The 57,671-nt window shown below is 57.1% G+C and carries 53 protein-coding genes (2 of these 53 cut by a window edge); 30 read left to right on the top strand and 23 right to left on the bottom strand.

Annotated elements, in window-relative coordinates; all coding sequences use genetic code 11:
- The 8 genes from IM271_RS00760 to IM271_RS00725 all read left to right on the top strand — a co-directional run.
- A protein-coding gene (locus IM271_RS00760) for a carboxylesterase (RefSeq protein ID WP_193051992.1) crosses the window boundary here: on the top strand, positions 1-325 show its final stretch. It extends 1,157 nt beyond the left edge of the window; only the last 325 of its 1,482 coding nucleotides appear in the window; its start codon lies off the left edge, out of view; the stop codon is at positions 323-325.
- A 95-nt stretch (positions 326-420) separates the two neighbouring features.
- Positions 421-1,632, top strand: a complete 1,212-nt coding sequence (locus tag IM271_RS00755; RefSeq protein ID WP_193051991.1) for a diguanylate phosphodiesterase — start codon at positions 421-423, stop codon at positions 1,630-1,632.
- An 86-nt stretch (positions 1,633-1,718) separates the two neighbouring features.
- Positions 1,719-2,609 (top strand): aminoimidazole riboside kinase, encoded by an 891-nt coding sequence (locus IM271_RS00750; RefSeq protein WP_193051990.1) that lies wholly within the window; start codon positions 1,719-1,721, stop codon positions 2,607-2,609.
- 172 nt (positions 2,610-2,781) lie between these two features.
- Entirely contained in the window at positions 2,782-4,299 is a 1,518-nt protein-coding gene (locus tag IM271_RS00745; protein ID WP_193051989.1) for a carbohydrate porin, read from the top strand.
- A gap of 66 nt (positions 4,300-4,365) precedes the next feature.
- Entirely contained in the window at positions 4,366-5,736 is a 1,371-nt protein-coding gene (locus IM271_RS00740; protein WP_028013216.1) for a sucrose-specific PTS transporter subunit IIBC, read from the top strand.
- On the top strand, positions 5,736-7,142 hold the full coding sequence (locus IM271_RS00735) for a sucrose-6-phosphate hydrolase (protein WP_193051988.1): 1,407 nt from the start codon (positions 5,736-5,738) through the stop codon (positions 7,140-7,142). Before IM271_RS00740 ends, IM271_RS00735 begins: the two co-directional genes overlap by 1 nt.
- A 28-nt stretch (positions 7,143-7,170) precedes the next feature.
- On the top strand, positions 7,171-8,187 hold the full coding sequence (locus IM271_RS00730; protein ID WP_048999607.1) for a LacI family DNA-binding transcriptional regulator: 1,017 nt from the start codon (positions 7,171-7,173) through the stop codon (positions 8,185-8,187).
- Between the two features lie 89 nt (positions 8,188-8,276).
- On the top strand, positions 8,277-9,827 hold the full coding sequence (locus tag IM271_RS00725; protein ID WP_193051987.1) for a methyl-accepting chemotaxis protein: 1,551 nt from the start codon (positions 8,277-8,279) through the stop codon (positions 9,825-9,827).
- 76 nt (positions 9,828-9,903) lie between these two features.
- On the opposite strand, the gene IM271_RS00720 is transcribed toward IM271_RS00725, so the two are convergent.
- From IM271_RS00720 to IM271_RS20150, 3 genes are read right to left on the bottom strand one after another with little or no spacing between them, the layout of a single operon-like run.
- The gene (locus IM271_RS00720) at positions 9,904-10,560 is read right to left on the bottom strand and encodes an HNH endonuclease (protein WP_193051986.1); all 657 of its coding nucleotides are present in this window, start codon (positions 10,558-10,560) and stop codon (positions 9,904-9,906) included.
- Entirely contained in the window at positions 10,560-11,495 is a 936-nt protein-coding gene (locus IM271_RS00715; protein WP_346729950.1) for an AAA family ATPase, read from the bottom strand. Before IM271_RS00715 ends, IM271_RS00720 begins: the two co-directional genes overlap by 1 nt.
- Positions 11,474-11,797 carry a hypothetical protein gene (locus IM271_RS20150; protein ID WP_226858919.1) on the bottom strand — a complete coding sequence of 108 codons (324 nt, stop codon included), beginning with the start codon at positions 11,795-11,797 and terminating at the stop codon, positions 11,474-11,476. Before IM271_RS20150 ends, IM271_RS00715 begins: the two co-directional genes overlap by 22 nt.
- Positions 11,798-12,185: 388 nt before the next feature.
- On the opposite strand from IM271_RS20150, the gene IM271_RS00710 reads away from it, so the two are divergent.
- From IM271_RS00710 to dsbG, 6 genes are all read left to right on the top strand, one after another.
- Entirely contained in the window at positions 12,186-12,605 is a 420-nt protein-coding gene (locus IM271_RS00710) for a hypothetical protein (RefSeq protein ID WP_193051985.1), read from the top strand.
- A 5-nt stretch (positions 12,606-12,610) separates the two neighbouring features.
- Positions 12,611-13,171: an RNA polymerase sigma factor gene (locus tag IM271_RS00705; RefSeq protein WP_193052037.1), complete on the top strand. Its 561-nt coding sequence runs from the start codon at positions 12,611-12,613 to the stop codon at positions 13,169-13,171.
- A gap of 87 nt (positions 13,172-13,258) precedes the next feature.
- Positions 13,259-13,627 carry a hypothetical protein gene (locus IM271_RS00700; RefSeq protein WP_193051984.1) on the top strand — a complete coding sequence of 123 codons (369 nt, stop codon included), beginning with the start codon at positions 13,259-13,261 and terminating at the stop codon, positions 13,625-13,627.
- A gap of 48 nt (positions 13,628-13,675) precedes the next feature.
- Entirely contained in the window at positions 13,676-15,700 is a 2,025-nt protein-coding gene (locus IM271_RS00695) for a protein-disulfide reductase DsbD (protein WP_193051983.1), read from the top strand.
- 6 nt (positions 15,701-15,706) lie between these two features.
- Entirely contained in the window at positions 15,707-16,318 is a 612-nt protein-coding gene (locus tag IM271_RS00690) for a DsbA family protein (protein WP_041909914.1), read from the top strand.
- 41 nt (positions 16,319-16,359) lie between these two features.
- Positions 16,360-17,118 (top strand): thiol:disulfide interchange protein DsbG, encoded by a 759-nt coding sequence (dsbG, locus tag IM271_RS00685; protein WP_192971090.1) that lies wholly within the window; start codon positions 16,360-16,362, stop codon positions 17,116-17,118.
- Between the two features lie 40 nt (positions 17,119-17,158).
- Here the strand turns inward: dsbG and IM271_RS00680 are convergent, their stop codons facing one another.
- The 9 genes from IM271_RS00680 to IM271_RS00640 form a co-directional block, all read right to left on the bottom strand.
- Positions 17,159-18,451: a glycoside hydrolase family 10 protein gene (locus IM271_RS00680; protein WP_193051982.1), complete on the bottom strand. Its 1,293-nt coding sequence runs from the start codon at positions 18,449-18,451 to the stop codon at positions 17,159-17,161.
- Between the two features lie 7 nt (positions 18,452-18,458).
- Positions 18,459-18,746 carry a VF530 family DNA-binding protein gene (locus tag IM271_RS00675; protein ID WP_193051981.1) on the bottom strand — a complete coding sequence of 96 codons (288 nt, stop codon included), beginning with the start codon at positions 18,744-18,746 and terminating at the stop codon, positions 18,459-18,461.
- Between the two features lie 94 nt (positions 18,747-18,840).
- Positions 18,841-21,015, bottom strand: a complete 2,175-nt coding sequence (locus tag IM271_RS00670; RefSeq protein WP_193051980.1) for a glycoside hydrolase family 2 TIM barrel-domain containing protein — start codon at positions 21,013-21,015, stop codon at positions 18,841-18,843.
- On the bottom strand, positions 21,012-23,678 hold the full coding sequence (locus IM271_RS00665; RefSeq protein WP_193051979.1) for a PAS domain-containing hybrid sensor histidine kinase/response regulator: 2,667 nt from the start codon (positions 23,676-23,678) through the stop codon (positions 21,012-21,014). The genes IM271_RS00670 and IM271_RS00665 overlap by 4 nt, the downstream gene beginning before the upstream one ends.
- An 11-nt stretch (positions 23,679-23,689) precedes the next feature.
- Complete coding sequence (locus IM271_RS00660) at positions 23,690-24,115, bottom strand: hypothetical protein (protein ID WP_028013202.1); 426 nt, start codon at positions 24,113-24,115, stop codon at positions 23,690-23,692.
- Positions 24,112-25,506 (bottom strand): DUF3131 domain-containing protein, encoded by a 1,395-nt coding sequence (locus IM271_RS00655; RefSeq protein WP_193051978.1) that lies wholly within the window; start codon positions 25,504-25,506, stop codon positions 24,112-24,114. The genes IM271_RS00660 and IM271_RS00655 overlap by 4 nt, the downstream gene beginning before the upstream one ends.
- Positions 25,491-27,038, bottom strand: a complete 1,548-nt coding sequence (locus tag IM271_RS00650) for a DUF3131 domain-containing protein (RefSeq protein WP_193051977.1) — start codon at positions 27,036-27,038, stop codon at positions 25,491-25,493. Before IM271_RS00650 ends, IM271_RS00655 begins: the two co-directional genes overlap by 16 nt.
- Entirely contained in the window at positions 27,035-28,354 is a 1,320-nt protein-coding gene (locus tag IM271_RS00645) for a DUF3131 domain-containing protein (protein ID WP_193051976.1), read from the bottom strand. The genes IM271_RS00650 and IM271_RS00645 overlap by 4 nt, the downstream gene beginning before the upstream one ends.
- Positions 28,351-30,168 (bottom strand): glycosyltransferase, encoded by a 1,818-nt coding sequence (locus IM271_RS00640; RefSeq protein WP_193051975.1) that lies wholly within the window; start codon positions 30,166-30,168, stop codon positions 28,351-28,353. Before IM271_RS00640 ends, IM271_RS00645 begins: the two co-directional genes overlap by 4 nt.
- A 280-nt stretch (positions 30,169-30,448) precedes the next feature.
- Between IM271_RS00640 and opgC the strand changes: the two genes are divergently transcribed.
- From opgC to IM271_RS00615, 5 genes are read left to right on the top strand one after another with little or no spacing between them, the layout of a single operon-like run.
- Positions 30,449-31,666 carry an OpgC domain-containing protein gene (gene opgC, locus IM271_RS00635; protein ID WP_193051974.1) on the top strand — a complete coding sequence of 406 codons (1,218 nt, stop codon included), beginning with the start codon at positions 30,449-30,451 and terminating at the stop codon, positions 31,664-31,666.
- 11 nt (positions 31,667-31,677) lie between these two features.
- A complete protein-coding gene (locus IM271_RS00630; protein ID WP_063942450.1) occupies positions 31,678-32,577 on the top strand; it encodes a hypothetical protein in 900 nt (299 codons plus the stop codon).
- Between the two features lie 9 nt (positions 32,578-32,586).
- On the top strand, positions 32,587-33,801 hold the full coding sequence (locus IM271_RS00625; protein WP_193051973.1) for a PP2C family protein-serine/threonine phosphatase: 1,215 nt from the start codon (positions 32,587-32,589) through the stop codon (positions 33,799-33,801).
- The gene (locus IM271_RS00620) at positions 33,791-34,129 is read left to right on the top strand and encodes an STAS domain-containing protein (protein WP_028013194.1); all 339 of its coding nucleotides are present in this window, start codon (positions 33,791-33,793) and stop codon (positions 34,127-34,129) included. Before IM271_RS00625 ends, IM271_RS00620 begins: the two co-directional genes overlap by 11 nt.
- Complete coding sequence (locus IM271_RS00615) at positions 34,130-34,555, top strand: ATP-binding protein (protein ID WP_048999588.1); 426 nt, start codon at positions 34,130-34,132, stop codon at positions 34,553-34,555.
- 24 nt (positions 34,556-34,579) lie between these two features.
- Here the strand turns inward: IM271_RS00615 and IM271_RS00610 are convergent, their stop codons facing one another.
- Complete coding sequence (locus IM271_RS00610) at positions 34,580-36,067, bottom strand: UbiD family decarboxylase (RefSeq protein WP_048999586.1); 1,488 nt, start codon at positions 36,065-36,067, stop codon at positions 34,580-34,582.
- 113 nt (positions 36,068-36,180) lie between these two features.
- On the opposite strand from IM271_RS00610, the gene IM271_RS00605 reads away from it, so the two are divergent.
- Positions 36,181-37,065 (top strand): LysR substrate-binding domain-containing protein, encoded by an 885-nt coding sequence (locus IM271_RS00605; RefSeq protein ID WP_041909939.1) that lies wholly within the window; start codon positions 36,181-36,183, stop codon positions 37,063-37,065.
- Here the strand turns inward: IM271_RS00605 and IM271_RS00600 are convergent.
- The 4 genes from IM271_RS00600 to IM271_RS00585 all read right to left on the bottom strand — a co-directional run bounded on the left by IM271_RS00600 (position 37,056) and on the right by IM271_RS00585 (position 40,457).
- Positions 37,056-37,967 (bottom strand): LysR family transcriptional regulator, encoded by a 912-nt coding sequence (locus tag IM271_RS00600; protein WP_193051972.1) that lies wholly within the window; start codon positions 37,965-37,967, stop codon positions 37,056-37,058. The two genes, IM271_RS00605 and IM271_RS00600, sit on opposite strands and share 10 nt — an antisense overlap.
- A 4-nt stretch (positions 37,968-37,971) precedes the next feature.
- Positions 37,972-38,958: an MBL fold metallo-hydrolase gene (locus IM271_RS00595; protein WP_193051971.1), complete on the bottom strand. Its 987-nt coding sequence runs from the start codon at positions 38,956-38,958 to the stop codon at positions 37,972-37,974.
- Positions 38,959-39,099: 141 nt separating this feature from the next.
- Positions 39,100-39,843, bottom strand: a complete 744-nt coding sequence (locus IM271_RS00590) for a 5'-nucleotidase, lipoprotein e(P4) family (RefSeq protein WP_226858918.1) — start codon at positions 39,841-39,843, stop codon at positions 39,100-39,102.
- 86 nt (positions 39,844-39,929) lie between these two features.
- Positions 39,930-40,457, bottom strand: coding sequence for an N-acetyltransferase (locus IM271_RS00585; RefSeq protein ID WP_041909946.1), 528 nt, complete (start codon positions 40,455-40,457; stop codon positions 39,930-39,932).
- Positions 40,458-40,589: 132 nt separating this feature from the next.
- Here IM271_RS00585 and treZ point away from each other — a divergent pair, with 132 nt between their 5' ends.
- From treZ to glgX, 3 genes are read left to right on the top strand one after another with little or no spacing between them, the layout of a single operon-like run.
- On the top strand, positions 40,590-42,377 hold the full coding sequence (treZ, locus tag IM271_RS00580; protein WP_193051969.1) for a malto-oligosyltrehalose trehalohydrolase: 1,788 nt from the start codon (positions 40,590-40,592) through the stop codon (positions 42,375-42,377).
- Positions 42,374-44,842, top strand: a complete 2,469-nt coding sequence (treY, locus tag IM271_RS00575; RefSeq protein WP_193051968.1) for a malto-oligosyltrehalose synthase — start codon at positions 42,374-42,376, stop codon at positions 44,840-44,842. Before treZ ends, treY begins: the two co-directional genes overlap by 4 nt.
- 15 nt (positions 44,843-44,857) lie before the next feature.
- Positions 44,858-46,933, top strand: coding sequence for a glycogen debranching protein GlgX (glgX, locus tag IM271_RS00570; RefSeq protein WP_028013184.1), 2,076 nt, complete (start codon positions 44,858-44,860; stop codon positions 46,931-46,933).
- A 1-nt stretch (position 46,934) separates the two neighbouring features.
- Here the strand turns inward: glgX and IM271_RS00565 are convergent, their stop codons facing one another.
- On the bottom strand, positions 46,935-47,480 hold the full coding sequence (locus IM271_RS00565) for a winged helix DNA-binding protein (RefSeq protein WP_041909953.1): 546 nt from the start codon (positions 47,478-47,480) through the stop codon (positions 46,935-46,937).
- A gap of 199 nt (positions 47,481-47,679) precedes the next feature.
- Here IM271_RS00565 and IM271_RS00560 point away from each other — a divergent pair, with 199 nt between their 5' ends.
- The 6 genes from IM271_RS00560 to IM271_RS00535 all read left to right on the top strand — a co-directional run bounded on the left by IM271_RS00560 (position 47,680) and on the right by IM271_RS00535 (position 51,939).
- Positions 47,680-48,402, top strand: a complete 723-nt coding sequence (locus IM271_RS00560; RefSeq protein WP_028013182.1) for a DUF969 domain-containing protein — start codon at positions 47,680-47,682, stop codon at positions 48,400-48,402.
- Complete coding sequence (locus IM271_RS00555) at positions 48,399-49,385, top strand: DUF979 domain-containing protein (RefSeq protein ID WP_192971077.1); 987 nt, start codon at positions 48,399-48,401, stop codon at positions 49,383-49,385. Before IM271_RS00560 ends, IM271_RS00555 begins: the two co-directional genes overlap by 4 nt.
- Before the next feature lie 9 nt (positions 49,386-49,394).
- A complete protein-coding gene (locus IM271_RS00550; protein WP_136343280.1) occupies positions 49,395-50,390 on the top strand; it encodes a DUF2891 domain-containing protein in 996 nt (331 codons plus the stop codon).
- A gap of 237 nt (positions 50,391-50,627) precedes the next feature.
- A complete protein-coding gene (locus tag IM271_RS00545) occupies positions 50,628-51,020 on the top strand; it encodes a polymorphic toxin type 44 domain-containing protein (protein WP_032623152.1) in 393 nt (130 codons plus the stop codon).
- Positions 50,998-51,432, top strand: a complete 435-nt coding sequence (locus IM271_RS00540; protein ID WP_048958788.1) for a hypothetical protein — start codon at positions 50,998-51,000, stop codon at positions 51,430-51,432. The genes IM271_RS00545 and IM271_RS00540 overlap by 23 nt, the downstream gene beginning before the upstream one ends.
- A 21-nt stretch (positions 51,433-51,453) precedes the next feature.
- Entirely contained in the window at positions 51,454-51,939 is a 486-nt protein-coding gene (locus IM271_RS00535) for a type VI secretion system tube protein TssD (protein ID WP_193051967.1), read from the top strand.
- 39 nt (positions 51,940-51,978) lie between these two features.
- Here the strand turns inward: IM271_RS00535 and IM271_RS00530 are convergent, their stop codons facing one another.
- Positions 51,979-53,379 (bottom strand): MFS transporter, encoded by a 1,401-nt coding sequence (locus IM271_RS00530; protein WP_193051966.1) that lies wholly within the window; start codon positions 53,377-53,379, stop codon positions 51,979-51,981.
- 117 nt (positions 53,380-53,496) lie between these two features.
- On the opposite strand from IM271_RS00530, the gene IM271_RS00525 reads away from it, so the two are divergent.
- Positions 53,497-54,402, top strand: coding sequence for a LysR family transcriptional regulator (locus IM271_RS00525; protein WP_193051965.1), 906 nt, complete (start codon positions 53,497-53,499; stop codon positions 54,400-54,402).
- A 119-nt stretch (positions 54,403-54,521) separates the two neighbouring features.
- Here IM271_RS00525 and IM271_RS00520 read toward each other — a convergent pair whose 3' ends face one another.
- The 4 genes in view from IM271_RS00520 to IM271_RS00505 are tightly spaced (at most 59 nt apart) and all read right to left on the bottom strand, a layout consistent with a single transcriptional unit that may run on beyond the window.
- On the bottom strand, positions 54,522-55,325 hold the full coding sequence (locus IM271_RS00520) for a carboxymuconolactone decarboxylase family protein (protein WP_063154097.1): 804 nt from the start codon (positions 55,323-55,325) through the stop codon (positions 54,522-54,524).
- 15 nt (positions 55,326-55,340) lie between these two features.
- Positions 55,341-56,036: a putative quinol monooxygenase gene (locus IM271_RS00515; RefSeq protein ID WP_185860349.1), complete on the bottom strand. Its 696-nt coding sequence runs from the start codon at positions 56,034-56,036 to the stop codon at positions 55,341-55,343.
- Between the two features lie 59 nt (positions 56,037-56,095).
- Positions 56,096-57,115 (bottom strand): aldo/keto reductase, encoded by a 1,020-nt coding sequence (locus IM271_RS00510; RefSeq protein WP_193051964.1) that lies wholly within the window; start codon positions 57,113-57,115, stop codon positions 56,096-56,098.
- A gap of 2 nt (positions 57,116-57,117) precedes the next feature.
- Positions 57,118-57,671: the 3' portion of an NAD(P)H-dependent oxidoreductase gene (locus IM271_RS00505; protein ID WP_182033858.1), read on the bottom strand. 19 nt of this gene lie beyond the right edge of the window; only the last 554 of its 573 coding nucleotides appear in the window; its start codon lies off the right edge, out of view; its stop codon occupies positions 57,118-57,120.

The raw sequence follows: 57,671 nt of genomic DNA, 5'->3' as shown, positions 1-57,671 counted from the left end.
GGACGCACACAGTTTCTCGACGGTGGCGAAAACAACGCCAGCAGGGAGCACGCGGGAGACGGTTGTGCCGCTTGTGCAGACCTGGCCGCAGGATGTCTATTCCTTGTCGCATATCGCCGTGCCGTTCCCGCCGGATGACGATCTCTATGGCCGTGAGCCTGGGGTGAAAAACCGCTACGGGATAAGCCTGGGGACAATTGCGCTGTGGGGAGAAACGTCCGTGTTGAGCGTCGGAAAAGAGGCGCTGATGCGGGTCACCTCGAACCCGTTTTACGACTATATGCAGGAGAGGATCGACAGCAGGATTGGCGATGGGGAAAAGTAATGTTCCCTTGTAGCGTGAATATGTTAGGTCGCATTGATTAAGTATGTTACATAGTAGCTTCAAGGCACCTCTCTTTATCATTGGAACCCCTTTTTGTGCTGACGACGCTGATCTACCAAAGCCAGTTGAATTTATCCCGCCCGTCCACCGAACTGCGGGAGCTGGTGGAGCGCGCCAGGGGCCGCAACACAAAACTGGATATTACCGGCGTCCTCCTGGCAAAAGGGAATGACGTTCTGCAGATCCTCGAAGGGTCGGAAGAGAGTGTGGTCAAACTGTTCCACACCATCCGTGAGGACAAGCGTCACAGTGGGGTGGTTGAACTGCTGCGGGACTATGGTCCGCGCAGACGCTTCGAAAACGTCGGTATGCTGCTGTTCGACCTGCAAACGCAGTCGCCGAAAGAGGTGCTGCAGTCGGTGCTGCGCTACAGCAAGCTGGACAGCTATCTGACCTCCGACGATCGGGTGTTCAAATTTATTCAGACCTTTATAACCGGTAAACGTCCGGCCCCGTCGGGGACGCGTTACACCTCGGACAAATGGGCGCTCTCGACCGAAGCGCTACCCTTTGGTGAACATCTGGGCCTGATTGCCGGGCAAACCTGCCAGTTTGCGCTTCAGCCAATTGTCGAGCCCTCGGAAGGGAAAATCAGCTCCCTTGAGGCGCTTATCCGTAGCAATGACGGCGGCAGTCCGGAACATTTCTTCAGCTCCCTGGACCCGGCGAAAATCTATGAAGTCGATCTCCAGACAAAAGCCTATGCCTTTGCGCTGGCGGAAAAGCTGGGCATTGGTAGCCATAAAATCGCGGTAAACCTGCTGCCCATGTCGCTGGTGAATGTCCCTGGCGCGGTGGAATTTCTGGTCGATGAGATTAAAAAACATGGCCTTCAGCCGGAGCAGGTGGTCATTGAAGTTACTGAAAACGAGATGATCTCCGGGTTCAACCAGTTTAACAGCGCCATCAAGCGGCTTCGCGGTGAGGGGGTTGGCCTGGCGATCGATGATTTCGGTTCCGGCTATGCCGGTCTTTCGCTGCTGACCCGCTTCCAGCCGGATAAAATCAAAATCGACCGCGAAATCATCAGCGATATCCATCTCAGCGGCCCGAAGCAGGCGATTGTGCGCTCCATCATCAGCTGCTGCTCCGATCTTGAAATTACCCTGGTGGCCGAAGGGATCGAGAAAATAGAGGAGTGGTGCTGGCTAGAATCTGCCGGGATCCGCCGCTTCCAGGGCTTCCTGTTTACCCGTCCGCAGCTTAACGGCGTTGGCGATATTCGCTGGCCGTATCTGAAGCGTTAGGCAATTTTCCTCCCGTTATTTCCCCTTTGTCCGGCCTGTGCTTAAATAGCTAAATCGGTTTAATATTGTTTAGCTTTGAGGATCACATGAAAAAAATCTGGGTACTTGGCGACGCGGTAGTGGATTTACTGCCCGATGGAGAAGGTCGATTACTGCAGTGTCCCGGCGGTGCGCCGGCGAACGTCGCGGTCGGCATTGCCCGACTGGGCGGCCAGAGCGCCTTTATCGGCAGGGTTGGCGACGATCCTTTCGGGCGCTTTATGGCGAAAACGCTCGCTGACGAGCGGGTCGACGTGAAGCATATGCGCCTTGACCCGGCCCACCGCACCTCTACGGTAGTGGTCGATCTCGACGACCTCGGCGAGCGCTCGTTTACCTTTATGGTGCGCCCGAGCGCCGATCTGTTTCTTGAACCCGCCGACCTCCCGACCTTCAGCGCGGGCGAGTGGCTGCACGTCTGTTCCATCGCGCTAAGCGCAGAGCCGAGCCGCTCGGCGACCTTTCAGGCGATGGACGCCATCCGGAAGGCGGGCGGCTACGTGAGCTTCGACCCCAATATTCGCCCGGATCTCTGGCCGGATGAGAACGCGCTGCGTCGCTGCCTGGAACAGGCCCTGCAAAGCGCCGACGTGGTCAAGCTCTCCGTTGAGGAACTGGCATTTTTAACCGGCGATGCGGATGTAAGAGAAGGTCTGAACACGCTGATGCAGCGCTGCCCGGCGCGCCTGGTGCTGGTCACCCAGGGAAAAGAGGGCGTTATCGCCTGGCATCAGGGCGCGGTGAAACACTATCCAGCTACCCCTGTGCAATGTGTCGATACCACTGGCGCGGGCGATGCCTTCGTCGCCGGGCTGCTCTACGGGCTGGCCGCCGGTCAGGAGCTGGTTCCGGCAATCGCCTTAGCCCAGCGCTGTGGCGCGTTAGCCACCACGGCAAAGGGGGCGATGACCGCGTTGCCCTGGCAGCACGACCTGTAATCCTTCCTTCACTGGCCGCCGTCCGGCGGCCTGAATTGTCGCCTCGATCACACTTACTAAATCGGTTTAGCAAAAAAGATTGCCGATCCAAAATTCCCGGGTTTAGTATCAGCAGCCTAAACCGGTTTAGCAATTTAGCACGTTCGATTAATACTTTTAGGGATGCGACAAAATGTATAAAAAACGCAGACTTGCCGTGATGATAGGCATGCTGGCCGGCAGTACCTCTGTTTTTGCCCAGACGGATATGACAAGTATCGAAGCGCGCCTTGCCGCGATGGAGCAGCGCCTTCAGGCTGCTGAAGCGCGTGCGCAGGTCGCCGAAAAACGCGCCACCGAAGCCGAACAAAAAACGCAGCAGCTGGTCGCCGCCCAGCAGCAGACGCAAACCACAACCCAGGCGGTGGCGCAGCGTACCGCCGCGCTGGAGAAAAAAGCGGATCAGAGCAGCGGATTTGAGTTCCACGGCTATGCCCGCTCCGGCCTGCTGATGAACGACGCGGCCTCCAGCAGCAAAAGCGGCCCGTACCTGACGCCAGCCGGGGAAACCGGCGGTGCGGTAGGGCGTCTGGGTAACGAAGCCGACACCTACGTCGAGCTGAACCTGGAGCACAAGCAAACCCTGGATAACGGGGCGACCACGCGCTTCAAGGCGATGCTGGCCGACGGTCAGCGAACCTATAACGACTGGTCAGCCGATACCAGCGATCTCAATATTCGCCAGGCCTTTGCGGAGCTGGGTAACCTGCCTGATATTACCGGCGCGCTGAAGGGCAGCACCTTTTGGGCGGGTAAACGCTTCGACCGCGACAACTTTGATATTCACTGGCTGGATTCCGACGTGGTGTTCCTGGCCGGTACCGGCGGCGGCGTCTACGACGTGAAGTGGAACGACTCGCTGCGCAGCAACTTCTCGATCTACGGCCGCAACTTCGGCAGCGTGGAGCAGACCGACAACAACGTTCAGAACTACATCCTCAGCATGAACCACTTTGCCGGGCCGCTGCAGGTAATGGTGAGCGGCCTGCGGGCGAAGGATAACGACGACCGTAAAGACGCTAACGGCGATCTCATCAAAACCGACGCGGCCAATAACGGCGTTCATGCCCTGGTGGGGCTGCACAACGAGAGCTTCTATGGCCTGCGGGAAGGGAGTGCCAAAACGGCGCTGCTGTACGGCCACGGCCTGGGTGCAGAAGTTAAGAGCATCGGTTCCGACGGGGCGCTGCTGTCTGATGCCGATACCTGGCGCTTCGCAAGTTACGGTGTCACGCCTGTCGGCGGTGGCTGGAGTATCGCGCCTGCCGTGCTGGCACAGAGCAGCAAAGATCGCTACGTCAAGGGCGACAGCTATGAGTGGGTGACGCTCAACACCCGCCTGATTAAAGAGGTGACCCAGAACTTCGCGCTGGCGTTTGAGGGAAGCTATCAGTACATGGATTTACATCCGGAAGGCTATAAGGACCGTAACGCCGTGAACGGCAGTTTCTACAAGCTGACCTTTGCGCCAACGTTAAAAGCGAGCAAAATCGGCGATTTCTTCAGCCGCCCGGAGCTGCGCCTGTTTGCCACCTGGATGGACTGGAGCAGCAAACTGGATAATTACGCCAGCGATGATGCCTTTGGCAGCAGCGGCTTCAACGCTGGCGGGGAATGGAACTTTGGGGTCCAGATGGAAACCTGGTTTTAACCCATCACGCTCCCGCCCGGCGGGAGCGTTTCGCACATCATAAAAAGAAGTCAGGCAGAGGTATCTATGGATGTTAATCAAATCGCCCGCGAGCTTATTCCGCTGCTGGGCGGCAAGGAAAATATCGCCAGCGCTGCGCACTGCGCTACGCGTCTTCGTCTGGTGCTGGTCGACGACGCGCTTGCCGATCGGCAGGCGATTGGCAAGGTCGAGGGCGTGAAGGGCTGTTTTCATAACGCCGGGCAGATGCAGGTCATTTTCGGCACGGGCGTGGTGAATAAGGTCTACGCCGCGTTTATTCAGGCGGCGGGGATTAGCGAGTCCAGCAAGTCTGAAGCGGCGGATATCGCGGCGCGCAAGCTGAACCCGTTCCAGCGCATTGCGCGTCTGCTCTCCAATATCTTTGTCCCGATCATTCCCGCCATTGTGGCGTCCGGCCTGCTGATGGGCCTGCTCGGCATGGTGAAAACCTATGGCTGGGTCAATGCGGATAACGCCCTCTACATCATGCTGGACATGTGCAGCTCGGCGGCGTTTATCATTCTGCCAATCCTGATCGGCTTTACCGCGGCGCGGGAATTTGGCGGGAACCCGTATCTGGGCGCGACGCTGGGCGGCATTCTGACCCACCCGGCGCTGACCAACGCCTGGGGCGTGGCCTCCGGCTTCCACACCATGAACTTCTTCGGCCTTGAGATCGCGATGATTGGCTACCAGGGCACGGTATTCCCGGTGCTGCTGGCCGTCTGGTTTATGAGCATCGTCGAGAAAAACCTGCGCCGCGCTATCCCGGACGCGCTGGATCTGATTTTGACGCCGTTCCTCACCGTCGTTATCTCTGGCTTCATCGCCTTGCTGATTATCGGCCCGGCAGGGCGCGCGCTGGGCGACGGCATCTCCTTTATTCTGAGCACGCTGATTGAACACGCGGGCTGGCTGGCCGGGCTGCTGTTCGGTGGGCTGTACTCGGTGATTGTGATCACCGGTATTCACCACAGCTTCCACGCGATTGAAGCCGGGCTGCTGGGTAACCCGTCGATTGGCGTAAACTTCCTGCTGCCGATCTGGGCCATGGCGAATGTGGCGCAGGGCGGCGCCTGTCTGGCGGTGTGGTTCAAAACCAAAGACGCGAAAATCAAAGCCATTACCTTACCGTCGGCGTTTTCTGCGATGCTGGGCATTACCGAAGCGGCCATTTTTGGTATCAACCTGCGCTTCGTGAAGCCCTTTATCGCGGCGCTGATCGGCGGCGCGGCGGGCGGAGCCTGGGTGGTGTCAGTGCATGTCTACATGACCGCCGTCGGGCTGACCGCTATTCCGGGCATGGCTATCGTTCAGGCCAGCTCGCTCCTTAACTATATTATCGGCATGGTGATTGCCTTCGGCGTGGCGTTTACCGTCTCGCTGCTGCTGAAATATAAAACGGACTCTGAATAATGACGCAACTTTCCCGCTGGCCTGCGATCCTGCAGGCCGTTATGAAAGGGCAGCCGCGCGCGCAGGCGGACAGCCATTATCCGCAGTGGCACCCCGCGCCGGTGACGGGGCTGATGAACGACCCGAACGGGTTTATCTGGTTTGCCGGACGCTACCACCTGTTTTATCAGTGGAATCCGCTGGCCTGCGAGCATCGCTTTAAATGCTGGGGGCACTGGAGCTCTGCGGACCTGGTGCACTGGCAGCATGAGCCGCTGGCGCTGATGCCCGACGAAGAGTATGACCGCAACGGCTGCTACTCCGGTAGCGCCGTGGACAACCACGGCGTTCTCACGCTGTGCTACACCGGCAACGTAAAGTTTGATGACGGCAGCCGCACCGCCTGGCAGTGCCTCGCCGTGGAGCAGCCGGACGGAACCTTTACGAAGCTGGGGCCGGTACTGGCGCTGCCGGAAGGCTACACCGGCCACGTGCGTGACCCGAAGGTATGGCAGCACGACGGGGAGTGGTACATGGTGCTGGGTGCGCAGGATGAGCAAAAGCGCGGCAAGGTGCTGCTGTTTAAATCAGCCGATTTGCATGCCTGGACGTCCTGCGGGGAGATCGCTGGTCACGGCGTCAACGGCCTGACGGAAGCGGGGTATATGTGGGAGTGCCCGGACCTGTTCGCCCTCGACGGAACGCACGTCCTGATCTGCTGCCCGCAGGGGCTGGCGCGCGAGCCGCATCGCTACCTCAATACCTATCCGGCCACCTGGATGAGCGGGGCATTTGATTATGCCAGCGCCGCATTCGATCACGGCGAGCTGCACGAGCTGGACGCGGGCTTTGAATTCTACGCCCCGCAAACCACGTTAGCAGAAGACGGACGCCGCATTCTGATCGGCTGGATGGGCGTACCGGACGGGGAGGAGATGCTTCAGCCAACCCGGGCGTACGGCTGGATGCACCAGATGACCTGCCCGCGTGAATTACGCTATCGTGACGGCAGGCTCTGGCAGACCCCGGCGCGCGAGCTGGCGGCGCTGCGTGAAGATGAGCAGCGCTGGCAGGGGCGCGCCAGCGAGGCGCCGGAACTGGACGCGACGCGCCTGGAGTTTGAGCTGGGCGCATCGCAGGTGAATGTCGATTTCGCAGGCGCGCTGCGCCTCACGGTCAATGAGCAGGGTTTACGCCTTAAACGCGCGAGCCTGAAAACCGGTGAAACATTGACCCGCTACTGGCAGGGTGAGGTTCGTCATTTACGCGTTCTGTGCGACTGCTCAAGCGTTGAAATTTTCATCAATCACGGCGAAGGGGTGATGAGCAGCCGCTATTTTCCTGACCATCCGGCCCGGGTGCGATTCGAAGGTGCGTCCGACATCACATTACGCTACTGGTCGCTGCGCGCCTGCATGATAGAATGAGGGTTTTGGCAGCCGGATCTAAGTCGTTGTGAGAAAAACAAAACGCGTCACCATAAAAGACATCGCGGAGCTGGCGGGTGTGTCAAAAGCCACCGCCAGCCTCGTCCTGAACGGGCGCAGCAAAGAGCTTCGCGTGGCGGAAGAGACGCGCGAGCGCGTGCTGGCGATTGCAAAAGAGCACCACTATCAGCCCAGCATTCACGCCCGCTCGCTGCGCGATAACCGCAGCCACACCATTGGTCTTGTCGTTCCCGAGATCACTAACTACGGTTTCGCCGTCTTTTCTCACGAGCTGGAGACGCTGTGCCGCGAGGCGGGCGTTCAGCTGCTTATCTCCTGCAGCGATGAAAATCCGGGGCAGGAGACGGTGGTGGTGAACAATATGGTGGCGCGTCAGGTGGACGGGCTAATTGTGGCCTCCAGCATGCTGAACGATGCGGACTACCTGAAGCTCAGCGAGCAGCTGCCCGTGGTGCTTTTTGACCGGCACATGAACGACAGCGCGCTGCCGCTGGTGATCACCGACTCCATTACCCCGACAGCGGCGCTGGTAGCGGACATTGCGCGCCAGCATCCAAATGAATTCTACTTCCTCGGCGGCCAGCCGCGCCTGTCTCCGACGCGCGACCGTCTGGACGGTTTTAAGCAAGGTCTGCGAGAGGCCGGCGTGGAGCTGCGCCCCGAGTGGATCATTCACGGTAACTATCACCCGAGCTCCGGGTACGAGATGTTTGCTGAACTCTGCGCCCGCCTGGAGCGTCCGCCAAAAGCGCTTTTCACCGCCGCCTGCGGGCTGCTGGAAGGGGTGCTGCGCTATATGGGCCAGCATAACCTGTTGCAAAGCGATATCAGATTAGCCAGCTTTGACGATCACTATCTCTACGATTCACTGACGATCCCGGTGGATACCATTCGTCAGGACAACCGCCAGCTGGCGTGGCACTGCTTTGATCTGATTGGCAAATTGATCGAAGGGGAGACGCCGCAGCCATTGCAGCGCAAGCTGGATGCCACCCTGCAGCGGCGCTATAAGTCAGCGGTATAGCCCCAGGCGATATATCAATAACTTTAATTAATTTAAGTTTTGGAAGCGCCGATAACCATAAGGAATAATTCTCCTTGAGGTATTGGTTTATGTCGTTGAAAAAGTCGTCCCTGATTGTCCTGTTCTCGCTGCTTTTGTTCTTTATCGTCAGCACCGTGACGAGCGTTGGCCTCATCATTAAAAGTAATAACTCTCTGGATAACGTAAACAAAGAGATCCAGGTGGTGCTGTCGATTATTGACCCCATCAACCACAGCCGTACGCTGCGCGTGCGGGTGATGGAGTACGTGAAGATGGTGGAAGCGGGCAACGCGGCGGACGAGTCTGCAAAGCTTGCCGCAGTGAAAGAGGCGCTGACCAAAGCGGACAATGCCTTTGCGGCGTTTATGGCTTCGCCGCGTCTGACGGATGAAGCACCGATGGTGAGTGCCTATCAGGACGCCTGGCAAAACTACCGCAACCAGGGGCTGGCGCCGCTGATCGATGCCGCTGCGGCGCACGATGTCGCCAAATTTAACGCGCTGATCCCGGAAGTTTCCCGTCTCGACCGCCAGTACGAAATCATTCTCGACCAGGTGCTTTCGGTCCACCAGAAATACGCTAAAAGCCTGAACGAGGATGCGAGCAGCAATTTCGTCTCCGGCCTGGTGATGATTGCCGTTATTGCCTGCCTGTTTGTTGTGGTGATCGTTGCAGTCAGCATCTTCATGAAGCGCTTTGTCTTTGCCCCGGTCAACCTGGCGCGCGAGCACTGCAGCCAGATTGCAGCGGGCAAGCTGGACATTCCGGTGCCAGTGAAGGGGAGTTCAAGCAACGAAATCGACCACCTGATGGGCTCGATGGAGCAGATGCGTCATGCACTGCTGGCGACCATCGCCCAGGTGCGCGATGCGAGCCATACCGTGACGCACGCGGCGCAGGAGATTGCCGCCGGGAATATCGATCTGGCTTCGCGTACCGAGCAGCAGGCTTCCGCGTTGACCCAGACGGCGGCGAGCATGGAGGAGCTGAGCGCGACGGTGGCGAACAATACCGATAATGTCTATCAGGCCGGAAAACTGGTGCAGGACGCGGTGAACAATGCCCACACCGGGGAAGCGGTGACCCGCGAAGTCATCGACACGATGAACACCATCGCGGCGAACTCGAAGCGCATCGAAGACATTACCAGCGTGATCAACAGCATCGCCTTCCAGACCAACATTCTGGCACTTAACGCGGCGGTTGAAGCGGCGCGCGCCGGTACGCAGGGCCGGGGCTTTGCAGTGGTGGCCAGCGAAGTGCGCACTCTGGCGCAGAAAAGCGCGGTGGCGGCTAAAGATATCGAAAGCCTGATCGCGCAGTCGGTCTCCAGCGTCAAAAACGGTGCGGAGCTGGTGAGCCGCTCGGGCGAGGTGATTGATTCGATCATTTCGTCGGTGAATAAGGTGAATACGCTGATGGAGCAGATCTCCGTCGCCTCCGAAGAGCAGAGCCGCGGGATCGGCCAGGTCGGGCAGGCGGTGACCGAGATGGATGGCGTCACCCAGCAGAACGCCGCGCTGGTGCAACAGTCCGCCGCGGCAGCGGCCTCGCTGGAAGAGCAGGCGCAGCAGCTTTCGCGGAGTATTTCGAGTTTTAGGTTGCCGGTACAGGCTTGATTTTATGAGGGAGGCTCCGCAAGGAGCCTCTTGAAGTGTGATCTGACGTGAAAATTTTTGCTTACATGCATGACTTTTAGAAAACATCATTCTTAAAATGATGAAGCAGAGGAGCATCTAATATAGCCCATCTGAGAAATGCTGAAAATTCATATTCTACACGAAGCATGTTTTTGATTTTTCTACCTATTATTTCTTTGTCTTCTGGAAGGGTATCATCATCGTCGTAATCAAAAACTAGGTCAAGAAATTTTCTATACTGTCTCATTAGCCGCTTTTTTAAATATATGCGCGTGAGATCTTTATTGCCTGTGTGATCGTCATTGAAAACTTTTGAAATTAATGTAGCAGTTTCTATCGTCTTTGGGTCGTCGTTCATTGGCACTATATCGACATGTTCAGCGTAGGCTGTCGTGGGGAAAACATGCTTGATAGACCTCAATACATCAACACTTGGGTCAGTACAATCAAGAATATTTTCAAAATGATTTCTTTTAATATTGTTACAGCGCCCGCAAGCAAAGAAAAGATTATTCCAATCATATTTTTTATTTTCATCACCTTCGTGAGGTTTGAAATGCTCAACGTTTAGAACTAGAGGGTCTTTGACCTCACATATATAGCATTTATTATGAAAGTCCTTTGATAATGTTTCTATGACATCTTTTTCAGAGTACGATGTTCTCCTTTCTAACGATATAGGAGCAACTGAATTTTTCGAAACAGGAAACATTATTTATCTCCTCTTGCTTTGCATTTAAGCAAATTCATTCCTTTTATCAAGAAGATAGCTGATTCATCATCAAGTTTATCCCTATAAGGAAGAAGTTTCTGTACAATCTCATCTATGGCTTCTATATCATGATTATCCTCATTGATGAGTAATGAAAGGCGTTTAATATCTTTTTCCAAAGAGACTGAAACTACAGGCACTCCAAGTAAGCCTTCGATGATAGTTTCATATGAATAACTGGAGAGATCTTTGAAATGCTGTTTAGAACTCAAATCATAGATAATGGAGTCTTCTAATGAACCGATAACAAAAGGAGAGTGTGTTGTTACAATGAACTGTATCGATGGATACGTTTTAGTCAGGAACGGCAAAATTTTCCTTTGAAGCGATACATGCAAATGTGCATCTATTTCATCGATCATCACGATCCCCTGCAGTTCGCTCGGAGAGATTTTAAAAGCCTCGGTTTTCATTATCAAATCAGAGATAATATTAAATATAGATGAATATCCTGAAGACAGAGTTTGGAATGTGTAGGGTTTTTTACCTTCTTGTGTTAAAAAGAATTTGAATTCATCGGGATTGAACTTAAGTTCAAATGTGGTATCTTCCATTAGGTATGCGATGTTTTTTTCTAATTCTGAAAACCAATTATCAATAGAATTGAATAGTTCAAGATTATTGTCATGAGTCTTGGCAAATGATTGTCTTGTTTTTAAATTAGCAAGGTGTTGTTCAAATGTATTACCTAGTTCTTTTTTGCTGATTGACAAGTAATTGGATTCGTCAGTGCTTATTATTTTATTGGCTCCGGTTGCAGCCTGAATTGATGCTTGTCTATCAGCTCGAAAAAAAGCAATAATACCTTTTCCTTCTGAGAGTAATAGGGATAATTTGTTAACATCTTCAAATTCTAATTGAATGCCACCCCACACCCTTGCAAGTTCCGCCTGATGATGCCGTAATTGTTCGTTTGCTTGATGATATTCATGAGAACCTTTAACTGCGTTTTCTTTTCTATTAAAAAAAAGTTTATGTTGTTTTCAATTTGACTTTTAGGTTGGTGATTCCGCTGTAGTAGGTGTGTCGATAATTTGCTATATATATCGTTAAGTAATGTTGTTTTTCCACAACCATTGCCACCAGTGATGATCAAGTTTTTTTGGTCAACATCAATACTATCATTTTCGCTTATGATTTCTGATTTGCGACTTATAACGGTCAAGAATTTACTCATTATGCGTCCTTATTATATGTTAATTCATCGAAAGGTATGCTTAGCCTTGTATTTTATAAGCATTTATTCTCTAATGGAATACTTGCGAGTACTATTTTAACAAAAAAATACGATACCGATTAAAATGCAAAACCATGTATACACTTGCAGCAAAATGGATGAGGAAGTAATGGCCGGTATTGTTCGCGATACGTAGAATGTAAATTTGTTACATAGATCTATTTTTATTCATAACTTCGTTCATAACTGCGGTTTTCACTGCACCACCGTTAAAAGCAGCAGAATTGTAGCTCTCAATACTTTCTTCATTTTCCCAGCAATATTTCCCTCCCTCATCCGTCTACCTCATCACAAGCCATAATCAGTTACTGCAAACGAGGTAAACACCATGAGAGATTTTGAAATGCACGGCAGAGGTCACGGGCGCGGATTCGGGCGCCACCGTATGGGCAAGGGCTTAGCCATCGGCGCGGTGATTTTCATCGTGCTCGGCCTGCTGGTGATGTCCCTGTGGAACGCTTTGCTCCCGGCGATCCTCGGCGTGAAGGCCATTGGATTCTGGCAGGCGCTGGGCATTCTGGTGCTGAGCCGCATTCTGTTCGGCGGGCTGGGGTTCCGCCCGGGGATGTTTGGCGCGCACCGCCGGATGCACGAGCGCTGGATGAACATGACGCCTGAACAGCGCGAGGCGTTTATTCAGCAGCGTCGCGAAGGCTTTGGTCGTCACGGCCGCGGTCACTGCGGCTGGCACGGCCATCGTGATGATAAGCGCGATGACGCCGCGCCCAAAACCCCGGAAGCAGAGTGAGCGAAATGAAAGCCGGGGAGGCGGGCGGATCCATGCTGATGTCGGCGCTCAACGCCTGCCGCGCCCGGCTGAAAGCCTTCATTCGCGGACGGACGTCCGTTCGCGATGATGCCGACGACATTTTGCAGGAAGTCACGTATCAGCTGATGAAAGTGGAGCAGCCGGTCGAAAACGTCGCGGCCTGGCTGTTCCGCGCGGCGCGTAACGAGATGACAGACCGGGCGCGTAAAAAGCGCGAGGTGCCGCTCTCCGGCTATTTTACGGGCGAAGACGACGAGGGTTTTCCCGAGGACGAGCTGGCCGAAACCCTGTTCGGCGTACCGCAAACGCCGGAGGAGGAGTATCTCAAAACGCTGCTGTGGGAAGAGCTGGGGCAGGCGCTGTCAGAACTCCCGCCACCGCAGCGCGAAGTGTTTGAAAAGACCGAGCTGCACGGGTACAGCATTAAAATGCTGGCAGAGGAGACGGGGGCCAGCGAGCAGGCGCTGTTATCCCGCAAGCACAAGGCGGTGCTGTTTCTGCGCACGCGCCTGCGGGATATCTACGACGCGCTGACGGGGGAATAGCGGCGACAGACAAAACCTTACACTTCCGGCACTTGTAGATTCATCACTATCGTTTATGATCGGGGCGTCTTGTTACTCTGGAATATTATGCGCAACCGTCAGCTCCTCGGAAAATGGCTTCTGATCATAACCTGTCTCGCGATGGCGATTTGCCTCGTGCAGCGTGCGGTTATGCTCAACCATTTTTTACAGGGACTGGATCCGCAGATTTCACTGAGTGCAGATGCCCCAACCCAAAGTAGCACCGAGCAGCCCGGGCCATCGCCCTGCCAGCTGGGCGCCCAGTCGCTTCTTTGTGCCCAGCCGCTGTTCTTCGACGGCGCGCTGCCGGCTATCATTATCTTCTTCGCGCTGTTACAGCTGCTGACGCAAGGGCGGGCATTCGCTCCCGCGGAACAGCCGGTTCAGGCACCGCCTCTCCGAATACACCTTAAAAACTGCGTTTTCCGTGAATGAAAATCATCGTCACCACACGATAATTTTTCACTGTTCACGGAGTAATACATGGTTAACCTCTTCAGGGGATTCGTCTTCCTGTGGCTGTCCTGCATCGGCATTGCCCATGCGGCAGACACCGGCTGGCAGGTCTCCCCACAAAACGATCACGCCCGCATCCGCTTTCAGGCGGAAAGGGAACAAACGCACGTTAAAGGCCTGCTCACCGTTGAGCTAAAGCCCGGCTGGAAAACCTACTGGCGATCGCCGGGCGAGGGCGGCGTCGCGCCAAAAATCAGCTGGCCGGAAGGCGTAACGGATAGCTGGTCCTGGCCGGTACCCTCGCGCTTCGATATCTCCGGCATGACCACGCAGGGATATCACGATAAGGTCACGATTCCGATCGTTCTCGACGGGGTGAAGAGCGACGCGCTCAATGGAACGCTCACGCTCTCCACCTGCAGCAACGTCTGCCTGCTGACGGACTACCCGCTGCATCTCGATTTTACCCAGCCGGTGGATGAGGGCTTCCGTAGCGCCTTCGAGCAAGCGATGCGCGCCGTGCCCGGTACGTCAGGCGTATCCGCAGATCTTTCCGCCTGGCTCTCTGGCGACAAGTTGGTGATTACCGGTACGACGGACGTGAAGTGGGACAATCCGGGGATCTACTTTGACCCGCTGGAGGGTGACATTCTGCCCGGCGAGCCGGCCATTAAGCATGACGGCAACACGCTTCGTGTGACGGTACCCGTGACCGACGAATGGGGCGATAAACCCGCCTCGCTGGAAGGCAAGAGGCTGTCGTTTGTGCTGACCAATGGCGGTAACGCGCAGCAAACCACCATGACCGTTGGGGCAACTCCCGCAGAGCCTTCCGTGCCTGAAGGAACGGGTAAAATGGTGCTTTTTGCCCTGCTTGGCGGATTGATCCTGAACCTGATGCCCTGCGTGCTGCCGGTAATGGGCATGAAGCTTAACAGCATCCTGCAGGCGGGATCGGACAGGCGCGCCATAAGGCTGCGCTTCCTGGCCACCAGCGCCGGGATCCTCACCTCCTTTGCGCTGCTGGCCGCGATGGTGACCGCGCTTAAGCTGACCGGGGCGTCGCTGGGGTGGGGCATTCAGTTCCAGAACCCGTGGTTTATCGGCCTGATGGTTGCCGTGACCTTCCTGTTTGCGCTGAACCTGTTTGGGGCGTTTGAGATGCTGCTTCCTTCAGCCGCCGCCGGGCGGCTGGCAACGGCAGGGGGCACAGGGCTTGGCGGCAGTTTCTGCGAAGGGATGTTCGCCACGCTGCTTGCCACGCCGTGCTCCGCGCCGTTCCTCGGCACGGCGGTTGCCTTTGCCCTTGGCGCGCCGCTGCACGCCCTGTGGCTTATCTTCCTGATGCTGGGCGTGGGCATGAGCCTGCCGTGGCTGTTTGTCGCCCTGGTGCCGAAAACGGCCATGCTGCTGCCAAAACCCGGCCGCTGGATGAACACGCTCAAAACGATCTTGGGCCTGATGATGCTGGCCTCCAGCCTCTGGCTGGTTACGCTGCTGAGCCTGCATCTGGGCGAGGCGGTCAGCCAGGTCGTGATGCTGGTGCTGATCGTTATCGCGCTGGCGCTGTTTGCGAAGAAGGGGCAAACCTCCTCGCCGTTATTCTGGGTCGTGGTCATCGCGCTGTCGGTGTTCGGCGGGTATCAGCTGCGCGGGTTGCTCAACTCACCGTCTGACGCCACCACGCAAAGCGTCGCACAGACCATCCCGTGGCAGCCGCTCAGCGAGGAGGCCATTGAGCAGGCGCTGGCGCAGGGGAAACGGGTGTTTGTGGATATCTCGGCGGACTGGTGCGTGACCTGCAAAGTTAACGAGCGCCGGGTACTGCGTCAGCCGGACGTTATTGCCGCGCTGAGCCAGCCGGACGTGGTGGCCCTGCGCGGAGACTGGAGCCAGCCCTCCGCGCTTATCGCGGAGTTTCTCGCGAAGCGAAACCGCTACGCCATTCCCTTTAATGAGGTCTATGGCCCCGGCACGCCTGACGGAGAGATCCTCTCGCCGCTGCTGGACAAGCGCACCCTGGTCACCACCCTGAACAACGCAAAAGGCTGATGCATTATGAAAAAATTCTTTATTACGCTTATGCTCCTGCTGACCTCGGCTCAGGTCATGGCAGCCCAGCCGCTGACGCCGGACCAGGAACAGCGCGCGCAGAAGATGATCGCTGATTTCCTGTTTAACGATCCGGATTCGCCGCGTATTGGCGCGAAAAACCCAAAGCTTACCCTGGTGGTGTTTACCGACTATAACTGCCCGTACTGTAAGAAATTCGATCCTTACCTGGAGAAGATCGTCGAAAAACACCCTGATGTGGCGGTGGTCTTTAAGTTTTTACCTTTCCGCTCGGAAAGTTCGCTGACCGCCGCGCGCGACGCGTTAACCGTCTGGCGCGCGCATCCCGAGCAGTTTATGAAATTTAACCATACCCTGATGGCCAAAAAGGGATACCACGATGACGCCAGCATTCAGGAGGCGCAAAAGCGCGCGGGGGTGAGCGTCAGCGCGCCGGATGACGAGAGCATGGTGTCGATCAAACGCAGCCTGATCGTCGCGGAAAAAATGGGAATTCAGGGCACGCCCGCCACGCTTATCGGCGAAGGGCTGCTGCCCGGCTGGGTTCCTTTTGAACAGTTCGACGAAATGGTCAGTGACGCACTGAAAAACCGCTAACCTGAAGGGGGCGGAATGCCCCCGACAAACCGGAGAGGGAAATGAAAAAATTACTGTTACTTTCGGCGCTGGCGACCTCAGGGCTGGCCCAGGCCGCTGATGCCATACCGGATGTGGTGAAGCAGTTCAGCGAGCAGCAGCAGATCAAAATCATTAAGAAACTGGATGCCCCCGGCGGGGCGCCAGCCTGGCTGGGGCAGTATCAGGACATGGGCGTGACGCTGTTTTTAACGCCGGACGGAAAGCACGTTATTTCGGGCTATCTGTACGATGACAAAGGAAAAAACCTCAGCGAAAGCTATTTCCAGAAAGAGATCTACGCTCCGATGGGACGCGAGATGTGGAAGAACCTCAACGCGGCGCATCCCCTGAAGGAAGGGGCAGATAACGCCCCGCGTAAGGTCTTCGTCTTCGCCGATCCGTTCTGCCCGTACTGCAAGCAGTTCTGGGCCGAAGCGCAGCCGTGGGTGAAGGCGGGCAAGGTTCAGCTCAACACGCTGCTGGTGGCGTTTCTTAACCCCAACAGCGGGCGCAACGCCTCTGCGATCCTGAATGCGAAAGATCCGGTTTCGGCCTGGCGCGAATACGAGCTTTCTGGTGGGAAAAAATTGCCAAAACCTGAAGGGGACGCTTCCCGCGAAACGGTAGCGATCCTGCAGAAACACCAGGCGCTGATGGACAGCCTGGGCGCAAACGCCACGCCGGCCATTTACTATCTGAATGCGGAAAATGAGCTGCAGCAGGTGGTCGGTATGCCGGACGCGCAGCAGCTTGAGGCAATGTTCGGGCCGAAGCCGTAAAAAATCAGGCAGAAACGGGGCGTTTCTGCCTGATAGTCACTTAGCTACCCCAGCGTCCTTTGAGGTAGTTCACCGCCTGCTGGGTCTGCGGCTGGTTCAGGTAATCTTCCCGGAACAGGATGGTGCCGTTCACGTTGGGCAGCGAATCGTTAAGGTCGAGCTGTTTTTTTAGCTCCGGCACGCCGCCCTGTACCGTCCAGTCCGGCTCATTTTTCGACGGTTCGCCCACCTTGTAGAACGCAATGCCGATATACAGACGGGTGTGGGTCGGCTTGACGACGTCGGCCCACCACTTGGTCAGCACGTCATAGCGCGCCGCATCACGGGCGAAGGGCCAGTATATCTGCGGGGCAATGTAGTCCAGCAGGCCCTGCTGCACCCACTGCCGCGTATCGGCGTAGGATTCATCGTAGGCCGCGGCGCCGCGCGTGTCCGAACCCGCCGGGTCAAAGGAGCGGTTTCGCCACACGCCCGCCGGGCTGACGCCAAACTCCACGTTGGGCCTGGTCTGCTTGATCGCGCGGGACACCTGCACGATCAGCTGCTGCGTATTGTGTCTGCGCCAGTCGGCTTTTGAGGCAAATCCCTGGCCGTACTGCCGCCAGGTTTGCGCGTCGTTGAGCACGGATCCCGGCGATTCAGCGTAAAAGTAATCATCAAACTGCACGCCGTCTACCGGGTAGTTCGCCACCACTTCGGTCACCACTTTGGTTATCCAGTCGCGCACTTCGGGAATGCCCGGGTCGAGAACAAAACGATCGCCGGAGACGCGTACCCATTCCGGGTGCTGAACATAGACGCTGGACGGGGTCAGATATGAAGTCCGGTTCAGGGCGGCGATGGTTGATGGCTTCGTGTTGGTCGACACGCGGTATGGGTTAAACCAGGCATGGACCTTCATGCCGCGCTTGTGCGCTTCATCCAGCATAAATTGCAGCGGGTCGTAACCCGGATATTCGCCGATGTTGCCCGTCAGCATATCTGACCACGGTAGAATTTTTGATGACCAGAGCGCGGTGCTGTCCGGCTTCACCTGGAAAAATACGGTGTTTATCCCGAGGCGCTTAAGGTTGTCGAGCTTGCCGATCAGCGCCTGCTTTTGCATGGTGATGCGCTGGTCGGCGCTGCGGCCGTTCACCGAGGCCACCGGCGGCCAGTCGAGACGAGAGACGGTCGCCAGCCAGACCCCGCGCATCGGCTCGTTTGCCTGCTGCGTCGGTTTGCTGGCGGTGGGAAGAGGGGTAACCAGTGATTTAGGGGGTTTTGAGGAGCAGCTTACAAGTAAAAGCGCGCAGGCAGCCAGCGCACCGATCCGTTTTACGTGTCGCGTCATTTGCGTATTAGCTCTTGATAATCCGACTGTTAGCCCAGGGATTAAAGGCGGGCGCCGCCTGTTCTGCGCTTTCCTCATCGTTGAGGGAATCCAGATACAGGGCTTCAACTTCCGCGCGCGCCCACGGGGTGCGGCGCAGGAATTTCAGGCTCGATTTAACGCTGGGATCTTTTCTGAAACAGTTAATTTTGATGCGGTCGCCCAATTCGCTCCAGCCATACTTCGCCACCAGGGCGTTGACCATCATCTCCAGCGTTACGCCATGTAAAGGATCTTTGGAAATGTGTTCAGTCATAGGCATCCGGATGTCTCGATTTTTTGGGGATTGGGGTAAACGCTGAAAGGGTACAAGAAAGCAGGGGAAGCGGCAATTTTCCTTTTCCCCTCACTTACTTTATGACGGACTCCGTGCGCTGATTTTCACCGACAATTTTTCCCGCGCTGTTTTCAATCGTAAACCGAATCGACACGTCGTCCTGGCCCACGGGCGTAGCCGTCAGCGTTTTGACTATCGTTCCCGAGTCTGCTGCGATCGTCATCGTCGTCGTGCCTTTAGCCAGCAGCTTGTTGCGCTGGGTGATGCGCCAGCTCAGACGGCATTCGCGGCACGGTTTCCAGGTGTCGTTGATGGCCCACAGACGCACGGTCGCCGCCGCGCCGGATTGCCACTGCGCGGTGACCGGTTCAATGGACGGCAAAACAGGCTGGTACGCGCGCTGGAGCGCGTAAAACCCGGCTTTAGGTTTACGAAGGTAGTCCACTACGCCCCAGTTGATGGAGGGCCAGGTTTCCACAAACATAAAGTGGAACAGGGCCGTCACCGGCTGGTATCGCTGTCGGCGATAGCTTTCGGCCGCCGTGGCCACCAGCTGAGACTGGTACGCCTGGGTATTGCGAATCATCGCCTGAATATTCTTCCCGCGCGAAATACCGGCGAACTTAAAGGTCTGGAAGGGCTGAAAATTATGGTATTTCCAGACGGTCCAGCCGGGATCGTCGGCGGCGGTCGTTTTTGGCCAGAGCGACGCCGCCGGGATGATGGTTTTTAGCGTTGACAGGCGGGGAAGCGCCTGCGCGCCGAACTCGGTAATGATCCCCGTTTTGGCTGGGGCAAGCAGGTCGCGCACGGTGCCGAAGTACCAGCCCGCCCAGTAATGCTCCTCGACGGCGGAGAAGCGGTGCACGATGCGGGAGGTATCTTCGGCAAGCGTATCCGCTACACGCTTCGTGAGCTCGCGATTCAGATCTTTATTCCAGTCCGGGAAGCGTTTTTCCATCCACGGCGAATTCCACGGCGGTTCGTTATGCCCGCCCCAGACGATGATGGCGGGGGAATTGCCAAACTGTTCGATCATCTCCCGCGTCTGTCGAACCGCATTTTCCGTGAAAGCCGCACTGTTGTTGTAGCCCCACTGCAGCGGAACATCCTGCCAGATCATCATGCCCATCTCATCGGCCACGTCATACAACGCACGTCCGGCAACGTGTCCGTGCACGCGTATGGCGTTGGCGTTCATGGCTTCCACCAGACGAAGGTCGCGTCGGTATTTTTTCCGCATCATGGTACCGAGCCAGGGGGAACCGATGTAATTGCTGCCCTTAATAAAAAGGCGCCTGTCGTTTATGAGCCAGCCCTTATTGTCGGGCTGCTCGACGATTTTGCGCAGCCCGGTGCGGGTTACCGCCGTGTCCATTAAGCCGTTTGCATCCCGCAACGCCACGCGAACGGTATACAGGTGGGGTTTCCCCGTGCCGATCGGCCACCACAGCTTTGCCTTCGGCATGGGCAGCGTCACCTGCACGGAATGGGCACCGCTTTCGAGAGTAACCGGAAAGTCAGCCTGATAGGGCCTGCCGCTGAAGTTGGCGGGCGTGGCGGTGAGCCGCACGGTCGCCGGGCCCTGATCGAGCGCGCGATAGCGAATCTCCGCTTTTAGCGTCGGGCGAGTCAGCCCCTGCGACCAGTCGGGCCGCAGGATGGTCTCATCAAGGGTGGCGCCCCGGCTAAGGTGCAGCCGGACCGGGGCCCAGATGCCGCCCGAGTTAGCGTCCTGTCCTTCCGGCGACCAGGCGCCACCGGGACGCGTGTCATGCTGATTCAGAACCCCCTTCATGGCCGTTTTATGCAAAGGCCAGATCGTGTGCGGATCTTCGTAGGGGCTGTCAACCCTGACGACGAGCCGGTTGTGACGTTGTAACGCCGGGCTGGCGTCCAGCGAAAAACGCTGAAAGTAGCCCTCATGCTTGCCCAGCGGCTGGCCGTTCAGGGTCACCTCGGCCAGGTAATCGACGCCGTCAAACACCAGGGTACTCATCACGTCAGGGGGCTGCACGGGCAGGGAAAACGCGTGCTTGTACCACAGCGCGCCCTGATGATCGTACCCGGCACTGTACCAGTTGGCAGGAACCTGAAGCGGGTGCCAGCCTGATGCGGCAGGACGTGCGCTGTCATTGGCATCCTGAACCTGCCATTCTCCGGCCAGAGACCAACTGACCGGCGCAGAGTTCGCCACCGCGTGGGTGGTCAACAGGGCAACGAGCAGCGTGCAGTTGCGAGCGTTCATTTGTTTACCCCGCGCGCGTTGAGCCACGCCATCAGGCGCAGCGATTCCTGGCGAAGATTTTCTTTCAGGGCCGCAAGCTGGCGCCCATCCAGCGTATGCGCGTCGCTTTCCAGCACCTGCAACTGCTGTGCGAGCGTGCTGAAGTCCAGGGTGACGGCTTCTCCGCGCAGCTTGTGGGCCGCTCGTCGCAGCGCCTCGCGGTCGTTGCTGTCGATCGCCTGGGTAATGGTTTTGATTGCTTCATTTAGCCCTTCGCCAAACAGGGCCAGCAGCTCCTGTACCAGGGTGGGATCGTCAGCGCACTGCTTCAGCAGGCGTGCTTCATCCGGAAAACCGGAGGCGTCTTCGTGGTGCTGGAGCACGCGGGCAATCTCTTCAGCGAGACGCTCCTGGCTAATGGGTTTGGCAATATAGCCGTCGAACCCCATGTTCAGGCAGCGCTCTTTATCCCCCTGCATGGCGTGTGCGGTCATGGCGACGGTGGGTTGAGGCGGTCCGGGCCGGGACTGCTCTTCTTCACGAAGCAGGCGAATGGCGGTCTCACCGTCCATCTCTGGCATCTGAAGGTCGATCAGTAAAACGTCCCACGTATCCGCGCGCCAGCGTTCCAGCAGCGCGACGCCATTGTCGACGATCTGACAGCTATGGCCGAGCCGCTCGAGCAGGCGCGCGGCGACCTTCTGGTTGACCAGATTATCTTCAGCCAGCAGGATCCGCAGGCCCGTGGCTGCAGGCGAGGCGACAGGCGCGGGCGTGCTTTCACCCACGGGTGCTGGCGAACGTTCAAACGCGGCGGCAATCGCCTGATGTAATTCATCCTGGGCGATAGGCTTATGCAGATAGTTCTTGATTCCGATCCGCTTCAGCATATTGATATCAAAATGTCGGCTCATGGAGCTCAGCATGATGATATGACTTTCAGCAACCTGCGGCAGAACCGAAAGCTCAAGGGCCAGAGACACGCCGTCCATATCCGGCATCTGCGCGTCCAGCAGGATCAGGGGCCACGCTGTTCCCGTTCTAACCCGATCAATGGCCTCGCTGGCGTTGTTAACGCAGGTGGGTTTCAGTCCCATCTGGCTGAGCATCGCGGCCAGCAGCCGCAGGTTGGTCGCGTTATCATCAACCACCAGTACGGGTTCACCGTTAAAGCGCTGGCTATGTGGGCGCTCTCCGGGCGCAAGGGTCTGCGCCGCCAGGGGCAGCGAGAACGAAAATTCGCTGCCTTTTCCCGGCTCGCTGGAGACCGTTAATTCGCCCCCCATGGCCGCAACCAGTCTTGCCGAGATGGTTAGCCCGAGCCCCGTACCGCCATAGCGGCGGGTGGTTGAGTTATCCGCCTGGCTGAAGGCTTCAAAAATGGCCTTCTGCTTATCTGCCGGTATGCCAATGCCGCTGTCGCGCACGCGAAAACGCCATCGATTCGCGCTATCGCCGGGCTCAACAACCAGGATGACTTCTCCCTGATGGGTAAATTTCAGCGCGTTGCCCAGCAGATTGGTCAGGATTTGCCGCAGCCGCGCGCCGTCAACCAGCAGCACGTCGGGAACGTCGGGCGCAATATCAACCAGCAGCTCGATGCCTTTTTCGCTCGCCCCCGGCATGTGCGGGCGAATGAGCGACTGAATAAAGGGGCGGACAGGTACGGGTTCCGTCTCCAGCTCCACTTTGCCGGCTTCAATTCGGGAAAAGTCGAGAATATCGTTGATGATATGCAGAAGCGACTGGGCAGAGCTCATCACCAGGGTCAGATAGTCACGCTGATCGGCACTCAGAGACGTATCCAGGCACAGCTGGGTCATGCCGATAATGCCGTTCATCGGGGTACGAATTTCATGGCTCATATTCGCCAGAAACGCGCTTTTTGCCTCATTGGCTTTTTGTGCCTCAATGGCCGAGGCGAACGCCTGAATTTCAGCCTCTTTGCGCCGCGTAATATCCTGCAGCGTGCCAATAACGCGCTCTGCGTTTCCCTCAATGGAGAGCGTAACCACCTGGCCGGACAGCAGCATCCAGCGCAGCCCTTCGGTAGGGTGATGCACGCGAATTTCACATTCAAAGACCGGACGATGATCCTGCTTCGAAGCGTGCAGCGCCTTGCGTAGCGCTGCGCGATCGTCCTCGTGGACCTGATTGAGGAGAAAACGCACCGGATATCGCCACTGTGTGCGCGACTGGCCCAGCATGGCAAGCAGGGTATCGTTGACCTGGAGCGTGTCGCCGGAAACCTGCCAGTCCCAGATCCCGATATGAATGGATTCCGCCGTCAGCAGAAAGTCGTCATGCAGCTGGTGGCGCGCGCGCTGCGCTTCATCCAGCTCCGTAACATCGCTGTGCAGGCTGACAATACCACCGTCCGCAAGCCGCTGATGCTGGACGAAGATCCGCCGCTGGCCCGCCTGGCGCACCTCGCAGTGTTTATCCTGCCGACAGTTGCGCACGATCGACTCGCGCAGCGTCTGCCGCAGGCCGGGGTCGACGTTGTAAACGGCATCGATAAAGCGTTCCGCCAGCGCCTCAAGTGTCGTTCCCACCGTCAGCCACGGGGTTATGACCGGATAAAACAGGGCCACGTTGTGATTCCAGGCCTGAAGGCGTTCCTCGCGGTCATAAATCATGACGGCGGCCGGCAGCGCGTTAAGATCGTACGTGAATGAACTCATCGTGATTCCCCCTACGCGCGGTAGTGCAGTTCTGCCTGTCGGCGAAGGTATTCCAGCCCGGGCGCGATCGCCATGGCCCAGGCGGTGAGGATCTCATCGTCGCACTGCGGATCGCGCAGGCTCACCGCGTTCAACATCGCTTCGCGCCAAAGGGCAAAAAACCGCGGGGGAAGGTGGAGGCCGTCGTCGCTTTGCTCCCGCGCCAGGCGCTCGAGAAAATCAGGGACGATCAGGGCGCCGTCGACCGCAAGCATGGCGAAGAAGCTTTTAAACAGGGTCTGCTGACCCTCCCGATCCGGCAGACGAGAAAAATGCGCCTCGGTTTCGGGTGACATATGGACGAAGGCGTCATAGAACGTCTGAAAAAACGCGGTTTTTTCATTATTCGGAAAGACGCGGTTCAGGCTTGATTCAAACAGATCGCGATAGAACTTCACGGCGTCCTCCTTATGGTGCTTTCGCCCGGCAGACAGTGCCCGATGGGCGTGTATTGCTCCGCCAGACGGCGTGAGAAGTAGCTCTCTTTCTTCGACCAACGCACGTCAAACAGAGGCCCGGCGTTGTGTTTAAAGAAGAGGGCTTCCAGCACCGTGGCGTTGGTCGAGAGGGTTAAGGCAGCGTTGGTATCGCCCGTGGCTTCCTGACGGCCTTCATACCAGCCTTTCTGCGGATCGTTAAGGTGTTTGGTGACCGTCATCAGCACGTCGGTGTACGGGGTGTCCCACAGGGCCCACAGGGCAAAAACCGCTTTGGTCGATACCTGTGCGAAACGGGTGTAGTCCCGGCCATCGTCTCCGACTGAGTTCCAGGCATAGCCATTTCCCCAGACGGTATCCTGGATATGCCAGGGCGCCTGAGAGAGCGTGAAATCTGCCCTGGCCGTCAGGATTTTATCGGTCTCCCAGCGGGTCTTCTGGCTCAGCCAGACGTTTTCGGCCTGCTTGCGCAGACGCTGTTGCAGATCGGCCGCAACGCCTTCTGGCTCCCAGCCAAACTCCAGGCCCGGCAGCATATAGGGAAGGGTGGTAATCAGAGAGGGCTGCCACGTGGTGCGCGGATCGCGGGCATCGACGGCCAGACGCCGCTGGGCGATGATGACGTGGTGCGCCGGGGGCGTAAACGCTTTATCCGGGGAAAATCCCCACAGCTGAAACGCCGTCGCGGCATATTCACTTTCGCCCAGCCGCAGTTCCTCCCGCACGACCGGCAGACCGTTTTGCAGGGAAGAGGACCACAGTTCGCCTTCGCTATCGATGACCGGGCAGAAATTCCAGCGCAGGATAATTTTATCCAGGTATTCGCTGTACTGCGGCTCCCGCTCTGCGGTAAGGCGCAGGGCGAGCATCAGACGCGCCATGTCGCGCGCGGACCAGCCGTTTTTGCTGGGCTTGCCGCTAAAGTCGACTGGCGTCGCCGTCTGGCTGGAATAGAGTCGACCCGGCGTTCGGGCATCGGTCAGCATCAGGCGGTTAAGGGTGCCCATGAGACGGGTTAAGCGAGCGTCATACTCGGCGTCCTCAATCAGCCCCAGCTCTTTTGCCGCCAGCAGGGCGATAAGCGTATCGCCCATTTGCCAGAGCGTGACGCGGGGCTGTTTGTCGCTCCCGTTGACCAGGCCCGTTTGCGGCTGGGTATTATTGACGAAATAGCGCCAGGCGATCGTCGCCCACGTCTGCTCTTCCGGCGTCAGGGCGGCGATACGCGCGCTGGAGTGCCAGCCGCCGTGGATTAGCCAGCGCCAGCCTGCGCCCTGATGGCCAAACAGGGCAAAGATGACCCCGCCTGCAAGGAGTAATCCCGCGAGCCCTCTGGCTAAGGTTTTAAGCATTGCGCAGTCACCGGAGGCAGTTTAACGGGCTCGTCCACGCTGCATGACGCGCACTGACAGGCCTGACAGGCGGGTTTGGTTCGCTGCGTGACGCCGGTCCGGTCGCACCAGCTTTTTACGGCCGGTGTGCTGCTAAGGAACGGACGGCTGCGCAGCGCGTTGTTCTCTTCAAACTGATCGAGCAGCTTGCGATCCCACAGCGAGGGGGCAAAATCCTTGCTCTTTGGGTTGTCGGTGTTGAAGGCCAGCAGTTTTCCCTCTTTCTTGAACAGCAGGGCTTCCAGCATGATGCCGTTATTGTTCGCGGTGAACTCTTTGATCGGGCCGTCACCGTTTTCATACAGCCCTTCGTAGTAGCCTTTTCCCTCTTCGTTGGCATTCTCAATCGTATTCAGCAGGCGGTCGGTATAGGGGGAGTTCCACAGCACCCACATGCCCAGCGCCGCCTTCAGCGATATCGCGGCAGCGTTGGGGACGAACTGGCCTTTATCGGTAATGGTGTTCCAGTTGTATCCGTCGCTGAAGACGGTGTCATAGACGAAGTAAGGGGCCTTATCGAGCTGGTGCTCGGAGCGCGCGGTGAGGACGCCGGTAATGGTATAGCGGTTCTCCTGAGCCTGATAAACGCGGTCAGCAAAGTTTTTCATCCACGTCAGGGAGTAGTCGCGCGGGGCGTTATCCCGGTCGGTCGGTTTATCAAAGCCGAACTCCAGCCCGTAGAGCAGGTAGGATTCCGTCACCACGTAGTTATGCTGCGACGTGTTGCGCGGGTCGCGCGTATCGTACGGGACCAGCACGCAGTAGATTTCGGCCAGCTCATAAGGCTGCGGACGGCTGGCTTTACAGGTATTAAACCCCCAAAGCTGGAACCCGGCCGCGCCGTACTCTTCATAGCCCAGCCGACCTTCCTGAACGTACTTCGGCTGGCCGTTCTCGAGATAGGCCCCGTACAGCGTGCCGCAGGGGTCGATCGCATGGCTGAAATCCCAGCCGAGCACCACGTTATCAATGCTGTTGCCGTATTCCGGATAGCGCTCTTTGACGATTTTCAGCCAGACCAGCATTCGCCCGATATCCAGCGCCGAGAAGCCAATTTCGCCGGGCTTGTTGGTGTAGTCCACCTTCTGGGCGCTGATGGTGTTATAGGCCTTGTTGGGCAGCTCGTTGCGGAACAGTACCAGGGTGTTTAACGTGGCGAGAAATTTCAGCATCCGGCGGTCAAATTCCGCTTTATCAATGATCCCGAGCTCGCGCGCCGCCGTCAGGGCGGCCAGATAGGAGGCGCTGTCCCACATGGTGGTGGAGGGAAATTTGTTGACCGCATTCACCAGGCCCGTCGTGGGCTGATAGTTGGTGACGAAATACTGCCAGGCGTTTTTCGCGATGGTCTTCTCTCGGGCCGTCAGCTCGCCGCTGCGCGGGGAGTAACCTGATGCAGGAAGCTCGGTGTCCGCACGCACGGTCGATAACGCCAGCCAGCAGATCGTTATTCCCGTGAGCAGGTGGAAAAGGATCGGGGATCGTGGCTTCATGGCGTTGCTCCTGCTGAGGGGGAAGTGTAGAGGCAGGCCAGACAGAGCATCTGACCATGCGCGATGTAAGACAGACTTTCCAGCACAATGGCATTGGTATCGGCGTCCACGACGGCATTGACGCTGTTGTTGAGATTTAATCCGCGCTGCCAGCCTTTACCCGGTACCTGAAGCGGCAGAACCTGCTGGCGCAGCGCTTCGCTCCAGCTGTTGCGGAACAGGGCATACCAGGCAAACGCGGTGCGGGTGGAGGTAATTGCCACTTTCTCCGGCACCTCGTCGCGCAGGTTGCGCGCCTGTACCGGCTGCCTGTTCGGCAGATCGTTGACGTAATCCGGCGCCGGTTCGGCGTAATCCGTGCTGACAGGCTGTTTTGGGCTGCGCAGGCTATGACGCCGCTGCTGGATCTGCATAATCCGCCACGCAATCTCAGCGCTCTGCGCGTCAAAGCCCAGTTCAAGGCCGGTTAACAGGTAGGGGAGACTGATCAGGGAGGTTTGCTTGCCCCATGGCGTGCGAAGCCCTTCATCCGGCACCATCACGCCATCCAGATCGATCATCTTTTGCCCTTCAGGCGGGTTGGTCACCGCGAGGCCTGCCGCGCTGTCAATCAGGCGCAGCGTATGGCTGGCATAGAGACGGTAGCCAAAACTGTCCCGCTGTTCATCATCGGTCAGCGTCCAGTGATGGAGCGGCACGGCCGCCTGGCTTTGGACGTTATGTTCAATCAGAGCGCCGGTGTTCCAGAGGCTGAAGAGATCATGGATAGCCGCCGCGTGCTGAGGATAGCGCCACAGGAGGGTCTGAAGCGCCGTCAGCAGGCGGCTCAGCCCAATTGCCGAGGCGTCGGATTTGCCGAGGATTTTCAGGGTATCCGCATGGTAATACGCGGCTGGCAGGCCTCGCTCGTTGAGCGGCAGCTGCCCCAGCGCGAACAGGGCCGTACCGATCCTCTCGTCGAACTCATCGGCGGAAATAATGTTGAGCTGCTCTGCGGCAGCGGTCGCAAACAGGTAGCTTCCCACGCTCCAGAGGCTCAGCCAGGGTTCACCGTCGCTGGCATTCGCCAGCCCGTTTGGCTGGGTATTATTCACGTAGTATTGCCAGGCGACCCGCGCCCAGATGGCTTCGTCATAGGTCAGGGCGCGTTTCGCAGGCAGCGGCGGGAAGTCTTTGCTGAGCGCGATGCCGCCGCTGCTTTCCACGCGCGTGGGCATCTGTTTCTCCACCCAGACCACAATGGCAAAGCCGAGCAGGAACCCGAGCAAAATGGTGAGGTAGCTGCGCGCGGGCAGCAGGGCATCACGTATCCTCATTGGGTGACCTCATCCTCTTCGGCGGGCGTCCACATGGCCGCGAAAATCAGCGGCAGCATGGCGGCGATGTTCACCCCTCCCCAGAAAATATTGATGACGTAGCCGGAGGGGTCGTCCACCTGTCCACGCGCCACCTGAATACCGCCCCAGATAAGCCCTGCGAGGGTCAGCACCACAATGGCAATCTGCGGCTTCACCAGGTAGAGAAAACGGCCCGTCTGCCGCTCTTTTGGCGTGACGTGAAATTTGATCTGCTCGCCCCGCAGCACGGTATTGAGCGCGCGCAGGTTCATGGAAAAGAAGGAGAGGTAAGAGGCCCTGCCGTCCCAGGCCGAGATCCCCCATGTCCCGAACATAAACGCCAGTTCAGAGAAGATAAAAAAGGGGAGAAAGTGGAGGTAGAACGGCGTCGACCATGCGGATACCGGCGGAATGCCGGTGAACAGATAGATAATGGGCGAAATCAAAAATACCGTGTTCCACACGCAGGCCATGTAAGACCAGAAGGTGGTGGCATACATTAGCGTCTGGGGGAGGGAAAGCCGGAAGCGGCGACGGCTGAAGATATTGTCATGGAACAAAATATCCAGCGAGCCGGCAGCGTATTTAAAGCGCTGGATCATCCAGGTCAGCATATCCTGCGGAGAGAGCATCTTCGACTCCACCCGCGGATGCATGACCGAGCGCCAGCGTCGCGCGGCGTCACCGTGCAGCAGCACCGAGGTGTAAATATCTTCCGAGACGTGAAATTTGTAGGGGGTGAGCTCGGTGTCAAACGCCACGTGCGGGCGCATCGCCTCCTGCAGCGCTTCGCGGGCTTCTTCATCGCGGATGTCGCGGGTGTGGCGATGGATCTCCTCTTCGACGGACCAGACGTAGCTTCTCAGCGCGGCCTGCATGACCGCCTCGCGCCGGTGGATGGAGGCCGCGCCGCAGCAGAAAGCCGCGTTCGCCCAGTTGCGCCGCCGCAGGATCACGTCATAGAACATGCGCGGATCGTTAAAAAACGGGTCGCGGCCTACGGTCACCGGGCCAACACACTTTTGAATCAGCCAGCCCAGACCGTAGCCCACTTTTCCGGCTTTTCGCTGGCCCCAGCGTGACAGATTTTCTCCTTCCGGAAGGTCGAAGAACCACTGCGGCGTCTGCACCCAGGCCACGTCCGGATCGCGAAAATAGCCCAGCGTATGGCTGAGAAGGGTGGGAAATACGCGGGTATCGGCGTCGCAGATAACAATGAAATCACCGTCGGTTTGCTCAAGACCGTTGCGCAGGTTGCCGGCCTTAAAGCCGATGTTGGTCTGGCGGCTGATATAGTTAACGCCTTCCTCGTCGCAGACGGCTTTCATCTCCGGGCGGCGGCCGTCATCAAGCACGTGGATCCGGTAGTCAATCGGGTACGGGTAGGCCATCTTCAGGGCGTCGCGAATGGACAGCCTGACCAGCTCGGTGTCTTCCGAGTAGGTGGCAATGAACAAATCCACTTTAACAGGACGAGGTTCTACGGCCTCTTCCGGAAACAGGCATTCGTTGATTTCGCCGGGGGGCGGACACTGGGGGGGATCCTGTTCTTTCCATAAGTTGATGGTAAACAGCACGGTCCCTATCCACGCCAGCGTTTCGGCGAGGACCAGCGGTATGGCATACCATAGTGCGTCAGTATTCAGGGAGGCGGTCCAACGCCAGTAAATATAATTTGCACCCAGAATAAGCGCCGCGACCGCTAATACCTGCCAGGTCATCATGACCCAACGCGGTGTTGTTAACGGTTCCGGAGGACGACGATGTTCAAAACGGGAAAAATAAAAATCCATAGTTCCGGCGTTCCTGATTCCGTGAAAATGCAGACCCATTCTGCTGCGCAGACAGTTGCCCAAAAGCGAAAGAAAATAGCGAGTAAACAAGATTTAAGATAAGTGTAGAACGCCGAATAAAAGTGTCCAGCGTCGTTTTTATTAATATGTAGCAGTTATTAATTTGGATTTAATTCTGCTTAATATATTTCATATGCCGGTGATAAATTGCAGTTACTATTCCTTTAGACTATCTACTTTATTTAGACCTTAATTTTCGTTTTCAGGCAAAGGACACCCTATGAGCCATGCTGCGCCGTCTATTTCGCAAGAAGATGACTCTAAATCAATGACATGGAGTTATGTCGTTGCAGGTGCCCGTGACCTGAGAATTGACTTTATGCGCGGCATTGCCCTCGTCATGATGGTCGTGGCGCATACGGAGGTGATGTCGATATTTAATATATTCTCTTGGGAGCGTTTTGGGTTAACAACAGGTGCAGAAGGCTTTGTCATTCTCTCCGGGTTTATGCTGGGAATGCTGAATCGCGCGCGTCTGCAAAAAGTGGTTTTGCTTACGGTTTCCTGGGGACTTTATCTCAGGGCATGGAAAATATATCGCGTAAATATCATTATCATAGTGTCGTTTATTCTGCTGGCCTATATCCCACATATTAACGTTTTCGAGGTCACCCATTTTACCGACCGCTTTTCGGGTCAAAGCTGGTCGCTTTATCCTGTGACGCCGCAAATTAAAGAGACCTGGTTCAACATTATTCTCTATTTGCAGATCGGCCCCCACCAGACGCAAATTCTCGGACTCTATATCTTTTTGCTGCTACTCAGCCCGCTATTTTTAGGGATGCTGCAGAAAGGAAAAGTCTGGTGGCTGTTAGGGCTGTCGCTGCTGGTGTACAGCCTGTGGCAGCGGTGGCCGCTTCGGCTGACGCCGTCGGAATTCGAATTTGCCTTCCCGCTGCTCGCCTGGCAGTTCATCTTTGTGCTGGGCATGGCCAGCGGCTGGTATAAAGCCGAACTGCTCTCGTTCGCCCGGACGCCCCCGGGGAAAGGGGTGGTGGTGGCGCTGGTCATGGTGTCGCTGGTGCTGGGATTTGTCGCCCAGAACCATACCAACCCGTTTATGCCGCCCGCGCTGCTGATGCACGTCATCCCGCCTGACAGCTTCAATTCGTTTTATCACACCTGGGCGGCGAAGAATGGGCTGGGGCCAGTGCGGGTATTAAACGATATCGCCCTGATGGTCACCGTCTACCTGGTGCTGACGTATTGCTGGACGCCGCTCAACCGCCTGCTGGGATGGTTCCTCATCCCGCTAGGGCAGCACTCGCTCTATACCTTTATTTTGCATGTTTACGTGGTGCTGCTGGTGAGTCAGTTCATCACCTTCGATTTATGGCGTCACGCCTGGATAGAGAACACGTTAGTGCATGCGGCGGCACTGGGTATTTTGTGGCTGATGGCAAAATACGACGTCGGCGCACGCTGGATACCTAACTAAGGATGGCGGTTATGCGCGAAAAATGGCTTCTGGCGGGCGTGCTGCTCGCCGCGATACCCACCGCGGAGGCGGCGCAAAGCAGTGATAAAGAAACCCTGCGCGATAAGAACGGTGAACCCGTTCAGGCAGGCGTTTTTACCAGCCGTTGGGGGCGCCTGTTCTCGGGTAACGACAAGAAATTCTCAGGTGCGCTGAGCTTTAGCTCGGGACTGAAAGAGCAGTGGATGAGCATTCCTAACAGTTCAGACACCGCCACGGAAAAGAAAAAGATTAACCAGACGCTGAATCTCAGCCTACAGTATTCCCCCTACAGCTTCTGGTTTGCCAACATTACGTCCCGACTGCCGGTCAGAGACACCAGCCGCTACACCGCCGATTTTCGCTACAGCTTCGGCTACGATGACTGGCACGCCAACACCGTGAGTCTGGTTTACAGCAACTACGGCGATAACCATTTCTGGACATCGGGCAGCCGACGACACACCTATTTCGAACAGGGCGCCTTCACGCTGGCCTATAAGTTTTCGCTACCGAAACCGGTTGAAAACACGCTCCTGATTAATAAAGGGGATTCCATCATTTGCCAGGTCGGGTACAGCTGGGTACCGCGCTACTACGACCTCAGCAGCGATGACATCCGCAAAAATAAAAACGTCATGCTCGGCGGCTGCGGCTACACCTTCAAACAACATTTCTTCGTTCGCGCGACGGCATTCTGGTTCCCGGACAGCAGCCAGCAGCAGCCCTGGAACGGCGATTACAGCTACAGCTTCGGTTATGCCGGCTATACGCCGGGTTCGTTCTCCATCCAGTACGCGAACTATGCGGGAACGCGCTATCCGGGGCACGGCAACGGGAATGCAAAATTCAGGGAAGGGACCGTGAGCCTCATCTGGTTCTTACCGCTTTAGGAGGGATGTATGTCGGCGCTGCACGTGTTAATCGTTGAAGATTCGCTGATTTATCGTCGGTTACTCTCCCGAATGCTCACCCAGTGGGGATTTATCGTGAGCGAGGCGGAAAATGGTGTCGACGCGCTGGAAATCTTGTCCAGCCAGCCGGTCAGCATGGTGATAAGCGACTGGGAAATGCCGGAAATGGACGGACTGACGCTGTGTCAGACCATCCGCAACCGTCAGTTTGGCCGCTACGTGTATATCATCCTGTTGACGGCCCGCGAGAATGCCGGGGACGTGACGCAGGGGTTTGATGCCGGAGCGGATGATTTTTTGAGTAAGCCCGTTGAGCAGGCTGAACTGCGGGCGCGGCTCCATGCCGGGGTCCGTATCCTGACGCTGGAGGCGACCCTCGCGGCGCACAACAAGCGCCTGAGTGAAGCGTTGCATCAGATTGAAAAAGATCTGGAACTGGCTGCGCGCGTTCAGCACTCGGTGCTGCCTTCACGCCGCTTACGCTATGGCGACTACTTCTCCGACTGGCTTTTCCTGCCGTCAGCCTGGGTTTCGGGCGATGTGTTCAATATTTTCCCTCTGGATTCACATCTGGGATTCTATTGCGTTGATGTCTCGGGTCACGGCGTGGGGGCCGCGATGATGTCCCTCGCGGTGGCTCGCCAGTTTTTACATGGCCGGGTGGTGGATCGCTTTCTGTTTACCGAAGAGGGGGGGATTCAGTCACCTGCGGAGGTTGTCAGGATGTTGAACAGCCGCTTTTGCAGTGAAGAGAGCGACATCACCAGTTATTTCACGCTCATTTACGGCGTGATCGATCCAGAGACTGGTGAAGGGTGGCTGTGCCAGGCCGGGCATCCTACTCCCTTCATTGTGAATGCGGACAGCGCCGTCACGTCCGTGGGCGATGGCGGACCGCCGGTCGGGCTAATCCCGGATCTGAGCTGGGAAGACGTCGCGTTTACCCTCCATCCAGGGGATCGCTTATGCTTATTCAGTGACGGTATTACCGAGTGTGAGAACGTCAGCGGCGAGCAGTTTGGCCCGCAACGTCTCGAACGCTGGCTTCATGAGCATGCCCGGCTCCCCGTTGACCAGCTCCTGCCGCGGTTCGGTGACCACCTGACCGGCTGGCGCAATGCAAACCGTGATGAACCGATCGCCTTAACCGATGACGTGTCACTGCTCGTGATTGAGCGTCAGGGAGAACAGAATGATAATTAACACCGAACGATTACCGCATGCCAACATTCTCACGCCCGCGGTCCGACGGCTGGACGCCTCCGTTGCTGCGACGTTTAAAGCGTCCGTGACGGAGGAAATCGGCAGCGATCGTAAAGCCTTAATCGTCGACTTTAGCAAAGTGGATTTCATCGACAGCAGCGGGCTGGGGATGCTGGTGTCGTTGTTTAAGCTGATGAACGGAAAAGGCGACATGGCGCTGTGCTCTCTGAACCCCGGGATCATGAACATGTTCACCCTGACCCGAATGGATCGCATCTTCCGTATCTATCCGGATAAACATAGCGCGCTTGCACAGCTGGGGCAGTAGATGCAGAGGCCAGAGCATGCTGAATTTCCGGCGGCGATCGCGTCCCTGACGCCGCTGTCCGACTGGCTGAGAGACAGGCTGAGCGCGCTTCCCGTCGATGACGAGTGGCGTTTCGCCTTCGATCTCGCCGTTTGTGAAGTGGCAACGAATATCATCCGCTACGCGCTTCATGAGGATAATTCGAGCGTCTTTAGCGTACAGTTCGCCATCCGCGGCAATGACGTCTGCCTTGTTTTTACCGACGCGGGTGACGCGTTCCCGCAGGAGCGTCTTGAGATCGCCCGGCGAGACCGTTTCTGCGAAATGTCGCCGCTGCTCGAGAGCGGCAGGGGGCTGATGCTCATATTGCTGAGCGTCGATCGTTTCACTGTTGAACGCGTGGCGGGTAAAAATATCGCCACGCTTGAAAAGAAAATACGCGTATGACCTGCGGGCCATACGCGCGTGATTTTATTTCTTATCGGCAAACAGCTCCGGCGCCCACGGACGTGGATCTACTTCCATAAACGGCGCGCGCTCGAAGCGGTCCTTCAGCGCCCACGGCACCGTGCAGTCGAAGATCGTCTTGCAGGAAATGCCGTTGCCGCGAATCGAGGTGCTGTAATCCGGCGACTGGGACGGATCCAGCTGGTGGCCGCGGATCCCCGGAATATTGGTGATGCTCATATCGCCCTGCATGCGCGTCGTCATCGCCCACAGGATGTCGTCGCTGTCGAAAATATCCACATCTTCGTCGACAAGAATAATGTTTTTCAGCTCCGAATAGGTGGCTAAGGCGATGAGCGCCGCCTGGCCCTGGCGTCCTTCGTCTGACGGCTGGCGTTTTTTCACCTGCAATATGCCGAGGAACTTACCGCCGCCCGCGGTATGGGCATAGACGTTTTGCAGGAAGCCCGGAATTGCCTCTTCAACGGCATTACGGATGCTGGCCTCGGTCGGCAGTCCGGCCAGCGTGGTATGTTCTTCCCCCGGTCCCACCAGCGTCTGCAGGATCGCGTGGTTGCGCATGGTCACGGCTTTCACTTTGATCACCGGCAGGGAGGGATTCGCCTCACCGCAATAGCCCGGGAACTCCGGCATCGCGTGGCCAGTGTTGGTATGCTGATCCTCTCTTACGCGCACGCCCGGAAGCAGTTCGCCTTCGATGATGATTTCCGCCCGTGCGATGGCTTTCTCTTTGACCTCCACGCCCTGCACCAGCTCGACCGGCTGCTGGCGCAGCGCCCCGGCGACGCCCAGCTCGTTGTAGCCAAACGGCGTGGTAGGGGCCTCAAAGCATGCGCCGATATAGATGGCGGGGTCGAGACCCATGTTGATCGTCACCGGCAGCGGTTTTCCGGCATCCTCCGCTTTTTTACGGAAGACTTCGATATGTCGCCCGGCGGCAAGGAACATGGAAAGCTCGTCGCGCTCCTGCACGCAGAGGCGGTGAATGGTGACATCCGTCAGCGAGCTGTCTTCCGGATCGCTTGCCAGCACCAGCCCCAGGCAGAAAAACGGACCGGCATCAATTGGCGTATTGGTCGGTGCCGGAAGCAATTTGCGAAGATCGAAGTCAGGATCGTCAGCGTAGAAGACCTGTTCCTGGCAGGGGGCCTGCGAGGCCGGAACGACAACCGGTGCGACCGGCTTTTTCACCGCCTGGCCAACGTGTTTTGCCAGTTCAGACGGTTCGCAGCCTAACAGCAGCGCCGCGCGCTCGCGGCTGGCGTGCATGCCCACCAGAATGCGGGAGCCCGGATAGCCCTTAACGCTGTTGAACATCATGGCCGGACCCGAGCGGGTCGGACGTTTTACCGTGCCGCCTGCGCCGATATGGCGGTAGACACCCGCCAGTTCCGCGTTGGGATCGACCGGATGATCGGTTTCAATATACTGGCCTTTGTGGCGCCGCAGTAAGGCGATGGCGCTGCGGAGATCGTTGACTTGGTTTTCCATATTTTGCTCCCTCGGTTGAATACCTCCATTTTTATGGCAAAGACCAATATCATCAATTTCATCATTTCTGTTAAATTGATAAGAAAATTTATATCAATACAGGGAGACGTCTCGTGCAGTTTCGTCAGATGCGCCACTTCATTGTCGTTGCCGAAGAGCTCCACATGCACCGGGCCGCCGAGCGTCTAAACATCGCCCAACCGGCGCTGAGCCAGCAGATAAAGGCGCTGGAAGAACGTTTAGGCGTCACGCTTTTCAGCCGGGCGAACCGCCGCTTAACCCTGACGCCCGCGGGCGAAGCGTTTCTGGTCAAAGCCCGGCTTGCCATCTCGTTGACCGAGCAGGCGGTGCTGGATGCCAGACAAACGGCACGGGGCGAGCAGGGGGAGTTAAACCTGGGGTGCGTGTCGAGTGCGATGTTTGACGGCAGGCTACCCGCCGCGCTGCGCCAGATGCATAGCCGCTGGCCGGCCATTACCATGTCCCTGATGACGGGAAATGTGCAGACGCTCTACGCCGCCGTGCAGAGCAACCAGCTGGACGTGGCCATCATCCGCGCGCCGCTGCCGTCGCTGCCTGACGATCTGCAAAGCCGGCCGTTCACCTCGGAGAAAACGGTGCTGGCGCTCTCTCGTCAGCATCCGCTCGCCGGATCGTCCGCGCTGACGCTTTCGTCGGTGAAAGACGAAAAATGGATCTCGCTGCGCGATCCGGAGGGAATGGGGCTGGAGCAGTACTTCTATGACGCCTGCAGCGGGGCGGGCTTTCAGCCGGACGTGGTGCAAAATGCGACCGACGTGCCCACGGTGATAAGCCTTGTTGCGGCCGGATTTGGGCTGGCGCTGCTGCCCGCGTCGGCAAAGGCAGTGAGCGTTGAGAATGTCGTCTACGTGGACATCCTCGACCGGCTGCGGGAGAGCGAACTCACCCTGGTTTGCCACCGGATTATTCGTTCAGAAGTGCTTAAAAAGTTTCTGGTCACGCTCGATCACACCTGACGTCCGGCAGCCCGCAGCAGCTGCCCGCGCAGCCAGGCGTTCGCCGGATCCTGGCTGTTTTTCGGGTGCCAGTACATGTTGATGGTTATCGGCTGGAGCGGCAGCGGCGGTGGGAAAATATCCAGCGTGCTGGCAAACTGCTTCAGCATCCGTTCCGGCAGGGTACATACCAGGTCGGTACCGGCAACTAGCGCAGGCGCCATAGCGTAGCTCTGGGTGGACATGGCAACGTGTCGCTGATAGCCCAGCCCGGCGAGGGTTTGGTCGATAAATCCGGTAAAGGGATCTCCCGCCGACGACACCACCAGATGGGAAAGCGCGCAGTAACTTTCCAAATCTAACGAACCTGTTCCACGCGGATGAGCTTTGCGCTGGGCGGTGGCAAACGCGTCGTCGAGAAGTTTGCGCCTCACCCATCCGTCATGGGCGCCCGCGCTCACGCCGATGTAGATATCCACATCACCGTTTTCCAGCTGCTGCGGCAGGTCTACCATCTCCGGCAGGGCGAAGCGCAGGCGGATGCCGGGGGCATCGGTACTCACCTGGTTAAGCAGCGCGGTGCCGAGCATCAGCGCCGGGTTTTCATGCAGCGCGATAACAAATGTCCGGCTGCTGGTTTGCGCCTCAAACGTGGTGGGAGCGAACATCGCGCGGATGCCGCGTATCACGCTTTCAACCTGTGGCCTCAACGCCTCCGCTCTCGGTGTGGGTAACACCCCACGTCCATGTGGGGAGGGAATAAACAGCGGCTCGCCAAAGAGCGTGCGCAGACGCGCCAGTCGGGCTGACAGCGCGGGCTGGCTGATGCCCAGCCGCGTGGCCGCATGAGTGATGTTCCTGTCCTGAAGCAGGGCGTCCAGCGCCAGGAGCAGGTCGATGTCCATGTCAGATATACGCGACATCACTCTACTTCGCGCCGCTGGCGTCCCGGTTGGTATAGGTGACAGGGATCCAGGCATAGCCGCCTTTCTCACCTTTCGTCACATAGCCGATGCCCGGGAAAGGCAGATGGGGCGCGGCAATAAGGTCTTTATTTTTCACAAAGTCAGCGAACGCATGCTCGCGTACGCTTGCCGCTTTGTTCTCATCTTCATCGTAGGTGATGGTCACCGCAGGCTGCGGGAACTGGACCGCCGCTGCGTGAATGATGTCGCCGACAAAGGCGATTTTCTCGCCTTTACTTGTCAGCGTGTAGAAGGCTGAACCCGGCGTGTGTCCGGGATGAACTGTGCCGGTCAGCCCCGGAAGAATCTCCGATGTGCCGCTAAACGGCACCACTTTACCCGCGTCAAGATAGGGTTTTAAGGTCTTCTGTGCGACATCGAAATAGTTCTTGCCGTAGCCGGTTTTCTTCTGATTGTCGTCGTTAAAGAAAAAGTCGATGTCCGGTTTGCCAACGAAAACGCGCGCGTTGCTGAACACCACCTTGCCGTCTTTCACCAGGCCGCCCGCGTGGTCGGAATGGGCGTGGGTCAGCAGAACTTCAGTGATGTCCTCGGGTTTGATTCCCTGGGTGGCGAGGCTCTCGATCAGACGTCCGCCGTTGCCGGGGCCAAAGAGCTGGCCGGAACCGGTATCCACCAGGATTTTGTGTCCGGGCATCGCAATCAGGAAGGCGTTGATGGACACTTCCGCCGGGTTGGTCTGAAAGTTTTTCGCGAGCAGTGCATCAATGTTTTGCGGCGTTGTCCGGCGCAGCAGCTTGTGCAGATCCTGCGCAACGGTCCCGTCCGTAAACGACGTTACCAGAACGTCACCGACCTGCACGCTGTAACCGCCCGCTGGTTGTTTAACGACGTGCTGCGGCGTTTCTGCCGAGGCCTGGAGCGCAGGGTAAAAAAGCAATGAACTGGAAATCAGCATGGAAAGAGCAAGTTTTTTCACGGTAAGCATACGAGTCTCCTTTGAAAGTGCTCATCATACTGCTCCGTAAAATTATAAGAACCTGCTCAGAAATGATAGGACCTATAAACGAGATAAATAGCACAGCGCAACAGCCGGGTGGTGGTGAAGCCTTTCCCGGCCCGTAAAGCATTATTTTTTCAGCGGTGCGTTCCAGCTATCCAGCGTGGCCCTGGACCAGGCACCATAAGCGGCATTTGGGAGCACAATCCAGTCGTTGCCGAAGTGTTCGGCGCTGGCTTCAACCAGCTCACGCTGCTGCTCGCTCGGTTTTTTGTTTTTGAACTGTACGGCGAAGTCCGGCAGGCTGTCGCCGAACAGCATCACGATCTGCTGCTTTTTGAGGATGCTCTGACGGCGCTCTTCCTTGCTGACCGTATCCAGCAGCACGCTCTCGTCAGATACCTGCGGCAGGCCGAGAGCGTTTAACGTCTTCAGCGTGTCGGCTTTGTTTTCCTGCATACGGTCCGAGACATAGTAGATACGGACCTTGCTTTGATTCACGTGGTCAAGAAACGCCTTCGCTCCCGGGATTAAGCCGGGTTTTCCCTGTTTTTCCCAGTCGCTCCAGGTATCCCATTTCGTATAGTCGTGACACTGCGCCATGTCGCGCACCAGCAGAGGGGTGTTATCCAGCACCGTTTCATCCAGGTCCATCACCACAGCGTAATTTTCAGGTGTTTTCAGATCTTTTAATTTTTCGTTGAAACGCTCGGTGGCAAACCGATACGTCTGCAGCTGAAGGGCCAGAATCTCTGCCGATTTCTGCTGATAGCGCAGCGCCATTTCGTACGCTTTGGGTTCACACAGCTCGCGCTCAGCGGCCGTCGCCACTGCACTCAAAACGGGTAATGCCAGCAGTAATGCCTTAGCCATTGAATTCACACTTCTTTCCTCAACACCGTGGTTAAAATCCCGAAAGCGTAATGAAGTTCAATGACAGAAATATGAAGGCTGCGGCGCTACACCAGCATGTAATACCAGAACAGGGCGACCTCGTCTTTTTCCGGTAAGGCGTTGTAGAGATACCGATCGTACCCGCCCAGGGTAAACCCGTAGTTACGGTAAAACAGACAGGCAGAGACGTTCACATTTTGTGTTTCAAGCCGTAATCCCGGCGCGTTTACGCTGCGGGCCCACACGTGCGCGGCAGCCATTAATTTTTGCGCGGCGCCGGTTCTGCGTCTGGTGCGATCAACGGCAATATAATCCACTGAAATAAATTTATTCCAGCCGATTGACGCGGTAATAAATCCGGCTAATTCACCGTCATCGGTTTCCGCAACAAGAAATATGGCGTCCGGATTAACGCAATGGTTTTCAAGCGTTTGGATGTCGAGTTCGTAGGTTTTTATCCAGGGCTCGGCGACGGCTTCAATATGCAAATCACAATGGATAAAGGGCTCTCGCGCAATGTGGCTAATGGTGAAAGAAAAGTCACAACATTCAAGACGGACGAGGTCCGTATTTAATCCTTTTCGAATCTGCATAGTATTCCCGATAGTGAGTTATTTCATAAAGAATAGACGACGCGGTTAAATCCGCTGATCTCACGCACTTGTGATCCTGAACTAAGCTTGTACTTCGTTCCGCGTAAAATGTGGGTCATTCGAGGACAATGAATGGAATTCAGGACATTTCAAAAGCAGTGGGGTGCTGAGTTTATTTCCGATGACGTGGTACGTTTTCGCGTCTGGGCAGAAGGACAGAAAGAACTTACGCTACGTCTGGCCGCCACCGACGTGCCGATGACGGCGGTGGGGCACGGCTGGTTCCAGGCGGACGTCCCCGGCGTCAGGCACGGTGCAGAGTATCAGTTTGTCCTGCAGGACGGCATGGCGGTACCCGACCCGGCATCGCGCGCGCAAAAGGGCGACGTTAACGGGCCATCGGTTGTTATCAATCCCCGACGCTATCAGCCGGTTAACCGGGACTGGGCAGGGCGGCCGTGGGAAGAGACGGTCATTTACGAGCTGCACGTCGGCACCTTTACCCCGGAGGGCACCTTCCGGGCGGCCATCGACAAGCTGCCCTATCTGGCGGAGCTCGGTATCACCCAGCTTGAAGTGATGCCCGTTTCCCAGTTTGGCGGAACCCGCGGCTGGGGCTACGACGGCGTGCTGCTGTATGCCCCGCACGCTGCCTACGGTACGCCGGAGGATTTTCACGCGTTTATCGACGCCGCGCACGGGCTGGGGCTTTCCGTGGTGCTGGATATCGTGCTCAACCACTTCGGCCCGGAGGGGAATTATCTCCCTCTGCTGTCGCCCGCGTTTTTTGATGCGGAGCGGATGACGCCGTGGGGCAACGGCATCGCTTACGAGCGCGAGCCGGTGAGGCAGTACATCACCGACGCACCGCTCTACTGGCTGACGGAGTACCGTCTGGACGGCCTGCGCTTTGATGCCATCGACCAGATTAAAGACAGCTCCGGGACGCACATTCTGGAGGAGATTGCCGCGAAGATCCGCGAGGCGATCCCGCATCGTCACGTTCACCTGACAACGGAAGACAGCCGCAACGTGATTTTCCTGCATCCGCGCGATGAACAGGGCAACACGCCGCTGTTCACCGCCGAGTGGAATGATGACTTCCACAATGCTGCCCACGTGTTTGCCACCGGCGAAACGCACGCCTACTACCAGGATTTTGCGTGTGAGCCGGAGAAAAAGTTCGCCCGTGCGCTGGCGGAAGGGTTTGTCTACCAGGGCGAGATTTCGCTGCAAACCGGGGAATCTCGCGGGGTGGAGTGCCGTACCCAGCCGCCGCAGTTCTTCGTCGATTTCATTCAGAACCACGATCAGACCGGCAATCGCGCCCAGGGGGAGCGGCTCATCACCCTCGCGGGGGCCGACAGGACGCGGGTGCTGCTTGCCGCGCTGCTGCTCTCTCCCCATATCCCGCTGCTGTTTATGGGCGAGGAGTTCGGTGAAACGCATCCGTTCCTGTTCTTCACCGATTTTCACGGCGACCTGGCAAAAGCGGTGCGGGAAGGGCGCGCGAAAGAGTTTACCGGCCACGCCGGGCACGATGAAGCCGTCCCGGATCCGAACGACGTTAACACCTTCGTTCGCTCAAAGCTCGACTGGCATAAGATTGCTACCGACGAAGGGAAAACGTGGCTGCGCTTCACCCGCCACCTGCTGACGTTGCGCCATCGCTATATCGTTCCGCTTCTGCATCAGGGCGGCATCGTTGAAGGCAAGGCGATCGAGACCGCGCCCGGCATGGTGGCGGTGAGCTGGCGCTTCCCGTCCGGGACGCTCTCTCTGGCGCTCAATATCGGCCCTAAGCCTGTCGACGTGCCCGCGCTCGCAGGGGAGACGCGCTTCGCCTGGCCGGAGGTAAACGACGTTTTGCCGCCGAACAGTATTGTCGTTCGCTTTGCTGATGGAGACGCATCGTTATGATCCCTTCCGCCACGTACCGTATTCAGTTCCGCAACGGCATGACGTTTGACCGCGCTGTCGAGCTGGTGCCGTATCTGAAAGACCTCGGCATCAGCCACCTCTACGCCTCGCCCGTGTTTACCGCCACAACGGGTTCCACACACGGCTATGACGTGACTAACCCGAATGAAATTGACCCCGCGATTGGCGGTCGGGAAGGGTTTGACCGCATGGCCGCGGCGCTCAGGCAGGCCGGCATGGGGCTGATTCTGGATATTGTCCCGAACCATATGTCCACCTCTCTGGAAAACGCCTGGTGGCGGGACGTGATTGAATATGGCCAGCAGAGCCGCTATTTCCGCTATTTCGATATCGACGCGTCGCGCCCGCTTACGCTGCCGTTTCTCGGAGACACCTTTGAGGCGGAGCTGGAGAAGGGTGCCATTACGTTAAAACGTGACACTGTCACGAATAAAGTCTCTCTGGTCTATTACGACACGGCGTACCCGCTTAATCCGGGCACGTACAGCGAGGACAAAAGTATCGCCGAACTGCATGAGCTGCAGAGCTGGCGGCTTATGTCCTGGCGGGAAGCGCCGAAGCAGCTCTCATGGCGGCGCTTCTTCGAGATCACCGGTCTTGTAGGCGTACGGGTTGAAGACGAGGCGGTCTTCGACGATACGCACCGTCTCATTCTTGAGCTGGTTCACGCGGGCGTGGTTGACGGCCTGCGCATTGACCATATTGACGGCCTGGCCGATCCGCTGGGTTATTTGCAGAAGCTGCGGCAGGCAGCCGGACCTGACTGTTACATCACGGTCGAAAAAATTCTCGCGAAGGGAGAGCAGCTCCCCACCGACTGGCCGGTTTCCGGCACCACCGGCTACGAGTTTATCGCCTCGCTGGCGGAGGTGCTGGTCGACGACGATAACCTCTCGCGCCTGGAGACAATCCACGACGAGACGCTGGGCGTCACGGTCGATCGCCACGCCGAACTGCGCGATGCCAAGGGTCTGATGACCGATCGTAATTTTGAGGGCGAGTTCACCACGCTGCTAAACCTTGCGGACGATCTGGCCCGCCGCAATGACGTTGCGCTGCCCCGCGAGGAGATCCGCCACGCGCTGCGCGAGTTGCTTATCGCTTTTCCGGTGTACCGCACCTACGGCACTCGCGAGGGATTAACCCCACCTGACGTGGCGCTGCTTAGCCGCGTGGTCGCCGGCGTAAATACGTCCGAAGCGGCCCTGAGCCTGATTGTGCGCATTCTTACCGGCGATCTGCCGGAAGATTGCCGCGACTGCGCCGCACTTTTCAGAACCCGCTTCCAGCAGCTGACCGGGCCGCTGATGGCGAAGTCGGTGGAAGATACGCTGTTTTTCCGTCTGAACCTTGAGCTTGCGCTCAATGAAGTGGGCGCTGACCCGACGCCGCGCGCGTTCTCGTTATCCCGCTTTCACCAGGAGATGCGCATTCGTCTCGCCCGTCAGCCCAACGCGCTGCTGGGCACCTCCACGCATGATACCAAGCGCGGAGAAGACGCCCGGGCGCGGCTCTACACCCTGACGGAGGCGCCGGAACGCTGGGGAGAAAATCTCGCCCGCTGGCGGCAGATGAACCAGACCCAGGTGCGTTTTCTCAACGACGGCACCGCGCCGAACGCCGCCGATACCTGGATGATCTATCAGGCGCTGGCGGGCGTCTGGCCCGCCACGCTGTCGCCTGACGATGCCGAAGGGCTTGCATCGCTGGAGACGCGTTTCCTCGGCTTCCTTGAGAAAGCGCTTCGCGAGGCGAAGCAGCGCACCGACTGGATCGACAGCAACGAGAGCTATGAGAGCGTGGTGCTGAGCTATGCGCGGCATCTGCTTTCCACGGATAACGCCCCGTTCCTGCACGCTTTCAGCGAGGCGATGCAGCCCTTTATCCGCGCCGGGCTGATGAACAGCCTCAGCCAGACGGTCATCAAGCTGACGGCGCCCGGCGTGCCGGATATCTATCAGGGCAGCGAGGCGCTCAACTTTAGCCTCGTCGACCCGGATAACCGGCGGGAGCCGGACTTCAACGCGCTGATGCAAAACCTCAGTGCGGCGGATGCTTCCGTGTTTGAACACCCGGCCTGCTGGCGGGAAGGCAGGGTAAAGCAGTTTGTCACCGCCACGCTGCTGCGGCTTCGACCGCATTACGACGCGCTTTTCCGCTACGGCGACTGGCTGCCGCTCAAGGTTTCCGGCGAGCGCGAGGAGAACCTGATTGTCTATGCGCGCGTTAAAGACGAGGAGGCGCTGATCGTTGCCGTGCCGCGTCTGGTTTTTGGCATCACCGATAATCATCAGCTGTGGGTCAATACCACGGTAGCGATACCCGACGAACTGGCCGGGAAGCGCTATCGGGATCTGTTCAGCGGTGAAAGCCGCATTCTGCAAGAGACGCTGGATTTAACGTCAGAAAAGGGATGTGTACTGGTTCTGCTTACCTGCGAATAATCGTGGAGAACGAAAATGGCAAAGGAAACTACGTTTGAAATTCGGGCCGGTCATGGCCAGCAGTTGGGGGCGAATTATGACGGGAAGGGCGTTAACTTCGCGCTGTTCTCCGCGCACGCGGAGCGGGTGGAGCTCTGTCTGTTTGACCCGTCCGGGAAAACAGAAATCGCCCGGCTGGAGCTGCCGGAGTATACCCATGAGGTCTGGCACGGCTATGTGCCTGACCTGAAACCCGGTGCGCTGTACGGCTATCGCGTCTACGGCCCCTACGATCCGGAAAACGGTCACCGCTTTAACCCGCATAAGCTGCTTATTGACCCGTATGCCCGTGAACTGGTGGGCGATATCGACTGGAACGACGCCCATTTCGGCTATGAGCTGGGGCATGACGAACTGGATCTTAGCTTCGATACGCGGGACAGCGCGCCGTTCACGCCGAAATGCAAGGTTATCGACCCGAACGCTTTTGACTGGCAGGACAACAACCGGCCAAACGTGCCCTGGCCACATACCGTCGTCTATGAGAGCCACGTGAAGGGCTTTACCCAGATGAACCCGGCCATCCCGCCCGAGCTGCGCGGGACCTTCGAGGGGATGGGACACAAAGCCTCGGTCGACTACATCAAGAGTCTGGGCATTACCTCGGTGGAGCTGCTGCCCGTTCACTGGTTCCCGGACGACCAGCATCTGCTCGACCGTGGCCTGAAGAACTTCTGGGGCTATAACACGCTCGGCTTTTTTGCTCCGGCGTCGCGCTACTACGGCCCGGCGGGGATCCAGGGCTTTCGCGACATGGTGCGCGCCTATCATGACGCGGGCATCGAGGTGATTCTGGACGTGGTCTACAACCACACGGCGGAAGGTAACGAGCTGGGGCCAACGCTTTCATTCAAGGGCATTGATAACTACAGCTACTACCGCACGCTGCCGGACCAGCACCGGTATTACATTAACGACACCGGGACGGGGAACACGGTGAATACCTCCCACCCGCGCGTGCTGCAGATGGTGATGGATTCCTTGCGCTACTGGGCCGAATCCATGCACATTGACGGTTTTCGTTTCGACCTGGGGACGATTCTGGGCCGCGAGCCTGAGGGGTTCGATCCGCGCGGGGGCTTTTTCGACGCCGTTACCCAGGATCCGGTGCTCTCTAAGCTCAAGCTAATTGGCGAGCCCTGGGATATTGGCCCCGGCGGCTATCAGGTCGGTGGCTTCCCGCCAGGCTGGGGAGAGTGGAACGACAAATACCGCGATACCGTGCGCGAGTACTGGAAGGGGGACAACGTCTCGACGGACTTTGCCGCGCGTCTGCTGGGCTCCGGGGATCTGTACGACCTGCGCGGGCGTCGCCCGTGGGCCAGCGTCAACTTTATCACCGCCCATGACGGCTTTACGCTGAATGACCTGGTGTCGTACAACGAGAAGCACAACGCCGACAACGGCGAGGACAATAACGACGGGCATAACGATAACCGGTCGTACAACTATGGCGAAGAAGGGCCGACGGAGAACCCGGACATTATCGCCACCCGCGAACGGCAGAAGCGTAATTTCCTGACCACGCTGCTTTTCTCCCACGGTACGCCGATGCTGCTGGCGGGGGACGAGTTTGGCCGTACGCAGAAGGGCAACAACAACGGCTACTGCCAGGACAGCGAGATCTCATGGATCGACTGGAAGGGGCTGTCCGAAAACGACGCGGCGCTGCGCGAGTTCACCCGCCGGCTCATTGCCCTGCGCGCGCAGCAGCCGCTGTTGCGTCGTGAGAGCTGGCGCGACGGGCTGGAGATCCGCTGGTTCAATGCCGGAGGCGGTCCGCAGCAGGCCGAGCAGTGGGATGAAGGCTCAACGCTCGGGGTCTCCATCAGCAGGCCGGATCTTCAGCAGGAGGACGGCATCTGGCACGACGTGCTGATGCTGTTTAATCCGTTCGAAGGCACCGTGCCGTTCCAGATCCCGCAGTTTGGCGAAGGAGGATGGGTGCTGGAGCTTTCTACGGCGGATGACGCTGCCGCCGGGACAGCGTTCACCGAAACCGTAGAGTACGAACTGGCCGGACGCAGCATTACCCTGTTCAGACGTCCGTAATTCAGAGTGATGCCGCCGCGCGGGCGGCGGTGTCATACAGGGAGGAGATCGCGCGTAGCAGCTGCGCGGTTTCGCCGATGGATTTCCCGGATATGCCGCTCTCCGCATGAATGGCGATCAGACACGCTTCACGCACGTCCCGGTACTTCATGCACAACGCTTTCCCTTCCTCCGTGGTGGAGAAAAAGAGCTCTTTACCCGCTTTCTCGCTCGTCACGTAGCCCGCTTTGACCAGCTTTTTCAGGGCATAGGTCACTACATGCGTATCTTCCACGTTGAGAACAAAGCAGATATCGGCCAGCTTTTTCTTGCGGTCGCGGTGGTTCACGTGATGCAGCAGCGAGACGTCAAAAGCGCCCATATCCGGCTCTCCGGCTGCGGCCATGCAGCGCACCATCCACTTGTTAAACGCGTTGCCGGTCATGATCAGCGCGTACTCCAGCTCTGACAGTTCCGCGCAGCGCTCCGACACCAGATGGCGGGAGGAGACGATCCGGCCATCGTTGATATCATTGCAATCGGGTGAAGCACTCTTTTTCGAGGTCATAACGTTCCTTAGCCAGAAATGTAAACTCGTCGATAAAATAAGAACATTTTATTGATAATTTGTTTACATGTTTTTGAGGTTCAGATATAGCTTTTTAGCGCAGGTTTTGTGAAGCCTGGCGAAAAACACAACATCGCTCGCCGCAAATTAAAAAAATAGCCGTCGGCGCGCAACGCTCACTTTCGATAGGGTAAACGTTATGGACGGTACTACGCTGTTGCCGCTGATCGGGATACCGATCGTGGTCATTGGTTTTGCACTGCGCTTCAACCCGCTGCTGGTCGTCGTGGTGGCGGGTCTGGCGACGGGCCTGCTGGTCGGGATGGATTTCGGGATGCTGCTGGAGACCTTTGGCGAGAAGTTCGTCAATAGCCGATCGCTGGCGACCTTCATTCTGATCCTGCCGGTAATTGGTCTGCTGGAATATTACGGGCTTAAAGAGCGCGCCCAGGCCTGGGTGGCGAAGATCGCCAGCGCCACCTCGGCGCGTATTCTGATGCTCTACTTCGTGGCGCGTGAAGGCACCGCCGCGCTGGGGCTGATGTCGCTGGGCGGCCATGCCCAGACGGTACGCCCGCTGCTGGCCCCGATGGCCGAAGGGGCAGCGCTGAACGAATACGGCGAACTGCCGCAGCACATTCGCGACAAAATCAAGGCCCATGCCGCGGCGTGCGATAACATCGCGGTCTTCTTTGGGGAAGATATCTTTATCGCCTTCGGTGCGGTGCTTCTGATTGACGCGTTTCTTAAGGAAAACGGGATCGAAGGGATCGAGCCGCTGCACATCGGCCTGTGGGCCATTCCCACCGCCATTGCGGCATTGATTATTCATATGACGCGCCTGCTGCGCCTGGATGCCAGCATCCGCCGCGACGTCATGGCCTGGCGTGCAGAGCAGGGTACGCAGGGGGCCGCGCAATGATGACGCTTATCACCATTAATCGGGTGTATTACCTGATCGGTTTTGTTGTGATGCTGCTGGTTGTCATGACCCTGCGCGACCGCGAGAATCCGAAGCGTTTTACCACCGCGCTGTTCTGGTTTTTATTCGGCGGGATCTTCCTGTTCGGTGACCTGATGGTTCAGGAGCTGGGCAAATCGCTGGCGTACCGGATCGTTGGCGGTTGCGTTATCGCAATCGCGCTGCTGGCGGGTTTTGGCCTGGTCGGGAAAGGCCACTATAAAATGGCCTCCGACGAGGAGCGCATTGCCTCGTCAAACCGCCTTAAAAACTGGCTGTTCCTGCCCGCGCTGATGATCCCGGTGGTGACGGTAATCGGGACGCTGTTCCTGAAGGGGGTGTCGATTGGCGGTGTTTACCTTCTCGACCAGAAACAGCTCACTCTGGCGGCGCTGTGCGTGGCCTGCGTCGCGGCGATCCTCACCGGCTGGTGGCTGACCAAAGGCACGCCGCTGCACGCCATTCGCCAGTCACGTCGTCTTGTCGATACCATCGGCTGGGCGGTGATCCTGCCGCAGATGCTGGCCATGCTCGGCGGCGTGTTCGTGGCGGCCAATACCGGTGATTCGGTGCAGAAGGTGGTGAGCCTGTTCGTGAACCCGGACAGCCGCTTCATGCTGGTGGTCATTTACTGCGTGGGGATGGCGCTGTTTACCATGATCATGGGTAACGCCTTTGCGGCCTTCCCGGTGCTGAGCGCGGGGATCGCCTTGCCGTTCCTGATCAACGTGCATCACGGCAACCCGGCGCCGCTGCTGGCGATCGGCATGTACGCGGGCTACTGCGGCACGCTGATGACGCCAATGGCTGCGAACTTCAATATCGTTCCCGCCGCGCTGCTGGAGCTGAAAGACAAATATCAGGTGATCAAGATCCAGATCCCGACCGCGTTAACCCTGCTGGTGGTGAACGTGTTCCTCATGTATTTCCTCGTGTTTCGCTAAGGAGCTGTTATGGAATTGACGCAACATCAGGCTGACGCGTTTGCCCGCATGCCTTTAACCTATTTGCGCCAGGAATACCCGAACCACATCATGCATCTGCTGAATGATGACGGTGACGTTCTGCCGCCTCGCGAGCTGCACCCGATTTTCTACGGCTGTTTCGACTGGCACTCGGCGGTGCACGGCTACTGGCTGCTGCTGCGCTGCGTGCGCCTCTATCCTGATCTACCGTGTCGGAATGACATCGTCGCGCTTTTCGACGAGCACCTGACCGACGAGAACGTGGCGAAGGAGTTGGCCTATTTCACCGCGCCGTTCCGCGCCTCGTTTGAGCGGCCGTATGGCTACGGATGGCTGCTGGCGCTGGCCCAGGAGCTGAAACAATCGTCGCTGCCGCAGGCCGCAGGCTGGTACCAGACGCTGGAGCCGCTCACCCAGGATATTCGCAACCGGCTGGTGGATTACCTCAGCAAGCTCACCTATCCGATCCGCGTCGGAACGCACTACAACACGGCGTTTGCCCTCGCGCTGGGGCTGGATTACGCCCGAGCCGTGGAAGATAGCGCGCTTGAGCAGGCGATTGTGACGGCGGCGGAGCGGTTTTATCTCGCCGATACGCGCTACCCGGCCCATTACGAGCCGGGTGGCGATGAGTACATCTCTGGTGCGCTGACGGAAGCGCTGCTGATGAGCAAGGTCGCAGAGAATTTCCCGGCCTGGTTTGACGCGTTTCTGCCGGATATCGGCTCCATTGCGGCGCTGATGAACCCGGCGGAAGTGAGCGACCGTACCGACCCGAAAATTGCTCATCTGGATGGGTTAAACCTCAGCCGCGCCTGGTGTATGAAGCATATCGCCAGGGCGCTTCCGGTAAACCACCCGGCCCAGCAGGCCTTGCGTGATGCCGTGGCAAAACACCTGGCGGCAAGCGTCGGGCACGTGGTGGGCAGCCACTACAGCGGCGGGCACTGGCTGGCGAGCTTTGCGCTACTGGCGCTGGAATAAACAAATACGCCGTCTTTCCTGCCGGGTGGCGCTGCGCTTATTTGCCCTACATTGTGAAATGCACAATTCCTGTAGGCCCGCGCAAGCGTAGCGCCGCCTTAATTTTTTTGATTTTTAATGCGGTTAATACCTTAGTCGGATATTTTTCCGTCATTTTCTCTGTAAACAGATATCTTTTTTACCATCGCAAAGGTGTACGATATGCGGCCATATACCCACATGAAATAGGTGGTTAATATGGCTGTTATACCTTTGTTACCCAAAGAAGGAATCGCTCTTGTGTTGGCAAACATGAGGATTGCAAGAGCGCATGGTATGAGCAGAAACATGGCTATCCCTACAACCTATCTTTGGTTTTATCAAAAAGTAAGAAATAAGGGACCGTGGGATTACAAGCAAGGACACCCGGAGTTAGCAAATTTTGGGAACTTCAATTATGGTTCGGCTGGCTATGCTGCCGGGATACCATCAGAAACGCTATTGATGGGTGCTGGATGGGCGCAGGAAAGAGCTAAAACCTCCAAAAAGAAATGGGGGCACTGGTATCAAAAACCGCCTTATGGGGATGATCCACACGATCAGTTTTGGATAAGGCAAGGTATAGAATATGCAAAGAAATACGGTTATTAAACGGCTCCATTGCTTACTCACAACGATTCTGTTGCTCGTTGTTTGTGGGTTTCTGACATATCAATACTATTTTAATGCATCTCCTCACGATAGCTTTGTCAGCAAACAGAAACTCTCTGATACCGTCACACTGTACATAACTAAGTATGATGATGGAGACGCTACGGTGTCGGATGTTTACCGCTTCTATTTAGATAAAGACAACAGCGGGAACATTATGAAAGCCCTTGAAGAACGATCACCCTTCCTGGAAGCCGATACAAGCAATGTCACAGCTTCAGCTTATGGGAACACGGTAAATGTAAAAATCACGGGCAAGGTTTATTCATTCACTAATTCCGATCTGTTCTATGCCGATGGTGTAGCGATCATGCCTGTAATTAATCTCATAGCCAATGGAATAAGAAATTAATTAACATAAGGAGTTTTAAAAATGGCTGTACCAGTACACCTCTTTTTGAAAGACGATGGCGGAGCAATGATCCGTGGTGGTTCTGATGTTGCAAACCGTGTAGGAAGCATAGAGCTTAGAGATCTGATCCATAACCTGAGCATTCCAACAGATGAGGCAACAGGTAAACTTACAGGTACAAGGCAACATTCAGCCTTCAGTTTAACAAAGGCAATTGACTCATCTTCACCCTATCTATACAAAGCAGTGGCTACAGGTCAGACGCTTCAAAGTGCCGAATTAAAGTTCTATCACATCAATGATGCTGGTCAGGAAGTGGAATACTTCAACATCCTGATGGAAGGCGTGAAAGTCATTTCAATAACTCCAATAATGCATGATACAAGAGATTGTCCCGGTACTGGTCACATGGAAAATGTATCTTTACGATATGCAAAAATCACATGGAAAATTCTGGACGGAAATATACAGTACACTGATGCGTGGAACGAACGTCCTACAGCGTAGTTGTTATAAACAAGCAGCGCCGAGAGGCGCTGCACAGCGTTACGCTGATGCCCGCACCCCAGGGCGCAGCCTGCTCAGGCTAAACAAAACCGATCCTGTTGAGGCGATGACGGCGATCCACAGTGCCAGATGCACGGCCCGATCGTGGTCTGATCCGGTCGTCGCAAGCAGCACCCCCACCGCGGCGGCCCCCAGACATTGCCCGAACGTCCTGACGATAGACAACACCCCTGAGGCATAGCTGGCATATTCCCGCGCCACGTTAGCGAGCATCTCCCGGTTATTGGGGCTCTGGAAGCAGCCAAACCCAATCCCGCAAACCAGACTGCGCAGGCAGATATTCCATGCGGACGGGTTTTCCGGCAACGTCGCCAGCAGGACCAGCCCACCGACAAAAATCATCAGGCCGATAGTCGAGATCAGCGGCGCGGAAAGGGTATCTGCCCAGCGCCCCGCGTGCGGTGCGATCAGCACAATGCCAATTGGCCACGGGGTGAACAGCAGCGCCGAAACCACCGGGCTGTAGCCATACACGCTCTGAAACAGGAACGGCAGCGCGACAAAGGTGATGCCCTGGCTGACAAACGAGGCCAGCGAGGTCAGGGCGGCGAGGGTGAAGCGTCCGTTTCTGAACATAGCGGGCGGCAGTATGGGACAGCGCGCGCGCCGAATACGCCAGACGAAGGCGATAGCGCTGACCAGCGTGAGAAGCCCCCAGCCAGCGGCTGCCGGGTTAATGCCTTGCGTTATGTGCTGAAGGCTGTCGGCCAGCATGATTGCAGAACCTAACAGCACGGCGGAGAGCGCGGCGCCCGGCGCATCAAAGGGGGAGCGGTCAACGTCCGACTGGCGCGGCAACGCCCGCCATGCCAGAAACAGGGCAATACTGCCCGGAACAAGGTTAATGGCGAACAGCCACTGCCAGCTCAGCGCGTCCAGTATCGTTCCCCCCAGTACAGGGGCAATCGCCGTGCTGGCGGCAATAAGCAGGGCGTGCAGCCCCAGAATACGCCCAAGCAATCGCCCCGGAAAAACGGAACGCAGGATCGCCGGGGCGATACTCAGGGTGGCCGCGCCGCCGATGCCCTGCAGAATACGCATCCCGATCAGCATGTCGGGCGTTTTCGCCAGCGCGCAGCCGAGCGAGGTGAGCGTAAAGGTGGCAAGCCCGGCAAGAAAAACCGGTCGAAAGCCCACGCGCGCCGCCAGCGCCGCGAAGATGGCCAGCGTCATTGCCGCCGATAGTAGATAACCGTTGGCAAACCACACCGCAACGTTCGCGGGAACCTGCATCGCCCTTGCCATGGAGGGCAGCGCGATGTTGATCATGGTGCCGTCAAAGACGCCCATCAGCGTGGTGGTCATGACGGCGGCCATCACCCGGGCGCGTTCATGACCGGGTAAGCCTTCATCGCCGGGCTGGTTTGAAAAGAGCGTCATCGTCGTTACTCCGCATAAGAATAGTGATGACGAAACTATAATCATGGGGTATACAGGGCGGAAGACGCAGCGCTTGCACTTTATCGTTGCATATAACGCCTTATCTGAGGAGCCATCGTGTCCGATCCTGACTTTAACCTTCTGGTTGCGCTCGACGTTCTGCTGGCCGAAGCCAGCGTGGCTGGCGCGGCGCGGCGCTTAAACCTGAGCACCTCCGCCATGAGCCGCACCCTGAGCAGGCTGCGGGAGGTGACAGGCGATCCTATCCTGGTGCGGGCTGGTCGGCAGATGGTGCTGACGCCCTGGGCCGAAGCCACCCGGGACCGGACCAGAAGCGCAGTGCATGAGGCAAGGGCGGTACTGCAACCCTCCACGGAAACGCTGAATGTTGAGCGTATGGAGCGCCTGTTCACCATCCGAGCCAACGACGGCTTTGTGGTGGCGTTTGGGCCACTGCTCATTGCCGCAGTGGCGGCGGTGGCGCCCGACGTCTGCATTCGCTTTTCGCCGAAACCTGAGAAAACGTCGCGCTATCTGCGTGAGGGGCTGGTTGACCTGGAGATCGGCGTGCAGAGCAATATGGGTCCTGAAATTCGTCTGCAACGGCTCTTTCAGGACCGGTTTGTTGGCGCGGTGCGCCAGGGGCATCCGCTGGCCTCGCTGTCGTCAGTCAGCCTGGAGGATTATGTCGCCTGGGGGCACGTAGTGGCCTCGCCCGACGGCTCGTTACACGGATTTGTCGATGAGGCGCTGGCGGAACGCGGGATGAAGCGCAAAATTGCCAGCGTGGTGCCAGGGTTCCCGACGGCGTTATCGGTGGCGATGGTCTCCGATCTCGTTGCCATGGTGCCGGCGCTCTATCTGCTCAATCAGCCGATGACCGAGCGCGTGCACGTCTTTGCACTGCCGTTTAAAACCCGGAGCATTACGGTGTCACAGATGTGGCATCCGCGCATGGAAAAGGACCCGGCGCATCGCTGGCTCAGGGAAAAGGTGCTGGAGGTGTGCCGCGCTGTACGCTGACGGCTCAGGCCACTTTTTTTCGACACGGAGAGAATGAAGCGCGTCGATACCGCATCCGATTCAACGCGAACGTTCGTTCTAATTTTGTGATGTGCGTCAGGTTTTAATGTTCAGTAATATTACCTTTTACTCGATGAGCGATTGCTTAATACTTCTCCGACAACAGGAGCAGCGGTAAATGCGTTTGGCCAGCCAGCGTAAAACGCGGCTTGGGTAACGATCTCCCCAGCTTCCTCAGCAGAAAGTCCATTATCCATCGCTCTGTTGAGGTGATAGCCAATCTGCGCGCTCTGTCCAGATGCGATTAACGCGCTGACCGTAATCAGGCTTCTGTCGCGGGGTTTCAGCGCGGGTCTTTGCCAGAGATCCAGGAACAGTGGGTCAGCAGTAAATTTAACCAGGCCTGGAGATATTGGGCCTACATTTTTTTCCACTGTCTCTGAACGCTGCTTTTCTGCTTCCTGATTGAGAGGAAGCAGGTCCGGAGAAGCTTCAGGAAGTGCATCTGCCGTGACGCCACGAGTTTCAAATACTGCTTTGGTCACGCTGATGGCTGACATTGCATTTGGCCAACCTGAGTAGAACGCCAGATGGGTAATGATTTCTGACAATTCCGCTGGCGTCACGCCGCTATCGAGAGCGACGTCAATATAGTGCTTAAGCTCGGCAGGCTGGTTACGGGCAATCAGCATGGCGACGGTCACCATACTACGATCCCTGGGCGAGAGGGCATCGCGTGTCCACAGATCTTCAGTAATCGCTTCTCGACCAAAGCGCGCAAGAGCCGGTGAGACAGAACGAATATCAGCTTCAGGAATCGCTGAAGGTTCAATTTTCATCATAGCTTTACCTCTTGTTTCCTCAGCATTAGCAAAATCAGAAATAACAAGCGACATGGCCGCCGCTGCAATTACGCTTTTCATGTTAATCCTCACTGGTCAACGGTGCGGATCCTGTTTGATTCCGCCTTTGTTACGAAGAAATACCGGTTTTACCGGGATAGCGTCCTTCCTGGCGCTCATATGCGCCGTTTGCCTGAGATAGTCCAGGAAGTGCGGCGTTTGTCGGTGCAGTTGATAATCCTCCTCACTGGCGTAAATCTCATAGAAATACCAGCGGTTCGGACTCTGTGAGTCTGTAGCGGCATACATGGCTAACACGCCTTTCTCTACTTTGAGCGACTCGGCCATTTCAGGAAGGACGATGTTTTTAAATTCGGTCTGAAATTCAGGCTTTACCTCGACGATCACCAGATTATTAATGGTTCGCTCATTCGGTATGATGTGTTTGTCGCCCAGAAACTGTGGCTCCAGAGTGATTTTATTTTTCCGATCGATAATGTCAGGTGCCCGGGCAGCGAATGCCTTGTATGGTTCGGCATTCAGATGTTTGCGGTAAGCACTCTCGTTTTCATAGAGTTCGACCATGAATGCCTTACGTGGATTGTCGCTTCGTTGCAGGGCGTACATCGCCAGCGTACCTGCTTCATGATCAACCGAAGCGGAAATCGTCTGCCTGGCCACGTCTTCAAACTCTTTGTCCCGATCGGGTCTGACGCCGAGCTCAAAGATATTCATCACTACCTTATCCGGTGCGTCCGGTTTTGTTGCAAAGACAGAGGTGCTTATTAGCATGCAAATTAAAAGCATAAGGGGCTTTTTCACGTTGATCCTTTTACTGAAATGACTGTTTGCTACCGCGTCCAGACCTGCTTAACGTCTTTCGTTTGCGGCGTGTTTTGCGCCATAATCCCCGTCAGAACGTGCGGCTGGTAGGTTTCTTCCAGAAACCGGATTTCCTCAAGGCTCAGTTGAAGATTTACGGCGTTTACCGCGCCATCAATGTGATCTTTTTTTGTGGCCCCTACGACAGGTGACGTGACCTTTGTCAGCAGCCAGGCGAGTGAGATTTCCGTCATGGACACCTGATGTCGTTCAGCAAGTTCGGCGACGCGCTCGATAATGATCCGATCCTGTTCAGCCGTGCTGTCATACTTCCCGCGCGCATAATCATCCTCCGCGGCTCGCCGCGTGTGGCCTTCTTTCCGGGCGAGACGACCGCTGGCCAGCGCGCTATAGGGGGTCATGGCGATATCATCTTCAGCGCACAGACCGAAGAGCTCTCGTTCATCTTCACGCATAATCAGGTTGTAGTGGCTTTGCACGGAAACAAAGGGCGTCAGCCCTTCGCGTTCGGCAAGCGCGTTCGCTTTCGCCAGCTGCCAGGCATAGCAATTGGAAATACCAATAGCGCGCACTTTGCCCGCAGTAACGGCGGCATGCAGCGCTTCAAGCACCTCAATAACTGGCGTGTTGTAATCCCAGATGTGGTAGATGTAGAGGTCGATGTAGTCCATCCCAAGATTCTGCAGGCTCTGGTCGAGCGATCGGGCTATTGCCTCTTTTCCGCCGATCCCCGCGGCAATTTGCGCGGCGGTTCGTGGCAGAAACTTGGTGGCCAGCACCACGTCCTCGCGTTTTGCCATCTCCCGCAGCGCCCGGCCAACGTATCGCTCGCTGGAGCCGTTCTGATAGGCGATGGCGGTATCGTAAAAATTGATACCCTTTTCGAGACCGTAGCGGATGATGTCCCGGCTTGCTGTTTCGTCCAGCGTCCAGCGATGCTGGCCCGTTAACGGGTCGCCAAACCCCATACATCCCATACAGATGCGGGAGACCAGTAAGTCACTTTTACCGAGCCGGGTATACTGCATCGTTATTCTCCCTCTGGATTATTCACGACGGAATTGAGCAGATCGACAAGCCTTGAAGCGTGTTCCCGGGCAAGCGTTTTTTGCTGCGCGATTTTGTCGACATCCCGGTCGGCATAGCTGATACCGCAGGTATAAACCGGCGCCAGCAGCTCAAGATTGCACAGTCTTGCCGTGGTCTCGAACGGAATAAGATACTCTTCAATGGCATGGCCAAAGAAACCGTCAGCGGTATAGAGCGCCTGTGGCGCCCCTGTAGTGAAGGAGAGGAGCAGCTTTTTACCGCCCAGTTTCGCCGTTGAGCCATGCGCGAAGCCGTGGACAAAGACCTCGTCCAGCCATTGTTTCATTAACCCGGGCAGCCCATACCAGGAAAAAGGAAACTGCCAGACAATCACATCGGCCCTGAGCAGGCTTTCCTGCTCCGAAGCGATATTGAATTTGCCGTCCGGATAGAGCCAGTCCAGACGACGAATTTCAGCATCGGGAAGGGCGGTCGCCACTTCATCAAGGATAGTGGCGTTGGCGACGGAATGGTTCAGCTCAGGATGACCTGAAA

Source organism: Enterobacter cloacae complex sp. I3 (genome assembly GCF_014896175.1).
In the GTDB taxonomy this organism is placed as follows: domain Bacteria; phylum Pseudomonadota; class Gammaproteobacteria; order Enterobacterales; family Enterobacteriaceae; genus Enterobacter; species Enterobacter bugandensis.
The sequence above is the reverse complement of the archived record's forward strand: the minus strand, read 5'-3'. Positions and strand labels throughout refer to the sequence as shown.

Bases quoted from the DNA above. Each gene is read 5' to 3' on its own strand.
- IM271_RS00750 (WP_193051990.1), top strand. From the start codon at position 1,719: ATGAAAAAAATCTGGGTACTTGGCGACGCGGTAGTGGATTTACTGCCC.
- IM271_RS00745 (WP_193051989.1), top strand. From the start codon at position 2,782: ATGTATAAAAAACGCAGACTTGCCGTGATGATAGGCATGCTGGCCGGC.
- IM271_RS00740 (WP_028013216.1), top strand. From the start codon at position 4,366: ATGGATGTTAATCAAATCGCCCGCGAGCTTATTCCGCTGCTGGGCGGC.
- IM271_RS00735 (WP_193051988.1), top strand. From the start codon at position 5,736: ATGACGCAACTTTCCCGCTGGCCTGCGATCCTGCAGGCCGTTATGAAA.
- IM271_RS00725 (WP_193051987.1), top strand. From the start codon at position 8,277: ATGTCGTTGAAAAAGTCGTCCCTGATTGTCCTGTTCTCGCTGCTTTTG.
- IM271_RS00720 (WP_193051986.1), bottom strand. From the start codon at position 10,560: ATGTTTCCTGTTTCGAAAAATTCAGTTGCTCCTATATCGTTAGAAAGG.
- IM271_RS20150 (WP_226858919.1), bottom strand. From the start codon at position 11,797: ATGAGTAAATTCTTGACCGTTATAAGTCGCAAATCAGAAATCATAAGC.
- IM271_RS00710 (WP_193051985.1), top strand. From the start codon at position 12,186: ATGAGAGATTTTGAAATGCACGGCAGAGGTCACGGGCGCGGATTCGGG.
- IM271_RS00705 (WP_193052037.1), top strand. From the start codon at position 12,611: ATGAAAGCCGGGGAGGCGGGCGGATCCATGCTGATGTCGGCGCTCAAC.
- IM271_RS00700 (WP_193051984.1), top strand. From the start codon at position 13,259: ATGCGCAACCGTCAGCTCCTCGGAAAATGGCTTCTGATCATAACCTGT.
- IM271_RS00695 (WP_193051983.1), top strand. From the start codon at position 13,676: ATGGTTAACCTCTTCAGGGGATTCGTCTTCCTGTGGCTGTCCTGCATC.
- IM271_RS00690 (WP_041909914.1), top strand. From the start codon at position 15,707: ATGAAAAAATTCTTTATTACGCTTATGCTCCTGCTGACCTCGGCTCAG.
- dsbG (WP_192971090.1), top strand. From the start codon at position 16,360: ATGAAAAAATTACTGTTACTTTCGGCGCTGGCGACCTCAGGGCTGGCC.
- IM271_RS00680 (WP_193051982.1), bottom strand. From the start codon at position 18,451: ATGACGCGACACGTAAAACGGATCGGTGCGCTGGCTGCCTGCGCGCTT.
- IM271_RS00675 (WP_193051981.1), bottom strand. From the start codon at position 18,746: ATGACTGAACACATTTCCAAAGATCCTTTACATGGCGTAACGCTGGAG.
- IM271_RS00670 (WP_193051980.1), bottom strand. From the start codon at position 21,015: ATGAACGCTCGCAACTGCACGCTGCTCGTTGCCCTGTTGACCACCCAC.
- IM271_RS00665 (WP_193051979.1), bottom strand. From the start codon at position 23,678: ATGAGTTCATTCACGTACGATCTTAACGCGCTGCCGGCCGCCGTCATG.
- IM271_RS00655 (WP_193051978.1), bottom strand. From the start codon at position 25,506: ATGCTTAAAACCTTAGCCAGAGGGCTCGCGGGATTACTCCTTGCAGGC.
- IM271_RS00650 (WP_193051977.1), bottom strand. From the start codon at position 27,038: ATGAAGCCACGATCCCCGATCCTTTTCCACCTGCTCACGGGAATAACG.
- IM271_RS00645 (WP_193051976.1), bottom strand. From the start codon at position 28,354: ATGAGGATACGTGATGCCCTGCTGCCCGCGCGCAGCTACCTCACCATT.
- IM271_RS00640 (WP_193051975.1), bottom strand. From the start codon at position 30,168: ATGGATTTTTATTTTTCCCGTTTTGAACATCGTCGTCCTCCGGAACCG.
- opgC (WP_193051974.1), top strand. From the start codon at position 30,449: ATGAGCCATGCTGCGCCGTCTATTTCGCAAGAAGATGACTCTAAATCA.
- IM271_RS00630 (WP_063942450.1), top strand. From the start codon at position 31,678: ATGCGCGAAAAATGGCTTCTGGCGGGCGTGCTGCTCGCCGCGATACCC.
- IM271_RS00625 (WP_193051973.1), top strand. From the start codon at position 32,587: ATGTCGGCGCTGCACGTGTTAATCGTTGAAGATTCGCTGATTTATCGT.
- IM271_RS00620 (WP_028013194.1), top strand. From the start codon at position 33,791: ATGATAATTAACACCGAACGATTACCGCATGCCAACATTCTCACGCCC.
- IM271_RS00615 (WP_048999588.1), top strand. From the start codon at position 34,130: ATGCAGAGGCCAGAGCATGCTGAATTTCCGGCGGCGATCGCGTCCCTG.
- IM271_RS00610 (WP_048999586.1), bottom strand. From the start codon at position 36,067: ATGGAAAACCAAGTCAACGATCTCCGCAGCGCCATCGCCTTACTGCGG.
- IM271_RS00600 (WP_193051972.1), bottom strand. From the start codon at position 37,967: ATGTCGCGTATATCTGACATGGACATCGACCTGCTCCTGGCGCTGGAC.
- IM271_RS00595 (WP_193051971.1), bottom strand. From the start codon at position 38,958: ATGCTTACCGTGAAAAAACTTGCTCTTTCCATGCTGATTTCCAGTTCA.
- IM271_RS00590 (WP_226858918.1), bottom strand. From the start codon at position 39,843: ATGGCTAAGGCATTACTGCTGGCATTACCCGTTTTGAGTGCAGTGGCG.
- IM271_RS00585 (WP_041909946.1), bottom strand. From the start codon at position 40,457: ATGCAGATTCGAAAAGGATTAAATACGGACCTCGTCCGTCTTGAATGT.
- treZ (WP_193051969.1), top strand. From the start codon at position 40,590: ATGGAATTCAGGACATTTCAAAAGCAGTGGGGTGCTGAGTTTATTTCC.
- treY (WP_193051968.1), top strand. From the start codon at position 42,374: ATGATCCCTTCCGCCACGTACCGTATTCAGTTCCGCAACGGCATGACG.
- glgX (WP_028013184.1), top strand. From the start codon at position 44,858: ATGGCAAAGGAAACTACGTTTGAAATTCGGGCCGGTCATGGCCAGCAG.
- IM271_RS00565 (WP_041909953.1), bottom strand. From the start codon at position 47,480: ATGACCTCGAAAAAGAGTGCTTCACCCGATTGCAATGATATCAACGAT.
- IM271_RS00560 (WP_028013182.1), top strand. From the start codon at position 47,680: ATGGACGGTACTACGCTGTTGCCGCTGATCGGGATACCGATCGTGGTC.
- IM271_RS00555 (WP_192971077.1), top strand. From the start codon at position 48,399: ATGATGACGCTTATCACCATTAATCGGGTGTATTACCTGATCGGTTTT.
- IM271_RS00550 (WP_136343280.1), top strand. From the start codon at position 49,395: ATGGAATTGACGCAACATCAGGCTGACGCGTTTGCCCGCATGCCTTTA.
- IM271_RS00545 (WP_032623152.1), top strand. From the start codon at position 50,628: ATGGCTGTTATACCTTTGTTACCCAAAGAAGGAATCGCTCTTGTGTTG.
- IM271_RS00540 (WP_048958788.1), top strand. From the start codon at position 50,998: ATGCAAAGAAATACGGTTATTAAACGGCTCCATTGCTTACTCACAACG.
- IM271_RS00535 (WP_193051967.1), top strand. From the start codon at position 51,454: ATGGCTGTACCAGTACACCTCTTTTTGAAAGACGATGGCGGAGCAATG.
- IM271_RS00530 (WP_193051966.1), bottom strand. From the start codon at position 53,379: ATGACGCTCTTTTCAAACCAGCCCGGCGATGAAGGCTTACCCGGTCAT.
- IM271_RS00520 (WP_063154097.1), bottom strand. From the start codon at position 55,325: ATGAAAAGCGTAATTGCAGCGGCGGCCATGTCGCTTGTTATTTCTGAT.
- IM271_RS00515 (WP_185860349.1), bottom strand. From the start codon at position 56,036: ATGCTAATAAGCACCTCTGTCTTTGCAACAAAACCGGACGCACCGGAT.
- IM271_RS00510 (WP_193051964.1), bottom strand. From the start codon at position 57,115: ATGCAGTATACCCGGCTCGGTAAAAGTGACTTACTGGTCTCCCGCATC.